General features: G+C 41.8%; 41 protein-coding genes, 3 rRNA genes, 1 pseudogene and 1 riboswitch (2 of these 46 running past the window's edge). Of the genes and pseudogenes, 15 read left to right on the top strand and 30 right to left on the bottom strand.

Annotated features, from left to right (window positions below):
- The 10 genes from FCN25_RS14685 to FCN25_RS14640 form a co-directional block, all read right to left on the bottom strand.
- A protein-coding gene (locus tag FCN25_RS14685; protein ID WP_137226024.1) for a Mu transposase C-terminal domain-containing protein crosses the window boundary here: on the bottom strand, positions 1-821 show its 5' portion. It extends 1,033 nt beyond the left edge of the window; 821 of the gene's 1,854 nt are visible here — the first part of the coding sequence; the start codon lies at positions 819-821; the stop codon falls past the left edge of the window.
- The gene (locus FCN25_RS14680; RefSeq protein WP_137226022.1) at positions 818-1,447 is read right to left on the bottom strand and encodes a TnsA endonuclease N-terminal domain-containing protein; all 630 of its coding nucleotides are present in this window, start codon (positions 1,445-1,447) and stop codon (positions 818-820) included. The genes FCN25_RS14685 and FCN25_RS14680 overlap by 4 nt, the downstream gene beginning before the upstream one ends.
- Before the next feature lie 210 nt (positions 1,448-1,657).
- The gene (cobO, locus tag FCN25_RS14675) at positions 1,658-2,296 is read right to left on the bottom strand and encodes a cob(I)yrinic acid a,c-diamide adenosyltransferase (RefSeq protein WP_137226020.1); all 639 of its coding nucleotides are present in this window, start codon (positions 2,294-2,296) and stop codon (positions 1,658-1,660) included.
- Positions 2,293-3,801, bottom strand: a complete 1,509-nt coding sequence (locus FCN25_RS14670) for a cobyric acid synthase (protein WP_254693780.1) — start codon at positions 3,799-3,801, stop codon at positions 2,293-2,295. Before FCN25_RS14670 ends, cobO begins: the two co-directional genes overlap by 4 nt.
- Before the next feature lie 53 nt (positions 3,802-3,854).
- Positions 3,855-4,385, bottom strand: a complete 531-nt coding sequence (gene cobU, locus FCN25_RS14665) for a bifunctional adenosylcobinamide kinase/adenosylcobinamide-phosphate guanylyltransferase (RefSeq protein ID WP_137226016.1) — start codon at positions 4,383-4,385, stop codon at positions 3,855-3,857.
- Positions 4,385-5,170: an adenosylcobinamide-GDP ribazoletransferase gene (locus tag FCN25_RS14660; RefSeq protein ID WP_137226014.1), complete on the bottom strand. Its 786-nt coding sequence runs from the start codon at positions 5,168-5,170 to the stop codon at positions 4,385-4,387. The genes cobU and FCN25_RS14660 overlap by 1 nt, the downstream gene beginning before the upstream one ends.
- Before the next feature lie 9 nt (positions 5,171-5,179).
- Positions 5,180-6,235: a nicotinate-nucleotide--dimethylbenzimidazole phosphoribosyltransferase gene (cobT, locus tag FCN25_RS14655; protein WP_137226012.1), complete on the bottom strand. Its 1,056-nt coding sequence runs from the start codon at positions 6,233-6,235 to the stop codon at positions 5,180-5,182.
- 134 nt (positions 6,236-6,369) lie between these two features.
- Positions 6,370-7,476 carry an iron ABC transporter permease gene (locus FCN25_RS14650; protein WP_137226010.1) on the bottom strand — a complete coding sequence of 369 codons (1,107 nt, stop codon included), beginning with the start codon at positions 7,474-7,476 and terminating at the stop codon, positions 6,370-6,372.
- Positions 7,469-8,278 (bottom strand): ABC transporter ATP-binding protein, encoded by an 810-nt coding sequence (locus FCN25_RS14645; protein ID WP_137226008.1) that lies wholly within the window; start codon positions 8,276-8,278, stop codon positions 7,469-7,471. Before FCN25_RS14645 ends, FCN25_RS14650 begins: the two co-directional genes overlap by 8 nt.
- A 78-nt stretch (positions 8,279-8,356) precedes the next feature.
- Positions 8,357-8,493: riboswitch (cobalamin riboswitch) on the bottom strand.
- Positions 8,494-8,615: 122 nt separating this feature from the next.
- Positions 8,616-9,314 carry a histidine phosphatase family protein gene (locus FCN25_RS14640; protein WP_175405883.1) on the bottom strand — a complete coding sequence of 233 codons (699 nt, stop codon included), beginning with the start codon at positions 9,312-9,314 and terminating at the stop codon, positions 8,616-8,618.
- 405 nt (positions 9,315-9,719) lie between these two features.
- On the opposite strand from FCN25_RS14640, the gene metH reads away from it, so the two are divergent.
- Complete coding sequence (gene metH, locus FCN25_RS14635) at positions 9,720-13,436, top strand: methionine synthase (protein ID WP_137226004.1); 3,717 nt, start codon at positions 9,720-9,722, stop codon at positions 13,434-13,436.
- Positions 13,437-13,631: 195 nt separating this feature from the next.
- On the opposite strand, the gene FCN25_RS14630 is transcribed toward metH, so the two are convergent.
- From FCN25_RS14630 to pbpG, 11 genes are all read right to left on the bottom strand, one after another.
- On the bottom strand, positions 13,632-14,078 hold the full coding sequence (locus FCN25_RS14630) for a DUF3465 domain-containing protein (protein WP_137226002.1): 447 nt from the start codon (positions 14,076-14,078) through the stop codon (positions 13,632-13,634).
- A 94-nt stretch (positions 14,079-14,172) separates the two neighbouring features.
- Positions 14,173-14,595 carry a thioredoxin TrxC gene (trxC, locus tag FCN25_RS14625; protein WP_137226000.1) on the bottom strand — a complete coding sequence of 141 codons (423 nt, stop codon included), beginning with the start codon at positions 14,593-14,595 and terminating at the stop codon, positions 14,173-14,175.
- Between the two features lie 209 nt (positions 14,596-14,804).
- A complete protein-coding gene (locus FCN25_RS14620) occupies positions 14,805-16,091 on the bottom strand; it encodes an acetyl-CoA hydrolase/transferase family protein (protein WP_137225998.1) in 1,287 nt (428 codons plus the stop codon).
- A 757-nt stretch (positions 16,092-16,848) separates the two neighbouring features.
- Positions 16,849-18,477, bottom strand: coding sequence for a methyl-accepting chemotaxis protein (locus tag FCN25_RS14615; protein WP_137225997.1), 1,629 nt, complete (start codon positions 18,475-18,477; stop codon positions 16,849-16,851).
- Positions 18,478-18,880: 403 nt separating this feature from the next.
- Positions 18,881-18,996, bottom strand: a 5S ribosomal RNA gene (rrf, locus tag FCN25_RS14610).
- 147 nt (positions 18,997-19,143) lie between these two features.
- A 23S ribosomal RNA gene (locus FCN25_RS14605) occupies positions 19,144-22,048 on the bottom strand.
- A 382-nt stretch (positions 22,049-22,430) separates the two neighbouring features.
- Positions 22,431-23,973 (bottom strand): 16S ribosomal RNA (locus FCN25_RS14600).
- Together the 16S, 23S and 5S rRNA genes form the textbook arrangement of a ribosomal RNA operon.
- Before the next feature lie 1,041 nt (positions 23,974-25,014).
- Entirely contained in the window at positions 25,015-25,650 is a 636-nt protein-coding gene (locus FCN25_RS14595) for a YitT family protein (RefSeq protein WP_137225995.1), read from the bottom strand.
- Between the two features lie 462 nt (positions 25,651-26,112).
- Positions 26,113-26,469, bottom strand: coding sequence for a HopJ type III effector protein (locus FCN25_RS14590; RefSeq protein WP_137225993.1), 357 nt, complete (start codon positions 26,467-26,469; stop codon positions 26,113-26,115).
- Between the two features lie 344 nt (positions 26,470-26,813).
- A complete protein-coding gene (locus tag FCN25_RS14580; protein ID WP_137225991.1) occupies positions 26,814-27,458 on the bottom strand; it encodes a cupin domain-containing protein in 645 nt (214 codons plus the stop codon).
- Between the two features lie 206 nt (positions 27,459-27,664).
- Positions 27,665-28,585, bottom strand: a complete 921-nt coding sequence (pbpG, locus tag FCN25_RS14575; protein ID WP_137225989.1) for a D-alanyl-D-alanine endopeptidase — start codon at positions 28,583-28,585, stop codon at positions 27,665-27,667.
- A gap of 266 nt (positions 28,586-28,851) precedes the next feature.
- On the opposite strand from pbpG, the gene FCN25_RS14570 reads away from it, so the two are divergent.
- From FCN25_RS14570 to rpiA, 3 genes are read left to right on the top strand one after another with little or no spacing between them, the layout of a single operon-like run.
- Positions 28,852-30,201 carry a hypothetical protein gene (locus FCN25_RS14570; RefSeq protein ID WP_137225987.1) on the top strand — a complete coding sequence of 450 codons (1,350 nt, stop codon included), beginning with the start codon at positions 28,852-28,854 and terminating at the stop codon, positions 30,199-30,201.
- A 48-nt stretch (positions 30,202-30,249) separates the two neighbouring features.
- A complete protein-coding gene (locus FCN25_RS14565; RefSeq protein WP_137225985.1) occupies positions 30,250-31,062 on the top strand; it encodes a mechanosensitive ion channel family protein in 813 nt (270 codons plus the stop codon).
- Between the two features lie 44 nt (positions 31,063-31,106).
- Positions 31,107-31,766: a ribose-5-phosphate isomerase RpiA gene (gene rpiA / locus FCN25_RS14560; protein ID WP_137225983.1), complete on the top strand. Its 660-nt coding sequence runs from the start codon at positions 31,107-31,109 to the stop codon at positions 31,764-31,766.
- 113 nt (positions 31,767-31,879) lie between these two features.
- Here rpiA and FCN25_RS14555 read toward each other — a convergent pair whose 3' ends face one another.
- The 3 genes and pseudogenes from FCN25_RS14555 to rsuA all read right to left on the bottom strand — a co-directional run bounded on the left by FCN25_RS14555 (position 31,880) and on the right by rsuA (position 36,399).
- Positions 31,880-33,742 (bottom strand): methyl-accepting chemotaxis protein, encoded by a 1,863-nt coding sequence (locus FCN25_RS14555; protein WP_137225981.1) that lies wholly within the window; start codon positions 33,740-33,742, stop codon positions 31,880-31,882.
- Between the two features lie 828 nt (positions 33,743-34,570).
- Positions 34,571-35,586: pseudogene (locus FCN25_RS14550) on the bottom strand (IS110 family transposase).
- 123 nt (positions 35,587-35,709) lie between these two features.
- A complete protein-coding gene (gene rsuA / locus FCN25_RS14545; RefSeq protein ID WP_137225979.1) occupies positions 35,710-36,399 on the bottom strand; it encodes a 16S rRNA pseudouridine(516) synthase RsuA in 690 nt (229 codons plus the stop codon).
- Positions 36,400-36,693: 294 nt separating this feature from the next.
- Between rsuA and FCN25_RS14540 the strand changes: the two genes are divergently transcribed.
- From FCN25_RS14540 to FCN25_RS14525, 4 genes are all read left to right on the top strand, one after another.
- Positions 36,694-38,781: a M13 family metallopeptidase gene (locus FCN25_RS14540; protein ID WP_137225977.1), complete on the top strand. Its 2,088-nt coding sequence runs from the start codon at positions 36,694-36,696 to the stop codon at positions 38,779-38,781.
- 215 nt (positions 38,782-38,996) lie between these two features.
- A complete protein-coding gene (locus tag FCN25_RS14535; protein ID WP_137225975.1) occupies positions 38,997-39,776 on the top strand; it encodes a GTP pyrophosphokinase in 780 nt (259 codons plus the stop codon).
- Positions 39,777-39,935: 159 nt separating this feature from the next.
- On the top strand, positions 39,936-40,337 hold the full coding sequence (locus FCN25_RS14530; protein ID WP_137225973.1) for an SMI1/KNR4 family protein: 402 nt from the start codon (positions 39,936-39,938) through the stop codon (positions 40,335-40,337).
- Positions 40,338-40,458: 121 nt separating this feature from the next.
- Positions 40,459-40,959, top strand: coding sequence for a DUF4447 family protein (locus FCN25_RS14525; RefSeq protein WP_137225971.1), 501 nt, complete (start codon positions 40,459-40,461; stop codon positions 40,957-40,959).
- A gap of 62 nt (positions 40,960-41,021) precedes the next feature.
- Here FCN25_RS14525 and FCN25_RS14520 read toward each other — a convergent pair whose 3' ends face one another.
- Positions 41,022-41,654 (bottom strand): glutathione S-transferase family protein, encoded by a 633-nt coding sequence (locus FCN25_RS14520; protein WP_137225968.1) that lies wholly within the window; start codon positions 41,652-41,654, stop codon positions 41,022-41,024.
- Between the two features lie 96 nt (positions 41,655-41,750).
- The gene (locus tag FCN25_RS14515) at positions 41,751-44,318 is read right to left on the bottom strand and encodes a TonB-dependent receptor (RefSeq protein WP_137225966.1); all 2,568 of its coding nucleotides are present in this window, start codon (positions 44,316-44,318) and stop codon (positions 41,751-41,753) included.
- Between the two features lie 199 nt (positions 44,319-44,517).
- Here FCN25_RS14515 and FCN25_RS14510 point away from each other — a divergent pair, with 199 nt between their 5' ends.
- From FCN25_RS14510 to FCN25_RS14495, 4 genes are all read left to right on the top strand, one after another.
- Positions 44,518-45,783, top strand: a complete 1,266-nt coding sequence (locus tag FCN25_RS14510) for an NRAMP family divalent metal transporter (RefSeq protein WP_137225964.1) — start codon at positions 44,518-44,520, stop codon at positions 45,781-45,783.
- Complete coding sequence (locus FCN25_RS14505) at positions 45,780-46,859, top strand: serine hydrolase (RefSeq protein WP_137225962.1); 1,080 nt, start codon at positions 45,780-45,782, stop codon at positions 46,857-46,859. Before FCN25_RS14510 ends, FCN25_RS14505 begins: the two co-directional genes overlap by 4 nt.
- Before the next feature lie 83 nt (positions 46,860-46,942).
- Positions 46,943-47,407: a DUF1456 family protein gene (locus tag FCN25_RS14500; RefSeq protein WP_137225960.1), complete on the top strand. Its 465-nt coding sequence runs from the start codon at positions 46,943-46,945 to the stop codon at positions 47,405-47,407.
- Between the two features lie 282 nt (positions 47,408-47,689).
- Entirely contained in the window at positions 47,690-49,378 is a 1,689-nt protein-coding gene (locus FCN25_RS14495) for an NAD-dependent malic enzyme (protein ID WP_137225958.1), read from the top strand.
- A 175-nt stretch (positions 49,379-49,553) separates the two neighbouring features.
- Here FCN25_RS14495 and FCN25_RS14490 read toward each other — a convergent pair whose 3' ends face one another.
- Entirely contained in the window at positions 49,554-49,988 is a 435-nt protein-coding gene (locus FCN25_RS14490) for a DUF3069 domain-containing protein (protein WP_137225956.1), read from the bottom strand.
- Between the two features lie 536 nt (positions 49,989-50,524).
- Between FCN25_RS14490 and FCN25_RS14485 the strand changes: the two genes are divergently transcribed.
- Together FCN25_RS14485 and queG are read left to right on the top strand one after the other, a co-directional pair.
- The gene (locus FCN25_RS14485; RefSeq protein WP_137225954.1) at positions 50,525-52,387 is read left to right on the top strand and encodes a diguanylate cyclase; all 1,863 of its coding nucleotides are present in this window, start codon (positions 50,525-50,527) and stop codon (positions 52,385-52,387) included.
- Between the two features lie 40 nt (positions 52,388-52,427).
- Positions 52,428-53,657: a tRNA epoxyqueuosine(34) reductase QueG gene (queG, locus tag FCN25_RS14480; RefSeq protein WP_137225952.1), complete on the top strand. Its 1,230-nt coding sequence runs from the start codon at positions 52,428-52,430 to the stop codon at positions 53,655-53,657.
- A gap of 14 nt (positions 53,658-53,671) precedes the next feature.
- Here queG and FCN25_RS14475 read toward each other — a convergent pair whose 3' ends face one another.
- Both FCN25_RS14475 and metE read right to left on the bottom strand, forming a co-directional pair.
- A complete protein-coding gene (locus FCN25_RS14475) occupies positions 53,672-53,884 on the bottom strand; it encodes a dodecin (RefSeq protein WP_137225950.1) in 213 nt (70 codons plus the stop codon).
- A gap of 164 nt (positions 53,885-54,048) precedes the next feature.
- The gene (metE, locus tag FCN25_RS14470) at positions 54,049-56,340 is read right to left on the bottom strand and encodes a 5-methyltetrahydropteroyltriglutamate--homocysteine S-methyltransferase (RefSeq protein WP_137225948.1); all 2,292 of its coding nucleotides are present in this window, start codon (positions 56,338-56,340) and stop codon (positions 54,049-54,051) included.
- Positions 56,341-56,495: 155 nt separating this feature from the next.
- Here metE and FCN25_RS14465 point away from each other — a divergent pair, with 155 nt between their 5' ends.
- Positions 56,496-57,401 (top strand): LysR family transcriptional regulator, encoded by a 906-nt coding sequence (locus FCN25_RS14465; RefSeq protein WP_137225946.1) that lies wholly within the window; start codon positions 56,496-56,498, stop codon positions 57,399-57,401.
- Here FCN25_RS14465 and FCN25_RS14460 read toward each other — a convergent pair.
- Positions 57,381-57,671: the final stretch of an HDOD domain-containing protein gene (locus FCN25_RS14460; protein ID WP_137227419.1), read on the bottom strand. It continues 450 nt past the right edge of the window; 291 of the gene's 741 nt are visible here — the last part of the coding sequence; its start codon lies off the right edge, out of view; it ends in the stop codon at positions 57,381-57,383. The genes FCN25_RS14465 and FCN25_RS14460 overlap by 21 nt on opposite strands.

The raw sequence follows: 57,671 nt of genomic DNA, 5'->3' as shown, positions 1-57,671 counted from the left end.
TGCACAATCGCTTTAGCTGCTGATACATATGAAGGCGACCGATAACTTAAGTGAAAACCCAAAACACAATCACTACAAACATCGAAGACTAGGGTTAAATTTGGCCTGCCTAGTGGAATAGATAACTCATCATCAAGCAGGATTAGATCAAGTGGGGTATGATCGATTTCGACACGCTCTAATATTCGCGTTGGTGGAATATGAGATGAGCAATAAGCAAACCACTGATCTGCTTTAAATTTACCATGCCGCGCCACTGCAACAGGATAAGGAGGTAGTGACTTTATTCTTTGGTTAAAGCTTTTGTAAGAAATGATAGGAATTTGCCCATCAACAATGTTTTCATTCTCAATGGTGATGGCGTCTTTATAGTATTGATATGCTGTAGATACTCTGGGTCTTTTTGCATCTAAAAAACGCGTTAGGGCTTGCTCAAAAAATGCTTCATCACCCTGAACTCGACTCGTTCTGTTGCCCATTTTGTGTCGCTTAGCGACTAATGACGCAAGATCGCCGTTACTGTCAATGTAGCTTTTACGCCAACGGACTAACGTTCGCCAGTTAGGGCGTTTTTCCATAGCAGTAGCAAAAAGTGTATCAAGGATTGGGTCTAGATTTTGTTGAGTCCATCCACCAGTGATTGTTTTTTCGATGAAGGCAATGAGCTGGTATTTATCGAGCGCTTTGTTTTTTAGAAAGTCAGGAAAAGTATCTAAGTCTCTTTTGACTAATGCAGCATCTTCTAACTTCACATATTGAATAGGGGTATCGGGCTTCTTGACTAATTCAGACTCACTGAACTCATCCTCGAAGTCCATCATTCGATGCACCATACCGCTGGGTTACAATCGAGATCATCTTGGCTTAAATTAGCCTTAATAAATCCTTTATGTATCAGTGAATAAAGATATGACCTAGCCTCACCTAACGGTAATGATTGTTTTATTGCAACATCATTTACACTGATTTTGCCTGTTATTCTTATAAGGTTAAGTAATTCAAGTTGAATTGTATTTAAGCCATAGATTCCCGAATACCGGTGCAATATTTTAAGGTTATTTAGAATAGGATTTACGCGAATTTGACGTTCTGTTACCAAAATAAGATCTGCTCCCAAGGACTGAGCTGCTGCTTTCTTGGCTACAAATTTAGCCCTAAAGATTGGATCGAATGTTTTGCTATAAGGTTTGTATTCATGGAACTTTACCGTCCCATCGATAAAGTGAATTATCGAATCAGGTGTATAGGGCAATTTTTTGCCCTCAAAATCGTAATAAAACCCTTCAGGCTGACTACCAAACACCTTTATACAATCATTATATTCATGATGAAAGCACGCATCAAACTCCAATGAACTCTCACACATTATCGTTTCGCTAACTTTTGCGCTAGCAAATTTAAATACGTTTTTGTTCGGTGATGGTTTGCGTAAGCTTCTTATATACATGAGTAAAATTCCCACAAATAAAGTACATTCAGCATACTAAAGATTTATAATTTGTCAATCTATGGGTTATTAATAACTCAAACCACTGATATTAAAGAATATATATTTTGTAATATAATTACAAAATCCATTTTTATGTCAAACTATGGGTTAAATTTGTCAAACTATGGGTGTATTATGTCAATGTATGGGTTCAGCGACAATTAAAATTTAATAATCAAAGCCTAACTGCGCTTTAATACCTTCGTTAAACGCATGTTTAATCGGTTGTACTTCGCTCACCGTATCGGCTAATTCAATGATGTCACGGTGACAAGCTCGGCCAGTAATAATAACGTGTTGCATCGCAGGGCGATTTCTTAAAGCCGTTAATACCCGTTCAAGTTCGATATAGTGGTAACTCACCATGTAAGTTAATTCATCTAACAAAACCATGTTAATCGATTCATCTTTAAGTAACTTTTCAGCTTCAAGCCAAGCTTCCATTGCTGCTTGAGTGTCTTTTTCTTTGTCTTGAGTTTCCCAAGTAAAACCTGTGCCCATGACATGAAATGGCACACCTGCACCCTCAAGTAAATTACGCTCGCCGCACGCCCAAGTACCTTTAATAAATTGTACTACTGCGGCTTTATGTCCATGGCCTACAGCGCGAGTAATCGAACCAAAACCAGAGGTTGATTTGCCTTTACCGTTACCAGTTAATACTAACAAAATGCCTTTTTCGTCTTGTGCGGCGGCAATTTTGGCATCCACCCCCACTTTGACTTTCTGCTGGCGGGCTTTATGACGTTCAGCTTTGCTTGCGTCAATAGCGTTATCTTGTTCAGTGTCGTGGTTATCAGTTGTCATGCAATTAATCCTTTCAGTGTGTTCATGTCCAAATGCGCTTCTAATACGTCGGCAAGACGATTTAGTTGCTGCTCGCGGATTTGGTTAATATCAATATGCTGCGCGTTGGTTAACCCTGCCCAGCCTAATATGAGTTGGCACGCTTGGGGGCTGTCAAACAAGCCGTGTATATATGTTGCTAAAATTTGTTGGTCATTACTCAGTAAGCCGTCGAGTTTCGCCTCCGGCAACGGTTGATCGGCCACATGTTTAATCAACATGGGTTGCGTTAGGTCACCTTGAGTGAGTGAAGACTCACCACAATGAATTTCATAGCCACTAAACTCGGCCTGCTGGTCTTGTATGCGTAAGTGACCCCTTACTTGAGTTAAGGTTTTACTAACCGTTAATACGGTAGTAATAGGCAATAGGCCCAATCCGTCACTGCAACCAGCGTTATCTTCAATGCCTAAAGGGTCATCAATAAGCTCACCCATCATTTGATAACCGCCACAAATACCGATGACTTTACCGCCGTAACGTAAATGATGTTTGAGCTTAATATCCCAACCTTGCTGACGCATAAAAGCTAAATCCGCACGGACATTTTTACTGCCAGGCAAAATGATGATATCGGCGTGAGGCCACACCGCCGAACTAGCATCGCTTTGCATGCTCACATAATGAAAATCAATTTGTGGATGTAAGCGCAGCGGATCAAAGTCGGTGTGATTACTGATCCTCGGGTACACTAAAACCAATACAGTTAACCTAGCGGATGTGTCTGTTAATGGATTAATGGGCGTGTCAATTAATGCATCTTCAGCATCTAGATGTAAGTCGTGTAAATACGGTAGCACGCCCAATACTGGTTTATTGGTGTATTGTTCAAGCCAATCGATTCCCGGCTGTAATAAGCTCATATCGCCTCGAAAACGATTAATCACAAAGCCTTTAACCCTCGCTTGCTCACTTGGACTTAACAGCGCTAACGTACCCACCAGATGTGCAAAAACGCCACCTTTATCAATGTCAGCAATAATGATCACAGGGCAATCGGCTACTTCGGCAAAGCCCATATTGGCAATATCACCTTCACGTAAATTGATTTCGGCAGGACTACCCGCGCCCTCTATCACCACCAATGAGTATTGCTGTTGCAAGCGCCTGTAAGATTGCATTACCGCCGCCAAAGCTAAGGTTTTATAGCCTTGGCTCTGTGGACCAAAAAAAGCCTTGGCTTCTAATGTGGTTAACGCTTTACCGTGAATAATGATTTGGGCGCCAGAGTCTGAACTTGGTTTTAATAATACGGGGTTAAAATCGGTATGAGGTGGGATGTTACATGCAAAGGCTTGTAGTGCTTGGGCGCGGCCAATTTCGCCACCATCGACAGTAACCGCACTGTTTAACGCCATATTTTGTGGTTTAAAAGGTGCTACATTGACGTGTTGCCGGGAAAATACTCGGCATAGTCCAGCAACCAGTGTACTTTTACCCGCATCAGAAGTGGTGCCTTGTACCATTAATGCGCCATACAATTGTGGAATGGTTGAAGATTGATCGTCAGCCAATGACATTATGCTTTTAAGACCAAAGGCAGCCCAGCGACCACCAAAGTAACTTGATCAGATATCGCCGCTACGGCTTGATTGAGCCAACCGGCTTCATCAACAAAACGGCGATTTAACTCACCCATAGGAACAATGCCAGAGCCCACTTCATTGCTGACTAACACCACATGGCTTTGTAATGCAGACAAACTGTCGATGAATAATGACTTTTGGCTGGCCCACGAGGCGCCATCATTTAATAATAAGTGATTGGTTAATAATAAGGTCAGGCAATCAAGCAATATCACTTGTTGTGGTTTATCTATTGCCACTAATGTTTGGGCAATATCGTAAGCTTGTTCGTGTAATGTCCAGCTATGGGCGCTGGACATACGGTCTTGTTGGTGTTGATTAATACGCTCAGACATTTCATCGTCTAATGCTGTTGCTGTGGCTAAGTAAACACATGAATAACCAATCGCTGCGTATTCGGCCACACATTGCTCGGCAAACCGACTCTTACCACTACGCGCACCGCCCAACACCAAATGAATCATCAGCTTATCCCAACCGCTAAAATTACCAGATAACAACACACTTCACTAATTTGCTGTGCTGCACCTAAGGTGTCGCCAGTATAACCACCAATTTGTTTACGGAAAAAACCGCCCAATAAAATACGCGCCAACCATAAGCCAATAAACAGCACAAAAGCGACGACACCATTAAGCCATAACAACACAAAAATACCACTGGCAAGTAAAATAAGTAAGTCGTTTAACTGTTGATTTTCCGCCATTGGTTTCGACTTGCTGCTGTCGTCGTCGCGCACATATTGCCCACTAAAAATTAAGCTACCAGACACAACGCGACTGAGAGTATGACCCACTATAAGCGCACTTACCGCAGCCATTGGGCTATATAATGCTAACTCAACTAACAATTGCCATTTCAGTACTAGCACCAACACTAACGCTAAAGCACCATAACTGCCTAAGCGCGAATCTTTCATAATCCGCAGTTTATCTTCTACCGTCCAACCACCACCAAAGCCGTCTGCTGTGTCAGCTAAACCGTCCTCATGAAAGCCTCCGGTCACTAATACACCCGCCACCATTGCTAGCAAAATCGCAATGCTCGCCGGTAAAATAAGCTGCGCGAGCCAAAAAACCAACGCACTTATTAAGCCTATGACTAAACCGACCAAGCCAAAATAACGGCTAGCTTTGTTCAGCTCGTCACTGTCTATCATTACCCATGATGGAACAGGGATCCGAGTAAAAAAACTCAACGCCACAAAAAATAAATTTAACTGCCGCAACCATTTTATCTCGCCAGACATTTTATTCCTTTAAACCACATTATTAACGCCAGCATCATCGAAACTGGCCATTTGATTGTAAAAATTCACCGCAGCGTGAATTAACGGTAACGCTAACGCAGCACCTGTACCCTCTCCAAGTCTTAAACCCAGCGACAGCAATGGAGTTGCTTGTAACTGTTTTAAAAGAAGCTTATGTCCCTGCTCTTGCGACTCATGAGCAAAGACTAAATAATCTCTTGCTTGTGGAAATAATGTTACCGCAACTAATGCAGCAGCAGTAGCGATAAAACCATCTATTAGCACTAATATTTTTTGTTCCGCAGCAGCCAAAATTGCCCCAGTCATTTGCACAATTTCAAACCCACCTACATGTGCCAAAATAGCCTCAGGAGACACTAGTTCATGTTGATGTAAATCAAGCGCTTGGTTAATTAATTTGGTTTTGATTACCAAGGTGGCATCGTCTATTCCAGTGCCTCGACCAACACATTGTTCAACATTGATATTAAGCATAGCTGACATTACCGCTGTCGCGGCAGATGTGTTGCCAATACCCATTTCACCCAAGGCAATAATATTGCAACCAGCATCAACATGACGGCTAACCAAGTGACGTGCAAGCTCAAACCCCAATGCGACTTTTTCAAGCGACATTGCGGCAGTCAAATGCATTGCATTAGTGCCCGCGCCTAAGCGCTGATCAATCACTTTGGCTTGGTCTGTTAGTGGCTGTAATATTCCACAATCAATTATCTCCAGCTCAAAACCCACTTGGCGACAAAACACATTAATTGCCGCACCACCTTGAACAAAATTTTGTACCATTTGTGTGGTGACTTCGCTAGGTGCAATCGAAACACCGAAAGCAGCAATACCATGGTCGGCAGCAAACACCAACATGGTCGGTTTTTTAATTTGCAGTGGTGTACTTAAAAGGTGTTGATTACCACTGTGCTGCACCCGAGCGATCTGCAATGCCAACGATTCAAGTTGCCCTAACGCCCCTAACGGTTTGGTTTTTTGATTAATCTTATGCTGAATATCATCATCAACTTTAGGGCTAATAGGCTCTATCACAAACATCACAACTCCAATAACTTGTGCAAATACATTTCAACATAATGTGCATCACAGTCCATATAAAAGTACTTAATAAAGTGCTTAATAAAGTGCTTAATAAAGTGCTTATCACTGTTCACATTCGAATGTCTAAAGGATTAACGGCGTTGGCGCAAAATAAACAAGAAAAATACACTGCCTAATGCGGCAGTAATAATACCGACAGGCAGTTCTTGATTGCCTAAAATACATCGCGCTATCACGTCAATCCACACCATAAATAAGCCACCCAACATCGCGGTTAAGATCATCGGCTGACGCCCAGAAAACAATAACCTAACAGTGTGAGGGATCATCAACCCCACAAAACCAATACCGCCACAAGTCGCCACCAACATCGCGGTGATCAGTGAACACAGTAACAACATACTTAAGCGCAATTTAGCGACATTAATCCCTAACGTATGCGCGGTTTCATCACCCGCTTGCAGCGCCATAATTTGCCGCCTAAATGCCAACATAATCAATAAACTAATCCCAACTGTCACACTGGGTAACAGTAAGTTAGACCAACTGGCTTTGGCAAAACTGCCTAAACTCCAAAATAACACTGAGGCTGCAGCCTGTGGGCTAGAAAAATACAACAGTAAGCTGGTCAATGCGCCAAATAAAAACGAGGTCGCCACGCCAGACAACAACATACGTTCAACTTGGCTTGTTCGGCCAGAACCTGACAAAATAAACACAATCAACACCGATAAACTCGCACCGATAAATGCTCCAATCGGTATACTTAACGTCGACCAAGACCACCAAGGTTGTGCCGTAAAGCTTGGTGCTATGGTCAATGCACCTGAAAAAAACTGCGCAAACACCCCTGTTTGACTGAATAATGACACCACCAATACCGCACCAAATGACGCTCCCGAGCTAATGCCAAATAAATAGGGATCGGCTAATGGGTTACGGGTCACGGTTTGTAACACACTGCCTGCAATAGACAACCCAGCGCCAGCCACAAATGCCAATAAAATCCGCGGTAAGCGTAATTCAAGCACAATACGTTGGGTTAATTTAATCCCTTGATCGCTGCCATTAATCGAACTCGGTACATCACCACTTAATAAATTATTAAAACTCATTAATACGTCATTAAGATGAATATTAGCGGCACCAAAACTTGCGGCAAATATCGGGGTGAGCAGCGTGATAAAAACCAATAAACTGAAATAAATATAATATCGACGTTGTGATGCATCAATCATGATCAGGGCATCCTTTTTGACTTGGCTGGTAGCCATAAAAATAACTGATCAGGGGTTTACCATGTTGTGGATGAAGATTGATGTCGCTGCACACACCAAATACCTCACTAATTTGTAGCTCTGTGAGGACTTCTATTGGGGTACCTTTAGCAATTAACTGGCCGTGATCGAGCAGCAATAATTTATCGCACATCGCACTGGCTAAATTCAGATCATGGATTGACGCAATAACACTAATGCCTAATGATTTGACCAGTTCAAGAATCTGAATCTGATAGCGAATATCCAAATGATTGGTCGGTTCATCTAAAATAAGAATGTGCGGTTGTTGCACAATAGCGCGGGCAATCAATGCACGTTGCTTTTCGCCGCCAGATAACAGTTCATACTGTTGCAGTGCTTTTTGTTGTAATCCCACTTTGGTTAATGCACTTAACACACGCTCACGGTCTTGGGCAGTGTTAGCGTCAAATAAGCCTTTATGCGGTGTCAGCCCCATCGCCACTAACTGCTCGGTAGTCATATCAAAATAATGAGGAGTATCTTGTTGCACCACGGCAATGTTCTGCGCTAACAACTTAGAGGAATATTCACTGATGGGTTTAGAGAAAATATCAATATCGCCGCTGGTCGGCACAATATAACGATACAAGCAGCGCAACAAACTAGACTTACCTGCACCATTGGGGCCAATGATCCCTAGCATTTGACCTTTAGGCAAACTGAAATGAATGTCCGCCAAAATCGTTTTATTATCAACTTGCCAAAAAAGATGATTTACATCTAGTACAAATTCAGACATGTAAGTTAACCCGCCATGTCCATTTAATTAACACAAACATCTATTTAATAACTCCCCTAAGTTACCCGCTTAGGCATGGATATTGAAGCGATTCAAAGCTGGTATCTGACTTATGCACCCAAAATATATCATTGGTACATCTACAGTTGCGGGTACAGTTTGGGCTTATCCCAATTCCCAATACCTTGAAAAGCACTATTATTTTGAAACTATTACCTTGAAACTATGATCTTAAAAATCCTTAACTTAACACTCTTAACTTAACGCTATGATTTTGAAAGAATGATCATCATTATGATACTGCAACGACTAAGCAATGGCACTAAAGCAATCACGATTAAGCCTTAGGCCAATGTAATCTAAAACTCACTTTAGCAGGCTTACTCTCCATTGCCGTTGGCTGAGAACGGTCAATAATATCAACATCGTCAGGCCAATAAACATCGAGCACCATAATAGCAGCATAGGGGATCGCTAGGTTAGCGAATAATCCGCTACATTGCCCAGCATTAAGCACATATCCCATAATGCATCTAATTACGCCACCATGGGTTACCACCAATGCCTGTGGAATTGATTCATCAGTGTCATCAACCTTATTCAATACTTGCTGCAAAGTGTCTACAACCATCATTAACCCCTGTTGTACCCGCTCTGCAAAATCGACCACACTTTCACCCTGATCAGGGGTGTTTTCAACATTCCATGGATCCCGCCAATAGGCATCAAATTGGCTTGGGCTTTTATGATAAATTTTATCAAATGCTTGGCCATCCCATACGCCAAAGTTTATCTCTTGCAAAGCTGGCACCAGCTTTAGCGGCACGGTTAATTGTTGCGATAAGCTTGCGGCAAAGGTTTTACAGCGCACTAAAGGCGAACTAAAAATATGGCTTATTGGGTGCGTGACACGAGCAAAGGCTTGGCGCATTTGTTCGTGGCCTTGCGCCGTTAATGGCACATCAATTTGGCCACGAGCGATGTCACCACCTTCACACTCACCGTGACGTAAAAACACTATCTTGGCTTGTTTCATTTGCATAAACCTCATAATAAACGATTATCAAATAATGATTTTGCGTTGCTAACAAATGGCAAATTTGAGATCACTTGGGGTCATCATTCTGATGTTAACTTACCTTTTAAGCCAAATTGAGCTTAATTCAGTCTTGCTCTGGCAGTAAAATTTCGCGTACTATGGACGTCTATACGTTTATATGTCCAAAATACTATCTTAAAAGGTAAGCATTTAGAAGATAATCATTGTAAGCAACAATTGTACGCGACTATTCTATCTAAGACTGATAGTGATAGTTGTATACAACACTTGTACACCGCACTTGTACACAACAATGATGTTATCGCCCTACTATTGTAAAAATAAGGGTATGCTTATCTCAATCAAGGTATCAAGCAACATAGTGATAAAAAGGTAACTGTTATGGCGAAATCGACTTCTTACAGTCAAACACTTAAACAACTTAATGCATTGTTAGCGCAGCGTATTGTGATTTTAGATGGCGCTATGGGCACCATGATCCAAGACTATAAGTTGGAAGAAGAAGATTATCGTGGCGAGCGTTTTAAAGATTGGCATTGCGATGTTAAAGGCAACAATGACTTATTAGTACTCAGCCAACCGCAAATCATTAAAGATATTCATACTCAGTACCTGTTAAACGGTGCCGACATTATTGAAACCAACACCTTTAATGCCACCACCATTGCCATGGCCGACTACGACATGCAGTCACTGGCCGCTGAAATTAACCTTGCTGGAGCCCAAGTCGCCCGCCAAGCAGCAGATGAAGTAGCTGCGCAAACTGGTTCGCCACGTTATGTTGCCGGTGTATTAGGTCCAACCAACCGTACCTGTTCTATCAGTCCAGACGTTAACGACCCTGGGTTTCGTAATGTCAGTTTCGACCAATTAGTTGAAGCTTATGTCGAATCAACCAGCGCCTTAATTGAAGGCGGCGCCGATATCATTATGGTTGAAACCATTTTTGATACCTTAAACGCCAAAGCCGCCCTGTTCGCGATTGAAAAAGTATTCGATCAACTTGGCGATCGCTTACCAGTAATGATCTCTGGCACTATTACCGACGCATCAGGCCGCACACTAACCGGCCAAACAACCGAAGCCTTTTATAACTCTTTACGCCACATCAAGCCGTTATCGATTGGCCTTAACTGCGCCCTTGGACCAAAAGAGTTGCGTCCGTACGTTGAAGAATTGTCACGTATTGCCGAATGTTATGTCTCTGCCCACCCAAATGCTGGCTTACCTAATGAATTTGGTGGCTATGATGAAACCCCAGAAGAAATGGCCGAAGTCATTAATCAATGGGCGCAAGAAGGCATGCTTAATATTGTCGGTGGCTGTTGTGGTAGTACACCCAATCACATTAGTGCCATTCGTGAAGCAGTGCTCCGACACGAACCAAGACAGATCCCAGATCTTCCAGTCGCGTGTCGTTTATCTGGCCTAGAACCACTTACCATTGATAAAAACTCGTTATTTGTGAATGTCGGCGAGCGCGCAAACGTGACTGGTTCGGCCAAGTTTTTACGCTTAATTAAAGAAGAAAAGTTTGAAGAAGCGTTAGATGTCGTGCGCGAGCAGGTTGAAAACGGCGCGCAAATTATCGACGTCAACATGGACGAAGGTATGCTTGATGGCGTGGCGTCAATGGCGAAGTTTTTAAACTTAATCGCCTCTGAGCCCGACATCTCTCGCGTGCCAATCATGATTGACTCATCAAAATGGGAAGTGATTGAAGCCGGCCTTAAATGCGTTCAAGGCAAGTCGATTGTAAACTCTATTTCGATGAAAGAAGGCGAAGCCAAATTTATCGAACAAGCCACCTTAGTGAAACGCTATGGCGCTGCCGCCATTGTCATGGCCTTTGACGAAGACGGCCAAGCCGATACACGTGAACGTAAAACCCAAATTTGTACCCGTGCTTATCGTATTTTGGTCGATGTTGTCGGCTTTCCACCAGAAGACATTATTTTCGACCCTAACATTTTCGCCATTGCCACCGGTATTGATGAACACGACAACTATGCAGTCGACTTTATCGAAGCCATTAAAGACATCAAAGCCACCTTGCCACACGCGATGATCTCCGGTGGCGTGTCTAACGTGTCATTCTCGTTCCGTGGTAACAACCCAGTACGCGAAGCTATTCACGCGGTGTTTTTATACCATGCCATTCAAGCAGGCATGGACATGGGTATTGTTAACGCAGGTCAGTTAGCCATATACGATGATATTGACCCAGATCTCAAAAAACGGGTTGAAAACGTAGTCCAAAACTTACCTTGCCCGGTTGCCGACTCAAGTAACACCGAACAACTACTCGACATCGCTGAAAGCTTTAGAGGTGATGGCTCACAAGTGGCCAAAAAAGAAGACTTAGCATGGCGCAGTTGGCCGGTATCCAAACGCTTATCGCACGCATTGGTTAAAGGCATTACCGAATTTATTGATGAAGACACCGAAGCCGCCCGTCAAGAAGCTGTGCGCCCGCTCGATGTTATCGAAGGGTCGTTAATGGACGGCATGAACGTGGTCGGCGACTTATTTGGCGCGGGCAAAATGTTCTTACCGCAAGTGGTTAAATCGGCTCGGGTAATGAAAAAAGCCGTAGCTTACCTTAATCCTTATATTGAACTTGAAAAGGTGGCTGGCCAGTCAAACGGGCGAATTTTAATGGTCACCGTAAAAGGTGATGTGCATGACATCGGAAAAAATATCGTCGGCGTGGTACTGGCCTGTAACGGCTACGAAGTGGTCGACCTTGGGGTTATGGTATCGGTCGATAAAATTCTCGATGCAGTAAAAGAGCATAATATCGACATCATTGGCATGTCAGGTTTAATCACCCCAAGCTTGGATGAAATGGTTCACAACGTGAAAACCTTCCACCGTGAAGGCTTAACCATCCCTGCAATTATTGGTGGGGCAACCTGCTCTAAAATTCATACTGCGGTAAAAATAGCACCGCATTATCCACACGGTGCTATTTACATTGCCGATGCATCTCGCGCCGTGCCTATGGTGTCGAAACTGATTAACAACGAAACACGCCAAGCCACCATCGACGAAGCCTACGCAGAATACGACATGATGCGTGAAAAACGTTTGTCGCAAACCAAGCGTAAAACCATTATATCGATTGAAGCTGCGCGCGAAAACCGTTGCAAACACGACTGGGACAGCTACACCCCATTTACACCTAATGTATTAGGCCGCCAAGTGTTTGATGACTACCCACTAGAAGACTTAGTTGAACGTATCGATTGGACACCGTTCTTTAGAAGCTGGGAGTTGCACGGCCATTACCCAGAAATTTTAAAAGACAAAGTCGTCGGCGAAGAAGCGGTTAAATTATTTGCCGATGGCCAAGCCATGTTGAAGCAAATTATTGCTGAAAAGTGGCTTACCGCCAAAGCCGTAATCGGTTTATTTCCAGCCAATACTGTCAACCATGACGACATTGAACTGTATACCGATGAAAGCCGCACCACATTGGAAATGACTACCCATCATTTACGTATGCAGCTTGAACGCGTGGGTAACGACAACTTCTGTTTATCAGACTTTGTTGCACCAAAAGATTCAGGCGTTGCTGATTACATGGGCGGTTTTTCGGTAACGACGGGGCACGGTATTGATGAACATGTTGCCCGCTTTGAAGCCAATCACGATGATTACAACGCGATTATGCTCAAATGCTTAGCCGACCGTTTAGCCGAAGCTTTCGCCGAGCGCATGCACGAACGTGTTCGTAAAGAGTTTTGGGGTTATGCTGCGGATGAAGTACTCGACAATGAAGCGTTAATTCGCGAACGTTATAAAGGCATTCGCCCTGCACCAGGTTACCCAGCATGCCCTGACCACACTGAAAAAGGTTTGTTATGGGATTTACTCAAACCCGATGAAACTATCGATTTGAACATCACCGAAAGCTTTGCCATGTACCCAACCGCTGCCGTTTCTGGCTGGTACTTTGCCCATCCGAAATCACGCTATTTTGGCGTGACCAATATTGGTAAAGATCAGGTTGAAGACTACGCTAAACGTAAAGGCATGACGTTGGAAGAGACTGAGCGGTGGTTGGCACCAATATTGGATTATGATCCAGAATAGAGAGCTATCCTGAATAAAGAGTACTCCCAATTATAGAGTGATTAAAAATAAAGAGTAACCTTGAATAATCACGGTTACTCTTTTTATGTCCAAACTTCGTTTGGATTAAGATCACAAGGTTCCTCACTCATGGATCACTCAACCAGATTGTTGCCCGAGAACTTTGAGTTGTTTGGATACTATTAAAACTGCGATCTATTGATAGGTGCTGCCATTGTGTTTTAGCCAGCCGCCTGGGTGTTGGCCGCGTGGATCGTGGTGAGTCCAATGGATGACGCCACCTTTGTTATTAAATTCATAAACACCGTAAAACTCGACGCTATCACCGACATTTAAGTTATCTATACGCGGTGCTAAATCAATATTATGGGCGACTAACAGTGTATTGCCGCTGGCTATTTTTAGAATAAATCGTTGGTGGCGACTGCCTTTTAAATCATCGGAAAGTATTTTTACCACATACCCAGAACCACCAATTTGGAGGTTACTCTGCTGATTATCAATGGCATTTTGTAACGCGCTATCATTGCCTGCGGTATAGCCAGCATAAACGTTTTGTACAATTTGAGTTGTTTGACCCTTTTGATCCAAAAAGCCAAATATCGCGAGACCAAGTAAACAGATTACTAAGATTTTTTTCATGTTTATCAATTCCTTTTAAACAACAATTAAAATAAAGCTAAACAAAAACGCGATAGTTTATCGCGTTTTTAATGAGTAATCTAAAGTCCAAAATCTATTTAATCGACTCTAGCCATTGGTTAAATGATGATGCAGGCATAGCACCGGATTGTTGTGCAAGCACTTTGCCTTGTTTAAATACCATCAAGGTCGGAATAGATCGGATATTAAATTGCCCAGCTAAAGCTTGTTGTTCTTCGGTATTAAGTTTACCAAAACGGAATTTGGGTTCCCATTTTTTAGCTGATTGAGCAAATACTGGAGCAAAGTTTTTACACGGGCCGCACCAACTAGCCCAAAAATCGACCACTAGTGGTAGCTCTGATTTATTAGCATGGTGACTAAAATTGGCAGCTGTTAGCTCTATCGGTTCACCAACAAACAGACTTTTTTTGCATTTACCACAAGTCGGTTGTTGTTCAAGACGTTCTTCAGGAATACGATTTAACGTATCGCAATGGGGGCAAGCTATAATCATGATTAGACCTCATCAACTTCATTATTGAGACTCTTTAATCATAAACCTTGTTGGTGTGTTAAACGAATAATCGTTTAATTTATTTATCGCTTTTTGGCCTATGGCCGCCAATGTCATGACCGCTGGCCATAAAAACATAGTCAATCCATACAAGCTTAATTCCGGCTCGTAAACCTTACCTGAATGACAAGATTAATCAACAACAGTACTTAAACCTTAAGTCGCCACATCTCAAAGGTTTCTTGGCAAAGCTGTTCCCTAAACTTAGGATGAGCAATATCGATAAGAGCACGAGCTCGTTCTCGTAACGATTTACCGCGTAAATAAGCGGTTCCGTACTCGGTAACAATATAGTGTACATGTGCACGAGTTGTTACCACGCCAGCACCTGGCGATAATACTGTGGCAATCCGCGACATGGTGCCATTAGCCGCAGTACTGGGTAATGCGATGACAGATCGGCCGCCTTCAGAAAGACCTGCCCCGCGTATAAAGTCCATCTGGCCACCTACACCTGAGTATATTTGAGTACCCAATGAATCAGCACACACTTGCCCTGAAATATCGACCTGTAACGCTGAGTTTATCGACATCACATTAGGGTTTTTACGGATAATCGCTGTGTCATTAACCTGCTCAATATCCATGAATATCACCGAAGGATTGTCATCAACAAAGTCATAAAGTCGTTGGCTACCCAAAGCAAAGCCTGTCACAGTCTTACCGGGATGTACTTTCTTACGACTATTATTGATCACGCCAAGCTCGACCAGATTAAGCACGCCATCAGAAAATAGCTCAGTGTGAACGCCTAAATCTTTATGTTTGGTTAAACACCCCAATACAGCATCTGGAATGGCGCCAATACCCATCTGTAAGCAAGCCCCATCAAGTACTAATTTGGCCACATTATGGCCGATGGCCAAGCTTATCGCATCGCTTGGGGCGAATAGATGTTGTGGTAAAGGCATGCTCTGCTCATACACGGCTGCGAACTTATTGTAATGAATAAAACCATCACCATGGGTGCGAGGCATCATGGGATTAATGTGAGCAATAATTTTACCCGCCATTTGGCAGGCCGCTAAAGTTGCCTCAACCGATATACCTAACGAACAGATACCATGTTTATCTGGCGGGGAAACTTGAATGATGGCGGTGTCGATATGCTGTTCGCCAGAACGAAACAACTTGGGCACCTCAGAGAGGAAAATCGGCACATAATCGGCATCACCTTGTTGTAACAACGAACGCGTGGGTGTGCCAGCAAAGAAACAGCGATGGCGAATATGATCCCTTAAACGGGGATCACTTAGCAACTCAGCCCCTTCTGTGTGTAGCTGCAATAATGTTAAACCATGCTTAGTTAATGCATGTTCAGCTAACGCATCGAGCAGCATTGTTGGTGTTGCCCCCATGGAGTGAGTCCACAAGGTTTCACCACTTTCAATTAACGATACGGCTTCTAATGCACTGCTACAAATAATTGGTTTCATTAATATTACTCAAGGTCATTAAGCTATTTGTAGTTTAAGGGTTAAATTAACGTTTTAATAGCGTTAACAATACACACTATGAGCTAAAACATAGAGTTGAGAGATAGAGTCTTTACAGAGCATTATTTAATACCAATTCCACTAATTATCTGGTCATTCAGCGGGAATTCTGTGCCTTCTAGGCAAGTAATAGGATTGTAGGCATAGTTGCTCTCGGCAACTGCTCCTGCGTTGCTCTACCTCCTGCATCCATGCAGTCGTACGTCAAAATGCTATTAAGCAGCATAGAAGGCACAGAAACCCGCCTTGCAGGAGACGCTCAGACAGTCCATTTCTTTGTTGCATTGTTTTAAAAGGGAATAACCATTGTTTCAACAATGCGCCTCAAACTGAACAGTCTGAGCGACTCTGATTGGTCACATAATTAATGGAAATGGTATATATAATAAATGAGACATAAATGGTGTTAGCTTCAGTTAATCAAAACGACTCTATAATATTAACTACAATATTGTGGAATTATGCTTAAAAAGGTGAAAACCTGCAGGCCAATGATCTTACTAGCTTTAAGCCATGCCAGCTTATGTTGATGAGTGAAGCGGTATTTTGCCTGTTATCTGCGCATCACATGGAGTATTCAGTCTGATGGTGTGGATGCAATTAATCATTAATAACAAAACATCATCATGAAATCAGATAGTACTAGGAAATAAAATGGGAGGACTGAGCATTATCTCAGCCCTCATCAATGAAAACCTTAAGCAATTTTGAATGTAGCCACTTGTTGTTGCATCGATTGAGCAAGTGATTGTAAGTCATCGACTGAATGAGTCAGTTTTTCGGTGGCTGCGGATGAGGCTTGAGTAATATCATTTATGGTGATGATACTTTTATTGATGCTCTCAGCCACATAAGATTGCTCTTCTGCCGCTGTAGCAATTTGAGTGTTCAGTTCATTGATACTGTCGACCGAGGTGACAATGTCACTTAGCACTGAACCAGCACTGTTTGTTTTATCATTGGCATTGTTTACTAAAATTAAACCTTGATCCATTGAAGAGACGGCAAGAACAACACTTTGTTGAAGTTCATCAATCATGGTTTCAATTTGCAGGGTTGATTCTTGAGTTCGCTTAGCTAATGTTCTCACTTCATCGGCAACAACAGCAAAACCTCTCCCTTGCTCGCCAGCTCTGGCCGCCTCAATAGCAGCATTTAAAGCCAAAAGATTAGTTTGCTCAGCAATACCTTTAATAACATTTAATACTTGACCAATATTTTGGCTCTCTTTCGCTAGATGAGATATTACCTCAGCAGTTTTGCCAATTTGGTTAGATAGTTGCGACATACTGTCTATTGAATGTTGAACAATCGCGTTACCATTTTCAGCATGACCATTGGCTTGTCTGGCTTTTTCTGCGGCAAAATTAGTACTTTGAACCACTTCGGCCACTGTCGCTGTCATTTCGTTCATAGCGGTTGCGGTTTGCTCTGACTCATCTTGCTGCTGCAGCATTCTATGATTAGTTTCTTCGGTGAAACGTTGCAACTCTCCTGAGGAAATATTAATAGTATTAGCGGCATCTGTAATAGATTCAATAATGTTTCTGAGATGCGTGATCACTCCTGTAAGGCTCGTTGAGATCATCCCTAACTCATCATCGTTATAAGGAGTAAACACTTGGGTTAAATCTGAATTTTGTTTAATGAGCTTAAGCTTCATCAAAATGTCAGTCACTGGCATCATAACGCTGCGTAGTACCCATATTGTTAACACTACACTGATAACGACGGCGCAAAACGTGAAGAAAATAAATAACTTGACCGATGATTGGTATATGTCTTGGGTTAATCGCCATTCATCGCCTGCTACATTAATTTGCAATGACACTAATTCGGCAATTTTACCGCTAATGGGATCTATTACGCCGTATAAAGGCATAATGTCATCAGCCAATTGACCTGTAATATCTCCAGACATTTTCTGTAGTTTGTTGATGAGAAAATCAATTTTTTCATCCGCGGGGCCAAACATATCATTGGCTTCAATACTAAGTTGGCTTTCTTTGGGGGTTAACTGAGTGGCTAAATATTTTTTCCACAGTGTATCAATATTACTTTTTGCACTTATTAATGTCTCAGCAGCATATTGTGCGGTTGAGCCGCCAGCATTGGCTTTGTTTATTGCATCAATGACTAAGACAGCATAGTCATCACCAATGATTTTTAAATCTTCTAACGGTACAACCCGATCAGAATAAATCCTCATCACTCCATCTTCGATTTTTCCCATCATGTTGACAGAGATGCCACAAATCACAATGAGAATAACTAATGGAATTAACGAACTAATGAGCATTTTTTGTTTTATTTTAAAATTAAGCATAATATTCCGTCAAGTAAAAATGATTAAACTACAAAGCTCTATCAATCCTTAGAGGAACTTTACAATATGACTTTATTGTGTGATTCACAGTATATTTAAGTGATCCATATTAACACTAAATTAACACTCAATTAACAAAAAAAGTATACAATAATGAGTAACTGTATTCAATACTGTAAATACTATAAAAACCATTTATGCCTTATATGTCACATTAGAAAAACCAAAATCATTACTCACGGTTATTTAATAAGATTGGGATGAGATTTGGTTTGATCGAATATTGACCACACTGCCAGTATATTTCGCCTAGTGAGCACATTGATAAACATCAAATTGCAGACGTAAAAAAGCCCGCTATGCAATAGCGGGCTGTCTCACGACTCTTTCAAGTCAATTAGGCGCCTGGAAATGACCTACTCTCACATGGGGAGACCCCACACTACCATCGGCGATACTGTGTTTCACTTCTGAGTTCGGAATGGGATCAGGTGGTGCCACAGCTCTATGGTTTCCAGACAAATTTTGCTTATCTAACGCACTATTCTTTATGCATTAAATAATAATTCGAAAAGCTGATTATGCTTTATTAAAGCTTACTTGAGATATCACACTATTTAAGCGCTCTATTCTAACACTAAGGTCAGTAAAACCCATCTGGGTTGTATGGTTAAGCCTCACGGGTCATTAGTACAAGTTAGCTCAACGCCTCACAACGCTTACACACCTTGCCTATCAACGTAGTAGTCTCCTACGGCCCTTTAGAGAGCTTAAAGCTCTAGGGATGACTCATCTTAGGACTCGCTTCCCGCTTAGATGCTTTCAGCGGTTATCGATTCCGAACGTAGCTACCGGGCAATGCTATTGGCATAACAACCCGAACACCAGCGGTTCGTCCACTCCGGTCCTCTCGTACTAGGAGCAGCTTCCTTCAATCATCCAACGCCCACGGCAGATAGGGACCGAACTGTCTCACGACGTTCTGAACCCAGCTCGCGTACCACTTTAAATGGCGAACAGCCATACCCTTGGGACCGACTTCAGCCCCAGGATGTGATGAGCCGACATCGAGGTGCCAAACACCGCCGTCGATATGAACTCTTGGGCGGTATCAGCCTGTTATCCCCGGAGTACCTTTTATCCGTTGAGCGATGGCCCTTCCATTCAGAACCACCGGATCACTATGACCTACTTTCGTACCTGCTCGACGTGTATGTCTCGCAGTTAAGCTGGCTTATGCCATTGCACTAACCGTACGATGTCCGACCGTACTTAGCCAACCTTCGTGCTCCTCCGTTACTCTTTGGGAGGAGACCGCCCCAGTCAAACTACCCACCAGGCACTGTCCCGAACCCCGATAAGGGGCCGCGGTTAGAACATCAAAACTACAAGGGTGGTATTTCAAGATTGACTCCACTCTGACTAGCGTCAAAGTTTCAAAGTCTCCCACCTATCCTACACATGTAGGTTCAATGTTCAGTGCCAAGCTATAGTAAAGGTTCACGGGGTCTTTCCGTCTAGCCGCGGGTATACGGCATCTTCACCGCAATTTCAACTTCACTGAGTCTCGGCTGGAGACAGCGTGGCCATCATTACGCCATTCGTGCAGGTCGGAACTTACCCGACAAGGAATTTCGCTACCTTAGGACCGTTATAGTTACGGCCGCCGTTTACCGGGGCTTCGATCATGAGCTTCTCCGAAGATAACCCAATCAATTAACCTTCCGGCACCGGGCAGGCGTCATACCGTATACGTCATCTTGCGATTTTGCACAGTACTGTGTTTTTGATAAACAGTTGCAGCCACCTGGTATCTGCGACTGCCGTCAGCTTAGGGAGCAAGTCCCATCACCGACAGCAGCGTACCTTCTCCCGAAGTTACGGTACCATTTTGCCTAGTTCCTTCAGCCGAGTTCTCTCAAGCGCCTTGGTATTCTCTACCCGACCACCTGTGTCGGTTTGGGGTACGATTTCTACTAACCTGAAGCTTAGAAGATTTTCCTGGAAGCATGGCATCAACTACTTCATCACCTTAGTGACTCGTCATCAGCTCTCAACCTGTACATTTAAGTACGTATTCCCGGATTTGCCTAAGAATACAGCCTACTACCTTAAACGCGGACTACCAACGCCGCGCTAGCCTAGCCTTCTCCGTCTCTCCATCGCAGTTAGCAGAAGTACAGAAATATTAATCTGTTTCCCATCGATTACGCCTTTCGGCCTCACCTTAGGGGTCGACTCACCCTGCCCCGATTAACGTTGGACAGGAACCCTTGGTCTTTCGGCGAGGGAGTTTTTCACTCCCTTTATCGTTACTCATGTCAGCATTCGCACTTCTGATACGTCCAGTGTGGGTTACCCCTTCACCTTCAACCGCTTACAGAACGCTCCTCTACCGCGCACTTCTAATGAAATGCACCCGTAGCTTCGGTGGTATGTTTAGCCCCGTTAAATCTTCCGCGCAGGCCGACTCGACTAGTGAGCTATTACGCTTTCTTTAAATGATGGCTGCTTCTAAGCCAACATCCTAGCTGTCTAAGCCTTCCCACATCGTTTCCCACTTAACATACACTTTGGGACCTTAGCTGACGGTCTGGGTTGTTTCCCTTTTGACAACGGACGTTAGCACCCGCTGTCTGTCTCCCGAGTAGTACTCATTGGTATTCGGAGTTTGCAAAGGGTTGGTAAGTCGGGATGACCCCCTAGCCTTAACAGTGCTCTACCCCCAATGGTATTCGCTCGAGGCGCTACCTAAATAGCTTTCGAGGAGAACCAGATATCTCCGAGTTTGATTGGCCTTTCACCCCCAGCCACAAGTCATCCGCTCATTTTTCAACATAAGTCGGTTCGGTCCTCCAGTTGATGTTACTCAACCTTCAACCTGCCCATGGCTAGATCACTCGGTTTCGGGTCTACGCCTTGCAACTAAACGCGCAGTTAACACTCGGTTTCCCTACGGCTCCGCTATTCGCTTAACCTCGCTACAAAACGTAAGTCGCTGACCCATTATACAAAAGGTACGCAGTCACGGTCTCAAGAACCGCTCCCACTGCTTGTACGTACACGGTTTCAGGTTCTATTTCACTCCCCTCACAGGGGTTCTTTTCGCCTTTCCCTCACGGTACTGGTTCACTATCGGTCAGTCAGGAGTATTTAGCCTTGGAGGATGGTCCCCCCATATTCAAACAGGATGTCACGTGTCCCGCCTTACTCGTTTTCATCTATGGTTAGTTTTCATGTACGGGGCTATCACCCTGTGCCGCTGTGCTTTCCAACACATTCCACTAACACCCCATAGACTTAAGGGCTAATCCCCGTTCGCTCGCCGCTACTAGGGGAATCTCGGTTGATTTCTTTTCCTCCGGGTACTTAGATGTTTCAGTTCCCCGGGTTTGCCTCACTACACTATGTATTCATGTAGTGATAACAGCTTATGCTGCTGGGTTTCCCCATTCGGATATCGTTAGCTCAAATGCTTATTACTAGCTCGCCAACGCTTTTCGCAAGTTATTACGTCCTTCATCGCCTCTGACTGCCAAGGCATCCACCGTATACGCTTAGTCACTTAACCATACAACCCAAATGAGTTTCACTTGCGTGAACCACCTGCGTTATATCGCAACTAGCTGGTTTTTACTTGTCTCACCTCCAGGGTAGGAAGTGGACTCGCCTTAGTTTTTAGAATATTCAAGACACTTAAACAGTGTTTTGAGAACTCAAGATACTGATGCTTTCGCATCAGTATTATTTTTCGCACTAACGTAATCACATCAACAACAACGAATCGTCATCAATGCGCCTTTAGTTAGTACTATCAGCTTTCCAAATTGTTAAAGAACAACACTTAACCGGCTCGCGGTGTGTTTCACTCTACTTCCGAAGAAGTTAACAAGTAATCTGTGTGAACACTCACATGCATTGCTGCACTTTAGGTATTGAGTTAGTCGTATAGGTAAGGAGGTGATCCAGCCCCAGGTTCCCCTAGGGCTACCTTGTTACGACTTCACCCCAGTCATGAACCACAAAGTGGTGAGCGTTCTCCCGAAGGTTAAACTACCCACTTCTTTTGCAGCCCACTCCCATGGTGTGACGGGCGGTGTGTACAAGGCCCGGGAACGTATTCACCGTAGCATTCTGATCTACGATTACTAGCGATTCCGACTTCATGGAGTCGAGTTGCAGACTCCAATCCGGACTACGACGTACTTTGTGAGATTAGCTCCACCTCGCGGCTTTGCAACCCTCTGTATACGCCATTGTAGCACGTGTGTAGCCCTACTCGTAAGGGCCATGATGACTTGACGTCGTCCCCACCTTCCTCCGGTTTATCACCGGCAGTCTCCCTAGAGTTCCCACCATTACGTGCTGGCAAATAAGGATAGGGGTTGCGCTCGTTGCGGGACTTAACCCAACATTTCACAACACGAGCTGACGACAGCCATGCAGCACCTGTCTCACAGTTCCCGAAGGCACACCAGAATCTCTTCCGGCTTCTGTGGATGTCAAGAGTAGGTAAGGTTCTTCGCGTTGCATCGAATTAAACCACATGCTCCACCGCTTGTGCGGGCCCCCGTCAATTCATTTGAGTTTTAACCTTGCGGCCGTACTCCCCAGGCGGTCTACTTAATGCGTTAGCTTGGGAGCCCAGTGACTAAGTCACCAAACTCCGAGTAGACATCGTTTACGGCGTGGACTACCAGGGTATCTAATCCTGTTTGCTCCCCACGCTTTCGTACATGAGCGTCAGTCTTTGTCCAGGGGGCCGCCTTCGCCACCGGTATTCCTTCAGATCTCTACGCATTTCACCGCTACACCTGAAATTCTACCCCCCTCTACAAGACTCTAGTTCACCAGTTCTAAATGCAATTCCCAGGTTGAGCCCGGGGATTTCACATCTAGCTTAATGAACCGCCTGCGTACGCTTTACGCCCAGTAATTCCGATTAACGCTCGGACCCCTCGTATTACCGCGGCTGCTGGCACGAAGTTAGCCGGTCCTTCTTCTGTAGGTAACGTCACAGCAGCGTGCTATTAACACGCTACCTTTCCTCCCTACTGAAAGTGCTTTACAACCCGAAGGCCTTCTTCACACACGCGGCATGGCTGCATCAGGGTTTCCCCCATTGTGCAATATTCCCCACTGCTGCCTCCCGTAGGAGTCTGGGCCGTGTCTCAGTCCCAGTGTGGCTGATCATCCTCTCAGAACAGCTAGGGATCGTCGCCTTGGTGAGCCATTACCTCACCAACTAGCTAATCCCACCTAGGTTCATCCAATCGCGAAAGGCCCGAAGGTCCCCTCCTTTCCCCCGTAGGGCGTATGCGGTATTAGCAGTCGTTTCCAACTGTTATCCCCCTCGACTGGGCAGATCCCTAGGCATTACTCACCCGTCCGCCGCTCGTCAGCAAAGTAGCAAGCTACTCTCTGTTACCGCTCGACTTGCATGTGTTAGGCCTGCCGCCAGCGTTCAATCTGAGCCATGATCAAACTCTTCAATTAAAGTTTTTTGAAATACTCTGTTAGGAATATTTCGGCTCAATGAATTCTGATTTACATCTTATAAACTCGGAAGAATCTATAAAATGTTTGTTACATATTGCTATGAACATTCATCGTTGCATTGAGTTGAAATTTTTTGATTGCCAACATTCCGAAGAACAGAAGACAATTTCGAATAACTCAATACCTGTGAATGTCCACACAGATTTCTTGTTTAAATTGTTAAAGAACGTTGCTCACTATGAAGAAGTTTAAGTCTTTCATGTTAGCAGCCTAAGACGCTAGGTCGTTGGCTTGGGAGGCGTATTTTACGCGTTCCGCTTGCTGCGTCAAGTGTTTTTTCAAACTTTCTTTTCGCTGCTGAACTCAGTGTTTTGAAGCACTTAATTCAACCTAACCCGGTGACTGCTTGCGCCGTCTGCCGTGTCAGTGGATGCGCATTATAGGCAACTCAAGATTTAGTGCAACCCATTTATAATGATATTTATCAATTAGTTTTTATACCCGATTTAACACCAGCTTAGCCACACGTTACACACAAACTTATCCACAATACTGTTTATTAAGTATTATTAACTACAGGAATTTTAAAATGCAGATCAATTGAAACAGCTCAATTCCCTTATATTTATCGGTCATATTATTCTTATAGCGCTAATATCGCACTATTCATATTGTGCCGATGTTATCAATAGGCAAGTTTACTTCTTATATAGGTGTATATAGGTGTGCAGTTTCATTAAGCCACAATGCTGTCTATCTGATTCCTATCGAAAACGTTGGATTTTCACTTTGAACTATAAGATGGGCCGAAGACGGTTAAAGATGAACTCGAAGTAGAGATGAATAACAGACGCGAGCTTTTCACTTGTGTTATTTAAGTAAACAACAAAAATGTTGCCGGAGCTCTGAGGTTTGCAAATACTGATTAATAATCAAGAATGCACTTTACCCATTGCCTATGAGTGAGAGAAGTGCCACGACTTTATTTTAATCTAAGTGTGGCAATCAAAAATAAGCGGAGACAAACTTTGACTTCAATTATACGCTAACACCGTCTTTTTCGGTTTTACTCTCAACATAAGCTTGATAACGGCCGGGTTTATGATTAATCGCAATCAACACATTTAACATTGCAGCCCCCATCACAGACAATAACACCACCTCAAAAGAAAACATCAACATCGAAGAGCTTAAAATAATCGTATCAACTAACAAGCCAAAATTACCAGCTCGAATTGAATACTTATTTTGTAAGTAAAGCGCCAAAATGCCTAAGCCCCCTAGACTCGACTTATGTCTGAACATAATTAACATCCCGACGCCAATCAACATACCACCGACAGTGGCTGCAAATACTGGATTTACATTGTCGATATGAATAAACATCGGCATGTAATCCGTCATTACCGAAATGATTGACACTGAAATGAAGGTATTGATAGTGAAACGCTTAGAAAGTTTTGTCCATGCGATGTAATAAAAAGGCACATTGACTAAAAAGAATAACATCCCAAAACTTAATGATGTCAAATGCATGCCAATAATCGCCAGGCCAGCGGTACCACCAGTAATAAGTTGATTACTGTTATAGAGCGTCACCCCCAAAGACACCATTACACCTGCACAAAACAAAGCCATAATGTCTTCGTAAAACCGGTGTGTTGGAAATGGCATATGATTTTCTATCCTTTAAACAGGTTGTGATTAAATAATGCAGGTAATGCAATGGCTATATAGTAGTGCTTTGAACGCTCTGCATATCAAAGGCGCGCAGTGTACCTAATCAATTTGGATTAAACAGTTAGCTAAATAAGACAAATATTGCGATTTAAATCAGGACTGTTCACTCAACTTTACAAAATTCGACACTATTGTTAATAAGTTGATACACAACTGTTAATTAAAAATATCTTTTACGCCTGAGATATGCTCTTGCTCATATTTAAGGGAAATATTGACACTATTTAAATTGATTTAGAAATTAACGTCGTAATCATTTTTCAGTTATATAAATTGAAAAGACCAATGGTTAACAGCCTAGATTTTAACCTTGCCGAGGTAAATAGCATGAGGAGATAATAGAGAGAATGCTAAGAACAAATTTATTTATAACCTTATAATAAGATTGTCAAAATATCAGCGTAATTTCTCTTGCAATGCCAGTTGTGAAAACAAGATCCCTTGCCAACCGTGCAGTATAAACTGACGAATATTTTGATGGTCACCGCTTTGTGCTGTTGCCACTACATCTCGATAATGTTGGCCAAACATAGCCAAGGTTTGTTGCACAGTTAACTGATGAATTTGCCCAAACGCAAAAACCTTACAAGAACCAGAATTCTGCCCAGCCTCGTTAAGCTGATCACCATTTTTAAATGCACTTGGGCTAAAATCATAATGATCGTCAATCAAAGCAATAGACTCTTCAAAAAGCACTGTATCTGCTCGCTCAGCTAAAGATGATATAAATTCACTAATCTGTGTTGAAGCCATATCGCACGCCCTATTCTTGATAAAATTACACTTTAAATACTCAAACAATCTAATTGCCTGTAATACTATACTAATGAGGATTGCTGCGAGCGAAATCACAACACAATGTGCCAAGTTCACCTTCTAACGGCAAAAGCAATAAGGGTAAATGAGAACAATCTAAATCATCAGAAATAATAGCAACAAAACCATATTACTGAATAAACTGATATATTAATTCTATAGGTTCCATATCCCATTTAATCAGGCACTTACATTATTCACTCTTTACTAAAATAACCAATAAAGTTTTTATAGCGAATATGACGACTAAATACCATAACGTTATGAATTTCTGACCATTGTTATAAATGACCAACTTTAACCAAAATCACCGTGTCTTGTTCCACATACGGATTATGCTGACTTAAATGTGGACTGCGGATCCACGTACCAGCAGGATAGCGACCAAGTTCATCAATAAATTCTCCGCTAATGACATAAATCTCTTCGCCGCCAAAATGACGGTGCGGTTGAAAATGTGTCCCTGCGGGCCACTTCACTAATGCTGTCGACTCGGTACTATGTTGATGTAGCGGCATCACCTGCAACTTACCATGACCTGACAACCATTCTGTTTCATTGGTATTAATAGCCATTTGCTGTGAATCAGTGGTCTGGAACTGATGCAGCTTAACTAATAATGTACAGCCTTGCAGGCTAAATGGCGCATGAACAAAACCTTCAGGATTTCGTAAATATGTGCCAGCTGGGTAATCACCAGTTTCATCAGAAAACACCCCATCTAACACAAGGATCTCTTCACCTAATGGATGAGGATGAGAGTTAAATTTAGCGCCTGCTTGATATTTAACAATACTAGTAGCATGGCCACGTTCTGCTTCTTCGCGAGCTAAGCGTTTACGTAATACGCCCGCAGCGGGGCTATTTTGCCATTCAAGATCTGCAGTGTTGATCACCACTCGTTGGCTAAAATCCATGTTTAACATATTGATACCTTCACAGCTATTATTGCCAATAGCTTAATATTAAATCACTTCAATGAACAGTAAATACTGAAAGATTTAATCGGTTATTTATATTAATTAATAAGCACTTACAGGTACTTTTTATTGATTTATAAGGTATATATTTTACACATAAAAAAACTGCAAATATTATTTGCAGTTGTTTCATTTGAGTAAAAGTAACTTAGTTAGCTTTCAGAGTTACTGGCGACTACGACTAACTGGCGTTGTTTTTTATACGCTTTTGCCGAAGCTGGAATGGGAGTAGTCCGACCGGTTTCTAACCATTTCTTAAGTCGATTAGCATCCGCCATATGAGTGTATTTGCCAAACGAATCTAACACCACAAATGCGACTTTACGCTTATTCATTTCCGTCAACATCACCAAACAATGTCCAGCTTTACTTGTATAACCGGTTTTAGTTAATGCAATGTTCCAACTATCTTTGAACACCAATTTATTGGTGTTGTGAAAATCGAGTGCATAACGTGGTTGTTGGAAAATAATATGTTTTTTACTCGTTGAGCTTAACTTACCTAACAACGGGTATTGCTGGCTGGCTTTAAGTAATAAAATAAGGTCATTAGCACTAGATACGTTTTCAGGTGATAAACCTGTAGGTTCGACATAATGAGTATGCGTCATTCCTAATGCGGTTGCTTTATCATTCATTGCCCGAACAAACGCTTTAAATCCACCAGGATAATGGTGAGCAAGTGAAGTAGCAGCACGATTTTCAGATGACATCAGCGTCATTAACAACATGGTTTCACGGCTCACTTTGCTGCCTAATCGTATTCTAGAATACACATTACGCATCACTGGTGAGTCTGAAACGTTAACTGATATCTTTTCATCTAACGGTAGTTTTGCATCAAGAGTTACCATGGCAGTCATGAGTTTTGTCACCGAAGCGATGGGAACTGTTTGATCCGGATTGCTGGAGTACAATACTTCATTGGTGTTCAAGTCGACTAGCATAGCGCTGATTGACGCTAGCTCTTGTAATGATTGTTTTTGAGATACGGGTTCAGCAGCTACCGAATGGCTAATAACGGCACTTGAACACAATAAGAAGGTGCAGGCAAAAAATAAACAGCGTTTCATCACTCTCTCTAAAAAAATCAGCTCAATAAGTTTAATGAGTATACGATAAAGAATTAGCCCTATAATAGGTAAATAATCACAAATAATAGGTTTTTAACCGAAATTATCGGTTTTTAAACTAAAAAGACATCAGCGATAGATTATATTTACTCGTTTGTCAGTTAATGAGTAGTTTACCCAGGTAATATTAGACTCGATGTGGTGCAAATACTGTTTTTAATGACTTCATGTTAAGCTTTACTTAGGCATGTAAAAAGAGAGTATAGATGGACATTAACTTCAATTTTTTAAATAAATTTAAACAAGCTATTACGCATTTATTTATCTCATCACCGTCACATAAAACTGAGTCCCATGATGCAGAAAAAGGCGTAATATCCCTCTATACCATCGCCAAAAACTCTCCTAATATACAGAGCCAAAGAGCACTGATGGGTACAGTGTCATGCCCATCATTCGTCACTGGTGATAACTTTGTCGGCCGTGAACAGCAACAACAACAAATGCGTGAAATTATCGAATTATGGTGCCAGCGACAAGGAGAATTAACAGCGGTTATTGTTCCTTCTGGAGCGGGGTTGTCAGCCTTTTTAGCCCAAGTAATGTCACTGCTCACGACAATGCATAATGACATATCAGCAGCATCACAAAATAAATCGCTTTCTACGCCTAAAATAGATTCATCGTCATCAACAAGTACGTTACATATAAAACCGCTGCCAGAGCAAGTTCTCTATATGAGTTTTTATCAGGCGCCGTTAAGTGCAAAAGAAGCAATCGCAAACATCTGTTATTGTTTTAACATTGCCCCACCAGACACCATTACTGATGCCATCAAATTAATCAATCAGCAAAACTCACAACTGATTATTATCGATGATGTGCATAAGCTGATGATAAGAATGATGGGGAATTCTCAAGCATTAATGACCTTTGCTACCATCATGATGGAAACCCGCAAACAACATTGTTGGTTACTCGGTTGTGAAACCTATACTTGGCAGCGATTATCGGCACAATATCAAATCGGCCATTTAGTAAGTAATCTGCTTGAATTTAATTATTTTAATGCTAAAGAGCTGGCTCAAATACAAACACAACAATTAGACAAATTAGGATTAATTAATACCGAACAGCATGTTGATGTCAACTCAGTAGAGGCTAAACCGGCGCAAGTTACCGATAAAGAACCACCATTTGAAGACCAATTAAAACAACTTTATTCCATTAGCCAAGGTCATCCAGCGCTAGCCTTATTGTTACTACAGTATTCACTCAACCACCAAGTAGACATTAATGCCGATGAAACAAAGCAAGAAAACGAGATTAAAATTTACCAAATTAATATCTCGGCTTTAAAAAATTGTAAAGACAGTGATTTGTTTTCGCTGGCAGAAATATATGTCCACGGTGGATTAAGAGTGCATCAACATGCCCATATTTTTACCATTTCAATTGAGAAAAGTATTCTGCAGCTTGAATATTTGGTCCGCCAAGGATTATTACAGGTACACTACTCTGAACAAGATTTTGTGGCACATTATTACCGTATAACGCCACTGTTAACCAATATTATTGCTATTCATTTAATTAATAATAACAAGCTTTTTCATTAATAAGGCCTGATTGATAACGTGCACAGCAAATAACATTCTGGGGCAAATATGGACGATTCAAGTAAAGCACTACAAGCATTTTTAGATATTATTTCGTTAGATCGCATTATCAGTATTTTACTACTGTGCTTGATAGCGTGGTTATTTTTGGTATTGGTGCAGTTTTGCTTAAACCAACTAAATAAAGCATTGCCTAAATACCGCTTAATTTGGAGTCGGTCATTCCCTTTTGTGCGTTTATTTGTATGGCTTTCGGTAATAATTTATTCAATTGTCGGCATTATTGATCCTCACGAAAACTTAATCCTCGCGGTTGTGGGTTCAATCAGTATTGTGGTGGGTTTAGCAACTCAAGAACCCGCTAAAAATATGATCTCCGGATTTATTATGATGATCAACCCCCCTTACCGCGTTGGCGATATGATATCCGTATCAGGCTATTATGGCGAAGTGACCAAATTAGAATGGAGCGTAACTTGGATACGCACCTTTGATGATAATACCGTGATGGTACCTAATGCCGAAGCACTTAAAACGGCAGTGTCCAACGCTAATAGCGGTGCCTTAGATGAAATGGTGGTAGTGAGTTTTACCATTCCAATTCACGCTGACCATAAACTCGCAATTGCCCTCGCCAAAGAAGCGACTCAATGTTCACCTTATGCTTTATTAAAAAAACCTATTATCGTTAATTTGGGCAATGACTACTCATTCGGACAGTACCAACAAACCATCACAGTTAAAGCCTATGTAATGGATGTAAGGTTAGAGAAAAAATTTATGAGTGACATCAACATACGAGTACTTTCAGCGTTTAAAAATGCACATTTTTATGATGCACAACAAACGGTACTTCAGTAATTTAGGTTATCATTAACCCAATGGTTAAAATGGAGAATATAGCTATGACACAAGATGAAATGAAAAAAGCAGCTGGCTGGGCTGCACTGCAATATGTCAAAAAAGACACCATCGTAGGTGTAGGCACAGGCTCTACCGTCAACTACTTCATTGATGCGCTTGCCACCATGAAGGATGATATTGAAGGTGCTGTATCGAGCTCAGAAGCATCGACTAAAAAACTTATCGAACTTGGCATTGAAGTGTTTGACTTAAACAGTGTTGATTTAATTGACATCTATGTAGATGGTGCAGACGAAATCAATGACCGCATGGACATGATTAAAGGCGGTGGCGCGGCATTAACACGCGAAAAAATTGTTGCGGCCGTTGCCAACAAGTTTATTTGTATTGTTGATAATACCAAACAAGTAGACATTTTAGGTGAGTTCCCATTACCCGTTGAAGTCATCCCAATGGCACGTTCTTACGTGGCACGTGAATTAGTCAAATTAGGCGGCGATCCGGTTTACCGCCAAGGCGTTGTAACCGATAATGGCAACGTTATTTTAGATGTCTACAATATGAAAATTCTAGACCCTAAAGTGATGGAAACTAAAATCAATGCCATCGTCGGTGTTGTCACCAATGGCTTATTTGCTAATCGTGGTGCTGATGTATTGTTAGTTGGTACCCCAGATGGCGTTAAAACAATCACCATGTAATAACCACTGGTTTTGACTTTGTGTTACTGCTTAAGTCACTCTATAGTCATAATAGAAAACGGCCTAGCTTGACTGCAAGGCCGTTTTATTATTTACACGCTCATAACAATGACTTACACACGAAATTGACTCACAGCTTCATGCAATGCTTGGGCTCTTACTCTTACATCATCAGAAGCCGCGGCATTTTCTTCCGCCGCATGCGATGATTCATCGGCAATATCTCGAATAACCACCACATTTTTACTCACTTCTGCAGCAACCATACTTTGTTCTTCAATTGCTGCTGCAATTTGAGTGCTCATATCCATAATATTGGTGACGTCATTGGTAATGGTCCGTAAAACTTCCCCGGCAATGGCGGCTTGTTCAGCGCTTTCCTGCCCTTGTTGCTGGCTTTCTTGCATGAGATCAACAATAGAATGAGTTCGCGCTTGTAAGGTTGAAATAATGCTAGAGATTTCCTGGGTGGACGTTTGTGTCCTTAAGGCGAGTGTCCGAACCTCATCGGCAACAACGGCAAAACCACGACCTTGTTCACCAGCTCTTGCTGCTTCAATCGCCGCGTTTAATGCCAATAAGTTTGTTTGATCAGCAATCCCTTTAATCACATCAAGCACGCGACCAATAGTGATACTATCTCGCTCAAGCTCGGTAACAACAGCGGCTGAATCAGCTAATTTCTCAGCTAGTAAGGTAATATTTTGAACCGTGAGTGCTACGCCCTGTTGACCAGATTGAGCATTCTCATTGGTTTGACTGGCTTTGCTGGCAGCCAATTCTGTATTCTTGGCTATTTCGTCAATGGTGCTCCCCATTTCAGTAACTGCGGTAGCCACCATATCGGTTTCATTAAGCTGGCGTAATACGCCTTCAGAAGCAGTCATCGCATTTCGAGACAGCTCTTGGCATGACTCATTCATTGCAGTAACAGACTCATTTACTTGCTGAATCAATTCTTGGAACGTCATTACCATTTGGTTGAAATGATAGGCAATTTTTGATAATTCATCATTACCAGATTCATCACAACGCATTGATAAATCTTTGCTTTTTTCGATTGATGAAATCACATCAGTAATATCTTGAACCGGCTTGATAATACTACGAATAATCAAATAGGTGAAAATACACAGTACTGCTGCTATTAACAAAAATATACTCAAGCCAATAATAAAAGCCTTATTTTTACCGAGCTCTATTTCGGCCAACGTTTGCTCGCGCAGTACAATGGTATCATCATCGGTTTGATGAATTTTATCTCGTAATTCGGCCATTTTACCGTCTTGATCCGACAAACCAAATAGCACTTCTTTATTGACTAAATTGTTAAAATTCACCCGATAATCTTTAATATCTGCGGTTAATTGCTCTTTCTGAGAAAAGGACAAATTAGACTGTTGTACTTGAGTGAGAAAACGCACAATTCCGTCATCAAAAGCGGTTACATACTTAGGGTTACGACGGAGCATAAAGTCTTTCTCACTTCGACGCAGTTGAAGCATTGCCACCAACAGAGCGTCTTCGGCATTATTACTCAGTACGGTTTCAACTTTTTTAACCGCCGAACGTAAATTACCATACAACCCGGTTTCAGGAGTCAGCCCTATTTCAACTTTTAACGCAATGACTTCATTGAAGATCGATTGATAATCATTGAGGTTATTTTGTAAATGATCTAAAGCATTTACATTCATTCCTTGGTGCTCTAGCGCAATACGCACCTTGGCCATATAGGTCAACAGATCATCCATGCTGTGTGTGAATTGGTCAACATAAATAGTGTCGGCACGATGGAGAAAATCCTTTTCTTCGGTACGTAATTCAAGCACTTTTTTTTCAATTTCAACAATACTGCTTGATGCGGTTGATAATTCCAACAGGACTGATTCAGAATAATTTTGTAACCCAAACATCGCGAGTACTGAGGATATTGAAATGATCGAACTTACAATAAGTTTAGAGCGAATAAGCATAATTGTTACCTATCAAGATTAAGGTTCGACACTATTGTTATAATTTCTGACCTGATATGGTTTTTAAAATCAATCTATCAACAACAGTATAGTTACTAGTTATCGGCAAGCATCAATAAAGCTAAATTATTTAAAGAAAAATAACGATTTAACATCACCCATATAAACCTTTACCGAATTGCGACTGTCACATAACTAAACAATCATAATGGACATGTTGTAACGTTCAGGATGCAGGTCTCAATCGGGAAATTTCAATACCATTAAACAAATTAGAAGCACTAAATGACAATCAATTAGTAGCCATTGCCGCTCCAGGATGTCTGCGAACATTCGAACAATTGTATCGACGCCATCATCAACGTGTTTATGCCATCGGCTTTCGATTAGGCGGCCAAGGCGGTAAAAAAATTGATAATCAACTGAGTGACGATAAACCGTTAAAACAAAAATACTCACCAGCCAAAAACACTACAATTTAAAACCCAGGCTGGCACAGGGCAAGTGAACATCAATACTATTAGCGGCCATATAACCCTAAAAAAATAAAGCTTACCAATAATCCTGACTAAATAACCTTATTCAATATAGATAACAAAATGTATGGTCCGCCTCGTTATTGCAAATGATATTTTCGATAACGAGGTTGGTTTGCGCTAATGTATTCGGAGTCTTCATTAGGTGCTTTACCACCCGCTCCACGATGAGTTCCGCGCTAGATTGTCCTCAAAAAGCCCAAAGCATACTTTCGGTGCTGTTTTTTGTGTCAGGTCTTCAATCTAGTGGTCTGACCGTTCTGTCATCTTCTCTATCATCTGCAAACTCGGGTTAAACTCTTATTTCAAATGCTTGCTTGGTCGATAATACCGACCACGCTATTCGTACCAACTTATTCGCTAATGCAACGACGGCTACATTAAATGGCTTCCTCGCTCTGAGCTCAAGTATCCATTCTCCAAATACGGCCACCGCTTTTTCTGGCCTTGATAACATCGCTCGAGCACCATGAATAAACAACGTTCTTAACGCCTTATTTCCACGCTTACTTATCCCGAGCAAGGTTGACTTCCCTCCCGTTGAATATTGATGAGGAACTAATCCTATCCATGCGGCCATTTGACGGCCATTTTTAAAATGCGTGACATCTGAGATATCGGCCAAACACTGAGCTGCGGTTAAATCTCCCCCCCAGGGATCGTCTTTAATAGCTGCGCTCGCACATCTTGCTCGACAAGCTGTTTAAGCTTTGTATCTTGCCCTGCTATACGCTCATTAAGCAGTAAGTAATACTCGTGGTGTTCAATTAATTCTTGCATCAACATGGTTGGAAGCGGTTCGCCGTTATCGGCAAGCCATTGGAATAACACTTTCATTTTGGCATGCCCTCTAGGAAAGCTCATGCCAAACTCGAGTAAAATTGCTCCAATGCGTGACATACACGCTGTCCGCTCTTTGATATAACTAGACCTAACTCGCTGAATAACGCTGATGACTTGTGAGGTCTCTGTTTTGACACCAACAAAACGCATCGATGGTCTTGTGCATGCTTCTGCTATTGCATCGGCATCAATATAATCATTTTTATTCGTTTTAACGTAAGGCTTAACATATTGGGGAGGAATGAGCTTAACCTCATGACCCAGTGCTTGGCATTTTCTTGCCAACCACTGGGAACCGCCACATGATTCCATTGCAATCATTGTTTTAGGTGTTTGTGACAGAAATTGAATGAGTTTTAAACGAGTTAAATGTTTACGAAATTGTTCACGACCAGTGTGATCATGCCCAACAAGATGAAAAGAAGATTTGCCTAAATCGATCCCAATTACTTTAATAATAGACATGATGGTTCGCCTCTTTGATTAGCCTACCCTAAGTATAGCTTAGGGGTGAGGCGGACCATCTAATTAAGCCCGTTGATGCTTATAAACATCAGCGGGCTTTTTATATTTAAAGGTTAAAGGTGCTTACACCGATTTGGCTTCTTCGTCGGTTAACAAACGCCATTCACCAAGGGCTAAATCACTATCAAGTTCGATACTTCCCACAGCCTCGCGATGCAAGTTAATGACGTGATTACCTACTGCAGCAAACATGCGTTTCACTTGATGGTACTTACCTTCACTGATGGTTAGCCTGACGTGAGTGGGATCAATAATGTCTAATAAGGCAGGCTTAGTAAGACCATCTTCGTTTCGTAATTCAATACCATCGGCAAATACCTGTATCAAACTGTCATCAATCGGATTGGCTAACTCCACTAAATAACGCTTACCACAATCTTTCTTCGGTGAAGTGATTTTATGCGACCACTGGCCGTCACTGGTAATTAACACTAGCCCTGTGGTGTCAGCATCTAAGCGACCAGCGATGTGCAAAGTGTTTATTTTTTCAATATCAATCAAACTCAATACTGAAGGGTATTCTTCATCAATGGTTGAGCAAATAGTGTCAACTGGCTTGTTCATCATGATGTAACGCTCGCCAATCACACTAATTAAGGTCCCCTCTAAATGCACTGACATTTGTGGCAGCACTTTAAAACCTGAGTCTTTCACCACAACGCCATCACAAGTTACATCACCACGATGCAATGCTTTTTTAGCCAATGACCGAGTCAGTTCGGTACTTTCACAGATAAATTTGTCTAAACGCACAATGATTACTCAATCTAAAAATATTGGCGCTATTATGCTGCTTACACACTTAAATAGAAATCAATCACCGATATTTTTCACCACTATGGTAATTTTTGGTTACATATCGTGACAAAAAAGCCTGTGATTATCAGCCCATACGGCTTGTTTTATAGGCGGAGAAGGCTTTAACATACAATTCACTATAAAAGTAATAGCTTTTCCCTTTGGATAAAGGGGTTATTGCTGAATTAAGCGACACAGCTCGCAATGCCCCCCATTGAAGGGCTCTATAAATAAAGCAAAGGAAACAACATGAGAAAACTGGTTATTGGAGGTCTATGTGCCTCGTTAATTGCAGGCTTAAGTGCTTGTAATGATGAAAAGGCAACCGTTGCACCTGCAGCAGATGTCGCTAAAACTGCCACAGCAACTGCAGTAGAAACAGCGCTTACTTCAGGCATCAACTTTGACAACATCGACAAGTCAGTTCGCCCTCAAGACGATTTCTACATGTATGTTAATGGCATATGGATGAAAAAAGCTGAAATCCCAAGCGACCGAACCAGCATCGGTGCTTTTTACGACTTACGCGAAAAAGCACGTGATGACGTTAAAGCCATTATTGAAGATTTAAGTGCAACGCCTAATTTGGCCGACGGCACTGACGAACAAAAAGTAGCTGATTTATACCGCTCATTTATGGACGTTGAAACCTTAAATAAATTAGGTATTACGCCAATCCAAGCTGAGCTAGATAAAATTGCTGCATTAAAAGACAAAAAAGAATTAACCGCTTTCTTTGGTGAAAACCAAGTCAATGGTGGTGGCACACCTTTAGCATTTTATGTTGATATTGACGCTAAAGATTCAAGCCGTTATGCCACACATATTTATCAGTATGGTCTTAGCCTTCCTGAAAAAGATTACTATTTTAACGAAGCAGAACGTTTTGTTAATATTCGTAAAGCCTTTGTTGAACATATCGAAAAAATGTACAACTTGGCAGGCTTGCCAAATGCTAAAGCCAGTGCAGAAGCCATTTTAGCGCTAGAAACTCAAATTGCTGAAAAGCATTGGGACGTTGTTGAAAATCGCGACAGCACTAAAACTTACAACCTATACCAAGTTAAAAATTTGCCAGAATTGGCTTCAGAGATTAACTGGGATGGTTATTTAGCTGCCCTAGGTGGCGACAAGCAAACTGATATTATTATCAACCAACCAAGCTATATCCAAGGTTTAAACGAGGTCCTTAAAAACAACGACCTTGCGACTTGGAAAAACTACATGACTTGGATGACATTGACTCACAATGCCAGCAATTTATCTGAAGCATTAGATAATGAGAACTTTGCCTTTTTCTCTAAGACTCTTAACGGTCAAGAAGAACAAGAGCCGCGTTGGAAGCGTGGTGTTAGTACTGTTAGCGGCACATTAGGCGAAGTCGTCGGTAAAGTATATGTGAAACGTCATTTTGCACCAGAAGCAAAAACACGTATGGAGCAATTAGTTAGCAACTTAAGCGGTGCTTATGGTTCAAGCATTGATTCATTAGATTGGATGAGTGCAGACACTAAAGTTGCCGCAAAGGATAAACTAGCCAAATTTAATCCAAAAATTGGTTACCCAAACAAATGGGATGATTACACCAAGCTCACCATTAAAGCAGATGATTTAGTCGGTAACAGCAACCGAGCTGCTATTTTTGAACATAATAAGAGCATTGCTAAGTTAGGCCAGCCCATTGATAGAGATGAATGGCACATGACCCCGCAAACGGTTAATGCTTACTACAACCCAACCATGAACGAAATCGTGTTCCCTGCTGCGATTTTACAGCCTCCATTCTTCAACTTAGAAGCCGATGATGCTGTAAATTACGGCGGTATTGGTGCAGTTATCGGTCACGAAATGGGTCATGGATTTGACGATCAAGGCGCTAAGTTTGACGGTACTGGTAGCATGCGTGACTGGTGGACCGAAGCTGACTTAACAGCATTTGAAGCCAAAGGTAAGGCATTAATCGCTCAGTACGATGGTTACCAAGTGTTTGACGACTTACACGTTAATGGTAGCCTAACATTAGGCGAAAACATCGGTGACTTATCCGGTGTGACCATTGCTTATAAAGCTTACAAAATGTCACTTGACGGTAAAGAAGCACCGATTATTGATGGTTTAACTGGTGACCAACGTTTCTTCATGGGCTTCACCCAAATTTGGCGTGTGAAGATGAAAGAAGAAGCAATGCGTAACCGTGTAGCAACTGATCCACATTCACCTGGTCACTTCCGTGCCTTAGGTGCCTTATCTAACATGCCTGAGTTCTATAGTACTTATGACGTGAAAGAAGGCGACAAGATGTATATTGAACCAGCTAAACGCGTAAAAATTTGGTAATAACCACGATGGATGACTGATCTGGGTCACATTTACACACAAAAAGGGCATCGAAAGATGCCCTTTTTTATAAGTAAAAAAATAACCAATTGATAATAAAAACAAATACTACATAAATCCAGATTCATATATATCATTAAACCTTATTCATTAATCTTCCTATCCAGCCAAAAGTCGGTACATTAAGTTAACAGACATTATGCTGGAGCTATTCAATGAATAAGTTGTTTCGTACCTTCTTTATATTCTTAATTTTACTGTCTACCCGTGGCGCGATAGCTCAACCTAACGAGGTTAAATATGCCAAGTTAGCTCAAGCATCCGACTTCAGCCAGCAATCAACCAATGATATTGAACAGCTAATGGCACTGAACGAACACACTTCAGCGCAAGTTAACCAAGACACCGATGACTTAGACGCTTTGATGAATAGAGCCCCCGTCGCACAACAAGAACTCATTAACCTACTTCATAGCATTAGCCAGTTAAGTAATACCGGCACGATTATTCCTGCCACTAAAAGTTACCAACGAGCAGCGCAAAAAGTTCACACAAAATTTGATGGCGATGCCAGTCAACTGACCGATATAGCGCGAGCAAGTGTGGTGGCTAATGATGTTAAAAGCTTATTATCAAGTTATCAACAACTGCGTCAGCACACCGAAATTGTGCAATTGAAAAACCGCTTTGCTCAACCCAAAATGTCAGGTTATCGTGACTTAAATGTATTAGTAAAATTACCGACAAGCCAAATGGTGGTGGAGATTCAGTTTCATTTAAACGATATTGCTGAGATAAAAAGCGGCCCAGAACATTATATTTACGAGCAAATTCAACAGATAGAAACTCAAGCTAAAGCAACCTCTAGGCAGCTAGACGATTGGGAACAAGCCAAAATAGTTAAGCTTCGTCAAGATTCTCATAAGCAATATCATAAAGCGTGGTTAAGTTACAAACGCCAAAGTTTATATGAATCACAAGCACAAGTAGCATAAGGGTTCATCACCTTATTATTCAGAGTTCTACCTTGTTTCGACTCCACATCCGTTTCACCCTTTGCGCTCATATGAGCGCTTTTTTTTTGCCAGATAAGATCCGCTACAACCACATCTGTTATACTCGCGAACATTACGATGATACTGCCGGACAATGTTATGAATGAAATTATTGAACAACTACAAGAATTAAGCGAAACAGTACCTGTCCCGCTAGAATTGCCAACATTTGAGCAACTTGTAGAAGTTGAAGAACAGATTTTAATCGGTTTACCCAAGGATCTAAAAGAGTTCTTACTGTATGGCAGCGATGTTATTTATGGCACCATTGAACCCGTAACCGCTGCAGATCCTTCCTCGCACACTTACCTACCCGAAGTGACCTGTTATGCATGGTCTATAGGGATGCCCCGTGAACAAATTGCCATTTGTCAGAAAGGCGATAGCTTTTACTGTATTGATGAGGAAGGCATAGTGCGATTTTGGAAAAATGGTCGCTTTAAGGAAGAAGGCTGGGAATCATTATGGGATTGGGCCGAAGATGTATGGCTTAACCAGTAACCCTAACTAAACAGAATGCAACGACTCAACTTGGGGTAAATAAACCAAAATTACAATATTTGGCTTATATCTTACCTCTTATGATCCCAAGCTGAGGTTAACTACAAATACGAGAATGACTATGTCGAAAAATACCGGTTTAAATGCGATTGAGATCCAATATTTACGTCTATCTTTAGGCTTAACAACTGAACAAGTTGCGAGCCTCACTAAAACCAGTAACGAAGACGTAATGTCATGGGAGTCTGGCGAACAAGAAGCGCCTATCCCAGCGCAAAAAAAGTTATTAGAAATCGATGATATTATCGAAATGCAAGTGCTCAACACCTCTGATGGTATTGAAGAGTTATTTAAAAAAGAACCTAAGCGCCGTTTAGCGTTTGTGGTATATCCGACTCAAGCACTTTACACCCAATACAATCCTGAATTTTTAAGCTCTTTGCCATTAACAGAATTGTACAATACCGCTGCATGGCGTATTAAGAAAGAATGTAAACTGGTTTTAGAAGTCGATGTAAGCCTAGTTGCATTAGATGCCGAAGCCTATAAAGCTTATCGTGCAGATAATGGCATGAGCGAAAGCCGTGAAAGCCGTGCTAAATGGGCTGCGACTCAGTTATAAATGTTTGCATATTAACAATAGTTGCAAAAAAGGAAGCCTAGCGCTTCCTTTTTTAATGATGGTTATGTTGTTGCATTGGCTAGCGCAGCTGTTTTGGCTAGCGCAGCGGCCAAAGCGGGGCGTTGTTTTAGCCGATCGCGATACGCTAGCAACTTTGGCGGCAGATGTTGCTCAAACCCCAAAGCCCACCCTAAGGTTTGAGTTAATAAAATATCGGCAACCATAGGCTCGCTACCACATAAAAAACCAGACTCTGGAATCCAAGTTTCAGCTATAGCAGTAGCTTGATCAAACTCCCATTTAGCCACAGCAAACATAGCGTCTACGCGTAATTTTTTTGGCAGTGCAAAGCGGTGCTTACCCATACTCCAAAGTGGCTGCTCAAGTTCGCTAATCACAAAACTCACCCAGCGTTCATGAATACCAGACTGCTCAGTACCTAGCTTTGGTAACCAATAGCCTTGACCGTATTTTTCGGCTAAGTAACGCATAATGGCAGCTGATTCGGTTAACACAAAATCACCATCGCTCAACACTGGTATTTTCCCGCTAGGATTAAGGGTTAAAAAGGCGTCACTTTTATTTTCACCTTTGGCAAAATCAATAAAATGAAATTGCCATTCAACACCTAATTCTTCTAAAAACCAAGATACTCGGAGCGCACGACTTTTTTGGGTTCCGTATAACGTAATCATTTAAGCTCCATATTATATAGTGAGAATAATGAGAACAAAAAAAACCACATTGCACCTTAAGTGAATGTGGCTTTTGTTTATCTTATGACGTTGTCATTAGAAATTCATTGTGACTTTAGTATAAATATAACGACCTAATGGATTATGTACGCCCATTGCATAACCGTATAAATCTGCGTCGCCATCACCAATCGCAAACGATGGTTCCTCGTCAAACACGTTATTGACACCTACAGATAACTTAACCGTGTCATTGAAGCGATACGAACCAGACATATCAACTAATAACTGTGCATCAACGGTACGCGTTTTGTTGTAGTCTTCAAACTCGCCGATATAACTTAAGTTAACGTTAGCCGCAAAGTCATCCATGTTCCAATTAATTGTAGCTAACCAACGGTGTTGCGGATACTCGTACTCGCCAGTGTAATCAATAGTCTCGCCATCGATTTCTTTTTCAAAGCTGATTAAGTAACTGTACTCTAGTCCAAATTTAACACTACCGTAGCGATCTAACTCAAGGCCATAATGAGCCGATAGATCCACGCCTTGTACTTCTTGAGAACCAATATTGACGAACGCTGATTGAATAACATCAATCGAACCGAATGTTTCACCGGCTTGTGGCGCGTTACGTAAACAGATAGTGCTATTTTGATCATTACAGTTTTCATCATAAACATCTTGGTTTTGCAGCGAGTCAATTTTGTTATCTTGTAAGATATTGTAGAAATCAAATCCGATATCAAACTGCTGGCTTGGTGCCCAAATCATACCCACGTTCCAAGTCTCAGACTCTTCCGCTTCAAGGTTCGGGTTACCCGCAAATATAAAATTATAATCCAATAATTCACAGTCTACATTATCAGCAGCACAGCGATAGCTATCCACCAAAAAATCACTTTTTTCAGATGGACCAAGGCCAATTTGTGCCAAGGAAGGTGCACGGAAACCTGTCGACCATGAACCACGGGCCGTCACTTCTTCATTGATGCCCCATAGGAATGCCACTTTAGGATTGGTGGTGGATCCAAAGTCACTGTAGCTGTCATAACGACCGGCTAACTGCAGCTCAAAGTTATCTGTCACTGGGATTGAAAACTCAACATAGGCAGCATGTTGATCACGAGAACCAAATGCAGATATTGCTTCAGTACCAAAAATCAATCCTCGTTGGAACTGCTCATCTGGCACATCGCTAACATCTTCTTCACGGTATTCGGCACCTGCAGCCATCATGATATCGCGACCGGCAAGAGTAAATGCATGACCTGAAATGCTGGCATCATAAGCGGTGATATGTGATTCACCTTGTCTCACTAAGCTAGTGGTGATGCGATCTATCACATCAGGCGAGTTGATATTGCCACCAAATGGATTGTAGTTACCGGCATCAATTTCAGCTTGTAAGTAATCGGTTCTTACCCAACCTTGTGAGCGATCACCCGTTTGAGTTGACTCACTGCGACCTCGTTGTGCTGAAACTTCCCAATCCCAATCATTAACGACACCGCGAAGTCCCGCAACCACACGCATAGTATCGGATTCGATATCCCAACGACGAGGACCGGCATCAACAGTACGGAAACGACCAATATCAATGTCTTGTCCAAAAGGGTTATTAGGGTGAGTACCAGGCACAGTTAAGCCTGCATCTTCATCTAATGGCGTTGGTGCGCCGCCCGCTTCAGAAGTATTATGTTGCACAGACAGTTCTAAAAATGCAGTTAAATCATCACCTAAAATATATTCAAATTGACCAATTGCCCCCACACGTTCAGACGTTGGAATCGTTAAGTTATACGGACCGTAGTCAAATAAACAGCTACCACTTGCAGTAGCGCTATCGGCCGGGCAATCTGGGTCAATGGTTTTCACGCCATCAACATAAAAATAACCAGGGAAGCCACGAGAAGAACGGTAATCTTCACCACCGTAAGCTGATTGGTTAGCGGTGCCAAAACGGCCCATATCGCTTGCAGACAACGTGCCATTAGTAAAGTAATCAAGAATGATTGATGCGCTGCCTTTGTCAGCCTTCATGCCCCACACTAAACTGGCTGTAGTTTCATCATAACCAGTACCACTGTCATCACCATAACCAACACTAAGTTCGATGCCTTCAATGTCTTTTCTTAATACAATGTTAACCACACCAGCAATAGCATCAGAACCATAAATAGCTGATGCACCGTCTTTAAGAATATCAATCCGTTCAATGGCCGATACAGGAATATTATTAATATCGACAAATGAATTGGAGATCCCTTCAGCAAAAGCACTCGATCCAACACGGCGACCATTAATAAGCACCAAAGTGGCATCAGGCCCTAAGCCACGCAAACTGATTGATGCACCACCGTTTGCAGTAGAATCTTGGCTGTTACCACGGGTTGAAAATGCACCTGAACCATTTGCCGGCATACGTTCAAGCAATTGCTGTAGGTTATCAAAACCCATATTTTCGATATCATCTTTATTCAACGATTGTATTGGTGAAGGCCCTTCAATATCAGTTCGTTTGATACGGGAACCCGTCACTTCAATTCGTTCAACTTTTGAATCGGCGCCGACATCAGCAGCTTGAGTAACAAAGGCGATTGGAGCAAGGGACAGTGACACAGCAATAGCGCATGCGCTGCGAAAAAGGTTAGTTTTTTTCATGTTAATCCTTAACGTTAATTTATTGTTTTATATCCATGACTACGGCAAACTGCGGTAACAAGATTACCGCCTACTACTTTCTTGGATTCTAATATACCCATCCAAGTTAATTCAAAATTTAACAATGTCAATACAAAACAACAACAAAAGTACAACTAAATACTTAGCCAAGAATAAATAATTAAAAAAGTGAATTTACATGCTTAATCAACAAACTGCCCCCGTATTACCGTGGTTCTCTCGAGTCTCTGCCCTATTTAAAGCCACAGGACCGGGAATATTAATGGCCGCTGCTGCGATTGGCGCTTCTCACTTAGTGGCCTCTACCCGTGCTGGTGCTGAATTTGGTTGGCAACTGGCGTGGCTCATTTTATTAGTCAATATCGTTAAATATCCTTTTTTCGCCGCCGGCGCTCGCTACACTGCTGCAACGGATGAAAGCTTACTGCACGGCTATCACAAGCAAGGTCGCGGGTATTTAATGCTTTTTACAGGGCTCAATGTTATTGCTGCCATTGCCAGCACGGCTGGGGTATGTATGTTAACGGCTGCCATGTTGACGCAATTTATTCCGTTGTCTATTGATGTATTAGCTCTCATTGTTCTGGTCAGTTCTTTAGCATTACTCATTTTCGGACACTATAAGTTGCTTGATAAAATGACCAAAATTATCATGTTGGCTCTCACACTAACCACCTTAACCGCCGTGGCATTGGCGTTTAATCTTCATAGCGGATTTGGTACACCAGAAGTAAGTGAGTCCCCTTGGCAATGGGCATATGTAGGTTTTTTGGTCGCTATGATGGGCTGGATGCCCGCTCCGATAGAGGTCAGTACTTGGAACTCACTATGGTTAATAGAAAAACGTAAAACCCAAACGGTAACGGCCAAGCAGGCTATTTTTGATTTTAATTTAGGCTATGTCACCACAGCATTACTGGCGATGGTATTTTTAGCACTAGGTGCATTAGTGATGCATGGCAGTGGCGAGCAATTTTCAAATTCTGGGGCAGTATTTGCTTCACAATTGATCACCCTTTATAGCCAAGTCATGGGCAACGAAAGCCGTTATTTAATTGGGGTTGTCGCATTTTTATGTATATTCAGCACCACAGTCACAGTGATAGATGGCTACAGTCGCACACTCGATATGGGCTGGCAATTATTGTCTAACAACACGTCACCACGCAGCTATTTAACTCCAGTTATGTTGGCTGTGAGTGCACTTGGTTTATTACTTATTCTATTTTTTAAAGGCGCTTTATTACCGCTGCTTGAGTTTGTAATGATCCTTGCCTTTATGACCACAATTATTTTTGCATGGCTTAACTTCCGTTTAATGACCAGTAACACTTTGGCTGAAAAACATCGTTATGGCCGTGTTATGGTGGGCTTGTCGTGGATTGGTTTAGTGTATTTAGTCGGCTTCGCTATCTTGTTTATTTATTGGTATCTCACAAAATGATCACATCACAATTATTTAGCCGCTTCACTATCTTACAAAAAACTGGCTTCCAAAAATTCGGCTGTATGTTAATTGTATTATGCGTAGCCTCAATATCATTTCAACTCAGTGCGTTTGAATTAACAGCGGTTGATGTGCAAACCATCATAGATAATGATTCGAGACCTTTTAACGGTAGAATTATCATTAGCGACACTGATACCCGCTATGTTAATTACCAAGCAGGTACCGACATCGCACCCGACAGCATATTTATGATTGGGTCTATTTCTAAAACGGTCACCGCCACCCTCGTATTACAGGCGGTGGACCAGAAGAAATTAGCGTTAACCGATAGCATCACAGATTACCTTGATATCATCCCTGATAACCCCGTCATGATAAGCCAGCTGTTAAATCACACCTCAGGGATAACAGCACCGAAATCACCGAGTATTAATGCTGGGTCTCAATTTATACCTGCCAGCCAGTTTAGTTACTCAAACTATGGCTATAAATTACTTGGCGATATATTGGCTCAGGTTTACCAACAACCCTATGCGCAATTAGTTAATCAGTTTACCGAAAAGAATCAACTTGATATCCATGCTGGTACAGGTTCAATTGCACAGCTTCACGACAAGCAAACACGCTTAATTAATGGTTATACCGAGCAACAACAGCAGCGCACGCAATTAACGGACTTTACGGTGAACAATGACTTTATTGCATTTGGCGGTATGCAAGCCAGTAGTGATGGTGTGGTGGCATTTGTAAACGGTTTACATCAAGGCCAATTTTTATCTGCCGCAAGCTATCAAGCCATGACCCATGCAAGTACAACTAGGCATCATCGTTGGGGAGATACAGGCTATGGTTATGGCTTGCAAATCAGCCAACAAGATGGCCTAGTAGAATACAGCCATTCGGGGTATATCCCCGGGTACATCAGCTTAATGCTCTATTACCCGCAATCGCAATTAACCGTTGTGATATTAGAAAATACCTCGTGGGATTTGGATGATATCGATCGTGTTTTTGGTTTACACGACAAGATCCGCCAAGCAGTAAGAAAACAATTAACCACATACGAATAATCTGACGAATCAAAGATTTCTCGCTATAATAGCTTTTGTCAATTGACCTAAACCATTTAAGCGCATCCGCGCCAGAGAACCTTATGATTAACAATGATATTCTTCGCCGTATTCGTTTTGTGTTTGATTATTCAAATGCCAAAATGATTAACATTTTCAGTCAAGCAAATGTAGAAATGTCTTCAGAGCAAATTATAGCACTGTTGAAAAAAGAGGATGAAGAAGGTTATCAGGCATGTAACGACACCTTAATGTGTCAGTTTTTAGATGGTTTGATTATTAATAACCGTGGTTTAAAGCCTGGTGCAGAAGTGCCTACGCCTTTAAAGCAATTGACTAACAACCTTATGTTCAAAAAATTACGCGTTGCGCTTGAAATGCGTGAAGAAGATATCCTTGCCACATTAGCCTTAGCCGATTTTGCGATGACTAAATCTGAACTTGGAGCCCTGTTCCGTAGCCCGACTCATAAAAACTATAAGCCTTGTGGTGACCAAGTATTAAGAAACTTCGTAAAAGGTTTATCTATCAAACATCGCGGTAAGTAATATAAGTGTGAATATTGAGATAATATTTTATTAATGCGTAGTTTAGGCTGCGCATTTTTGTGTCTAACCTTGGGTATTTAAACAATATAATTTTATATTTAATTACACTATGAGCGAGATGCAAACCACCAAAAATGAGACATGAATTAAAATACCTGGCAATAATGTGATTTAACCCACTTAACAGACCACAAAAAAGATCATCCATGATAATCTATAATAACAAAAAACTAGCCCTATTCTAATAACGATCTAACTGGATCTAACACATTAAGGTTCCCCATGGACGATAACAAACGCCCCCTCTATCTTCCTTTTGCCGGCCCAGCTATTCTAGAATCACCACTGCTTAATAAAGGCAGCGCATTTAGTGAAGAAGAACGAGTATTTTTCAACCTTGAAGGCCTCATTCCTTGGGTTATTGAAACCATCGATGAACAAGCTTCACGTGCATACGCACAATTTAAAAATTTCACCAATGATCTCGATAAGCACATTTATTTACGTAATATTCAAGATACTAACGAAACGTTATTTTATCGCTTAGTGCGTAATAATATTAGTGAAATGATGCCGATTATCTACACCCCTACTGTTGGTTTAGCGTGTGAACGTTTTTCTAAAAACTATCGAAGAAACCGTGGATTGTTCATTTCATATCCTAACAAAGATCGTGTTGATGATATTTTAAACAACTCTACACGCCAAAAAGTCAAAGTGATTGTGGTCACTGACGGAGAACGTATTCTCGGATTAGGTGACCAAGGTATCGGCGGCATGGGGATCCCAATTGGTAAGCTATCGTTATACACTAGCTGTGGCGGGATCAGCCCAGCATATTGTCTTGCAGTGACCCTAGATGTCGGTACTGATAACCCTCATTTATTAGAAGATCCAATGTATATGGGCTGGCGTCATCAGCGGATTGGCGGTGAAGAATATACCGAATTTGTTGAAGCATTTATGCAAGCTGTTAGCCGTCGGTGGCCTGATGCACTGATTCAGTTTGAAGATTTTGCTCAAAAAAATGCCATGCCATTGCTTGAACGTTATAAAGATCAATACTGTAGTTTCAACGATGATATTCAAGGCACAGCAGCGGTAACTGTCGGTTCATTACTTGCAGCATGTAAAGCAGCAAACAGTCAACTCAGCAAACAACGCATCACCTTCTTAGGTGCTGGTAGTGCGGGTTGTGGAATTGCCGAAGCCATTGTGGCAACCATGGTGTCAGAAGGCATTAGCGATCAACAAGCGCGTTCGCAAGTATTCATGGTAGATCGTTGGGGATTACTACTCGATAATATGCCTAACTTGTTGCCTTTCCAGCAGAAACTGGCTCAGCCATGTGCCAATATCGAAGGATGGGACAACTACAGTGACAATATTTCGCTGCTAGACGTAATGAATAATGCCAAACCGACAGTACTCATTGGGGTATCTGGTGCACCAGGTTTATTCACTGAAGAAATTATCCGCGCAATGCACAGCCATTGCGAACGTCCGATTGTATTCCCATTATCGAATCCAACCAGTCGTGTTGAAGCAACACCTAAAGATATTTTACATTGGACCTCTGGCCAAGCATTAGTCGCAACAGGCAGTCCATTTGAACCTGTGGTCGTCAATGGCGAAACCTTTCAGATTGCTCAATGTAATAACAGCTTTATCTTCCCAGGTATCGGTTTAGGGGTATTATCTTGTGGCGCAAGGCGCGTGTCAGACGAAATGCTAATGGCATCTAGTCGTGCATTAGCAGAGTGCTCACCTTTAGGTAAAAATGGTACAGGATCACTGCTTCCACCTCTAGAAGAGATTCAAACCGTCAGTAAATATATTGCTTTTGCGGTTGCTAAAGCGGCTATTGATCAAGGTTTAGCCTTACCTTGTACCGATGAGTTACTCCAACAATCAATTGAGGCTAACTTCTGGGAACCTGAATATCGTCGCTACAAACGAACTTCGTTCTAAAGGTTCATCCGTTCGACTCAACGCGTTAATATTGTAAAGCGCTGATCGTGATTACAATGTAAATAAAAATATTAATTGTAACGGTTACGTTTTTTTGACCATAAAAAATCCCAATCTAGGTTGGGATTTTTTGTCTCTGTCAAACAACAAGCTTATTTCAAATGCGCATATACACTTAAGTAGACATCACTTGTTTAAAGCTATTCAATAATGAACGATCAGTGCGAGCTTTTTTGAGCTTACGTAAACACTCTTTCAATGATTGCTCCGCTAAGCGTCCAAATACGCCATCATACTCGTTATTATTCATCTCTTCTTCAGAGTCTGCACTGTCAGCAATCTCTTGCGCAACACGGCTTAATTGCATCCATGCATTAGCAATATAAAAGCCATGAAACTCTGCTTTGGTCATTAATTTTTGCGCACTGGCTGGCAATGCATCCCAAGCATGGGCGAACCCATTGGCTTTATCTTCAATAAGTTCTTTAAATAGGCCTTCATAGGCCTCTTGCAATGTTTCAGGCAGTATGTCCATTGGCAGCACTTTATTGGCTACGTTATACGAAATTTGTTTTGCTACTTCTTGGTACTGCGGGTCAACTTTTGTCATGGTTCTCTCTCTACAATCTGCCACTCACTATACACGCCATAAATGTCTAATGAGGTTATAGGAATAATACTAAGCCATACTTAAATTTTTAGACTAATGACTCGACTCAACACGCCGGCATTAACCTATTACCAAGCAATATTGATAATCATCTCCAATCAGTAAACTACTGCCAATGCTCTATCAGGTGCATTATCAGATGTTTGTAAACGCTGCTCTGCGCCATAAGATCATAACGCAATCAGTATGCTAAATAACATTACTTGCGGCATTATTTACAGCATTACCTTTATCCATTCAGGCGTCTTTATACTCGTGTAAATAACTGAATGCAAATCGGTCAACTTTGGCAGCAAAATAATAGACAATAATGATAAATAAGGTCACACACTTTATAAAACAAAAAATATCTTTTAAGTTCAATAAAAGGCTATAATTCCACCATGTATTGTTTAAATATCAAGTCAGCGCTCTACAATAAATTTAATAATAAAAAGTGAGAATAGGTAACTTTGATAATATCAAAAACATTCTACATGGCCCGTATCATTGCATTCTTTTTTTCGATCGGATTCATTTGCATCGCTTATGCCAATCCTATCGAAAATCCACGTGCCGATGAAATTTATAACTTGTTAGATGGTGGCTACTTTATCTCCGATGAAGATAACCGTAAATTACTCGACGAGTATAAAAGCATTCTATCGGTTGATGATACCATTCGGCAAAAACTCTATATTCGCCTAAATTGCTGGAATTTACCTACTAATACAATTGAAGAAATGAAAGAAGCAATAAACTACGCTGATGAATACCTGCAGATATACAACCAACCTATTCCCTCATCAATCTCTATCGATCTGCAATATTGCAGAGTTTGGTCTCTGCATATGCAAGGTGAAAATGACCGTGTATTTACTGAGCTTGATGTCGCCATCAATAGCGCTTATCAGCTTGAAGACCCCCGTTTAATTGCCGATGGTCGTAGTATTCGAGGTGCAATTTTATCGTATTTAGGCAATTTTTCTGCCGCACTTGAAGATCTAATTACCGCACAAAACTTGTATGAATCACTTAACTTGTCATATTGGGCTAATATTAATTTAGGTGAAATCGCAAGCAGCTACCGTCGCTTTGGTGATGCCGAAACAGCACTTAAATATCAAATAAAACTCGAACAAAACTACCTAAAAAACCAACAATTTTATGAAGCAAATCAGACCAATAGTCAAATAGCACTTTCGTTAGAAAAACTTGATCGTTATGAAGAAGCGATACAACGTAATAAGAAAAGCCGCGATTTTTGGTTAACGCAAAATGAGCTTGTTGCCGCCGCAAATACATCAGTTAATATCGCAGGTAATTTAATCCGTTTAAATAGACTAAATGAAGCCGATACTATTCTCCAACAAGCTAAAAAATTAATTATCCCCGACAACGATGGCAGTTATAGCTACATGAATTTGTTTTTAGGCGAGGTTCATTTCAAACAAGGTCACTATGACCAAGCAATAATAGATATTACCGAAGCAGAAAAATCATTTAACGACAATAATAATATCCGTGGACTCAATCAAACATTACAACTCAAAAGCCAAATATATCAAACATCTCAACAATGGCAGCAGGCCTTTGAAGCGCTCGAGTCTTTTGTAGAATCACATATGTCACAGGATAAACATGTCATTTCAGAGCGTAACGCTGAGATGCAAGCTCGATTTAATACCAACAAAATTCAAAATGAAAATGAATGGCTTATTCAGCGAGATAAAGACAAAGAACAACAACTAGATATAATGCAACGTAATGAACATATGCAGATCGTTATCATTATTTTAGTCGCGATCATTCTCATTATTGTATCAATTTTCGCTTATAAACAATTGATAAGAAAACAACTATTTAAGCGTTTAGCACTTACTGATGAACTCACAAAACTCGCTAATAGACGCGACACTTATTCTCAAGGTAATCACTTTTTAAAAGCGGCGCAGTTGTCAGGTAAACCCTTTTCAATTATCTCTTTTGATGCCGACCACTTTAAACTTGTAAACGACAATTTAGGCCATGACATGGGCGATAAAGTCTTAGTTAAACTGGCGTCGATGACCGCAAGTATGATGCGAGAAACCGATGTAGTCGGTCGTGTTGGTGGCGAAGAGTTTTTGATTTTACTGCCTAATATCGACAAAACTAAAGCCATTGAAATCGCTAATCGGCTAGTCGATACCATAGATAAATATGATTGGTCACAAATTTCACCCCACTTACATCAAACCGTCAGCGCCGGAGTTGCAAGCTATAGTAACGAAAAAGAGCTATCACCATTATTGCTAAAAGCCGACAAGGCACTCTACTCTGCCAAAGCAGCTGGGCGAAATTGTGTCAAAGCCGAGTAAAACGCGTATAATTTCCACGTGTTTACTCAATGATAATGTTATGACATCAACGACCACAGTATTAACTCCAAATCCAATTCCTGATCGAGGAACCAATCTAACAAGTGAGTCATGTCCATTGACAGCTGCTCAACTTGATGTGCTCAATAGACAAATCAAGTTGTGGGGTAAAGAGCTTGGCTTTGCTCATATTGGTGTCGCAGATATCGACTTAAGCCTACACGAAGCAAAATTGCAAGACTGGTTAGATAAAGGCTACCACGGTGAGATGGCTTACATGGCTAATCACGGAATGATGCGGGCTAGACCCGCTGAATTACACCCTGGTACATTAAGGGTCATTTGCGCACGCATGGATTACCTGCCACCCGATGCAGGCTTTGCCAGTAATTTAACAGATCCAACTCTTGGTTATATTTCTCGCTACGCTGGCGGACGGGATTACCACAAAATGATCCGTCAAAGGCTCAAAAAGCTCGGCGATAATATTACCGAACATTGTAAAACACTCGGATTCGATTCCACTGACTTTAGACCTTTTGTTGACTCAGCACCTATTTTAGAACGTCCTTTAGCCGACAAAGCGGGATTAGGCTGGACCGGCAAACACTCGTTAATTTTACACCCAGATGCAGGAAGCTGGTTTTTCCTTGGCGAATTATTAATTAACTTACCCTTGCCGCTAGATATCCCGATTGAAGAAGGCTGCAATACCTGTGTTGCGTGTATAAAATCATGCCCTACCGATGCAATAGTTGAACCCTATGTTGTCGATGCCAGACGGTGTATTTCTTATTTGACTATTGAGTTACAGGGTGCAATCCCTGAAGAGTTTCGATCACTAATAGGTAATCGTATTTATGGTTGTGATGACTGTCAGTTAGTGTGCCCAGTTAATGCTCAGGCGCCACTCACTAAAGAGACCGATTTTCATACTCGTAGTGCGCTTATTCAACCCGATTTATTGACGCTATTTTCGTGGTCTGAAACGTATTTCCTCAGCCAAACTGAAGGCAGCGCCATTCGTCGAATTGGTCACAAACGTTGGTTACGTAATATTGCAATAGCGTTAGGTAATGCCCCAGCTAATCCAGCTATTATTTCTGCATTGGAACAACGTAAACACAGTGAAGAAGTGGATGACATGGTGCTTGAACATATTGAATGGGCATTAGTGCAACAACGACAAAAAGCGCCATTGTCGGCGCTTTCACGTAAAACTCAACGAGTGATTAGATCAATACAAAAGGGCTTACCAAGAGATGCATAAACCTAGCGCTATTATTAAGCATCGGGATCCAAGGTAAAGCCCACTTTAATAGTGACTTGCCAGTGAGCAACTAAGCCTTGCTCTAAATGACCACGGGTTTCTACTACTTGAAACCAACGCAAATGTTGTAAACTTTTATTAGCCTCTGCAATCGCATTTTTGACCGCCTCATCTGAACTGATAGGTGATGACCCCACTAGTTCAATGACTTTATAAGTGTGACTCATAATAGCTCCTATTGTTTTTTTTGAATACATTTTTAGTGTAGTAAACAATAGCGCAGTTCACCGCAAAATCACCGCGTAATAACAAGCAAAATGGAGTAGCAGAACTCAACCTAACTCAATTGAGTTCTGCAAATTAATCGAGAGCAACCACATTTGCTACAACATTAAAATCGACGTCTAAGCACTTTCGTTGCTTCAATCATATTACGCAGTGCGGGCTCTACCTCATCCCAGATACGGGTTTTTAAACCACAATCAGGATTTACCCATAATTGTTTTACCGGAATCTTCTCCGATGCCTTAGTAATAAGGTCAACCATTTCTTCAACCGTTGGAATATTGGGCGAATGAATGTCGTATACCCCAGGACCAATGTCGTTCGGATAATGAAAGTCTTCAAAGGCATTCAATAACTCCATCCGTGAACGTGATGTTTCAATGGTAATCACATCGGCATCCATTGCTGCAATAGCATTGATAGTGTCATTAAATTCGCTATAACACATGTGAGTATGAATTTGAGTTGCATCTTCAACACCTGCCGCCGATAACTTAAAAGCATCAACAGCCCAGGCTAAATAATCCGCCCATTCGCTTTGTTTAATCGGCAAACCTTCACGAAATGCGGGTTCATCTATTTGAATAATGCCAATACCCGCTTTCTCTAAATCAACCACTTCGTCACGTACTGCTAACGCAAGTTGATTGGCAATATCTTTACGTGGTATATCTTCACGGGCAAACGACCAATGCAAAATGGTCACAGGACCCGTTAGCATGCCTTTAACAGGTTTGTCGGTTAAGCTTTGCGCATAGGTAGCCCAATCAACTGTCATGGGATTAGGGCGAGACACATCCCCATAAATTAATGGAGGTTTAACACAGCGAGAACCATAACTTTGCACCCAACCAAATTGAGTAAACCCAACGCCCTCTAATTGTTCGCCAAAATACTCCACCATGTCATTTCGCTCAGCTTCGCCGTGAACTAGCACGTCGATACCTAATTTAAGCTGACGTGAAATGGTATCTTGAGTGACTTGTTCAAGCTGTAACCGGTAATCACTGTCATTGATTTCGCCTTTACGCCAGCGGTTGCGTAACCCTCGAATAGCGGGGGTTTGCGGAAATGAACCTATGGTAGTCGTGGGTAACAAAGGTAGCCCTAGCTTTTGCTGTTGGGCAATAATACGGCTGGAAAATGGACTGATACGTTCAAAATCATCAGCGGTTAACTGCGACACACGATCAACAACCTGTTGATTAGCTGCGGCAGCTTTTGCCAAGCGGCGTTGCTGGCAACGATCAATAATCGCTTGGCTAGTTGCAGAACCTTGCTCAACGATTAATTGGTGAATTTCATTAAGCTCAAATAACTTTTGTTTTGCAAAAGCTAATTGACCAAGCAATGGACTCATTAATTGGGTTTCAACCTCGACATCAACAGGACAATGCAACAATGAACATGAAGGTGAAATCCACAAACGATCACCTAACGTAGTCGCTAATTCGGATACTTGCCCAGCAATTACATCAACATCAGCAGCCCACACATTACGGCCATTAATTACTCCAATAGAGAGCACTTGTTGGCGAGAAAGTGCATCAACAAACACATCACATTGTTCTGGCGCTGTAACTAAATCAAGGTGTAATCCCTCTACCGGTAATGCGCTCACCAATGCTTGATGATGGGCAATAGAACCATAATAACTGGCAAGTAAAATATTCAATGAAGTAGGCTTTTTTTGGGCTAAAAATTGATAGCTGTGGTTAATGGCTTGCTGCCACTCGTCGGTTAAATCCGTTGCAAGTACCGGCTCGTCAAGTTGAACCCAGCTAACACCTTGGGTAGCAAAACGAGACAGTATTTGCTCATAAGCTAATAGTAACTGCGGTAATAACGATAACTTATTAAACTCAGTGAGGCTTTTAGATAAATATAAATAAGTTACTGGACCGAGCATTACTGGTTTAGCTTGATGGCCTAATTGTTGTGCCTCTGTCACTTCATCAAACAATTGCTCAAAGGCAATCTCGAATGTTTGTTCAGCGCTTAATTCTGGTACTTGATAATGGTAGTTAGTATTAAAAAACTTGGTCATTTCTGCCGCACAGGCATGTTGGCCAGTTTGTGATCGACCACGAGCCACGCGAAATAAGGTGTCAATGTCGATAGCGGCTAGGCTGCCATCAGATTGAGTGGCACGATGACGTTCGGGGATCACATTTAACGTCGCGCTCAGGGTTAACACTTGGTCATAATAAGCAAAGTCACCTACGGGAACGAACTCAACGCCTGCGTCTGCTTGCCACTGCCAATGGGTACGTTTCAACTCACTGGCAACCTGTTTTAATTCCGACAATGCCGCTTCACCGCGCCAATAGCGCTCAAGTGCAAACTTCAATTCTCGCTGACGCCCTATACGGGGAAATCCTAAACTTGAAATTTTCATACTGCTTTCCTTTTCGTTGAGCAAAAAATTTATGGACATTTATGCAGAAAAACCGCATAGGCGTCTGGACGTCTAGAAGTTTATTGTGTTACTCTGTTGTCAAGCAATCGAATTGATTTCATCGGCTAGTTGAGCAAGATTCATGTGGAGAGAAAATGATAGAGCTTAGACACCTTCGCACCTTGATGGCGTTAAAAGAAAGTGGCAGTTTAGCGGGTGCGGCTAAAAAACGATTTGTAACTCAGTCGGCGCTTTCTCATCAAATAAAAGAGTTAGAGACTCGGATTAACTCAAGCATTTTTGTGCGTAAAAGTAAGCCGTTAACCTTTACGCATGAGGGGTCACGTCTGCTGAATCTAGCAGAAGAAATCTTACCAAAAGTGATTGCAACTGAATCAGATCTTAAGCGCGGCTTAGAGGGTGAAAGCCAGCAGCTTAAACTGGGTATTGAATGTCACAGTTGTTTCCGTTGGTTAATGCCCGTTATAGAGCAATTTAAGCAACACGCTCCGGCGGCCCAAATTGATATTTCAAGTCGACATTTATTTGATTCACTCAATGCGTTGGAAACGGGTAGTTTAGACATAGTACTAACATCAGACCCAGTACCAGGCCACAGCATTGCTTATCAACATCTATTTGATTTTGAAGTTAAATTAGTTGTTTCCAGTGATAGCACTTTAGCGGCACAAGCATTTGTAACACCAGCACAACTGGCAAAACAAACCTTAATTAGCTACCCAGTACCTTTAGCACGTTTGGACATTTATAAACACTTTTTAGAGCCTGCTGGCATTGAACCTGGCGAGCAAAAACAATGCGATTTAACCTCAATGTTATTACAGCGTGTTGCCTGTAATGACGGCGTAGCAACCCTGCCTACTTGGTCTATCCGAGAAAGTCAGGGATTAAGTCTTACCGCGGTAAAATTAGGAGCTGAAGGACTAAAACGTCCATTATTTGGTGCCTATCGCCGCGATGCCACTAATGCAAATTTAATCCAAAAGTGGTTCGAGCTGGTAGCAAGTGAAGGTATAAAACTACAACGGATTGATCAATAAACCCCGTTTAGATAACACGCGTCGAAGCACAAGTCCCGGTGAATCAGGATTTTGTGTTTGGCGTAAGTTATGTGCAATTAAAAACTCTTCGCGTAAATCATCATCTAATCCTAATGATTCAAAAGCCTCTAGTGATAACTGCTGCTGTTGTTTATCAATGAGTGATTTCAATACTTTTAACGATACTGGCCGTGGTAACTCAGCGTTTAAATAAGCAAATGCAGTTAACGTAATCACCTGGCCAAACACACTAAATAGCGCTAATGTTTG

The sequence above is a fragment of the Shewanella sp. MEBiC00475 genome (genome assembly GCF_005234075.1).
Taxonomy (GTDB): Bacteria; Pseudomonadota; Gammaproteobacteria; order Enterobacterales; family Shewanellaceae; genus Shewanella; species Shewanella polaris.
The sequence above is the reverse complement of the archived record's forward strand: the minus strand, read 5'-3'. Positions and strand labels throughout refer to the sequence as shown.

Excerpts from the sequence above, each read along its gene's own strand:
- FCN25_RS14680 (WP_137226022.1), bottom strand. The coding sequence starts at position 1,447 with ATGTATATAAGAAGCTTACGCAAACCATCACCGAACAAAAACGTATTT.
- cobO (WP_137226020.1), bottom strand. The coding sequence starts at position 2,296 with ATGACAACTGATAACCACGACACTGAACAAGATAACGCTATTGACGCA.
- FCN25_RS14670 (WP_254693780.1), bottom strand. The coding sequence starts at position 3,801 with ATGGTACAAGGCACCACTTCTGATGCGGGTAAAAGTACACTGGTTGCT.
- cobU (WP_137226016.1), bottom strand. The coding sequence starts at position 4,385 with ATGATTCATTTGGTGTTGGGCGGTGCGCGTAGTGGTAAGAGTCGGTTT.
- FCN25_RS14660 (WP_137226014.1), bottom strand. The coding sequence starts at position 5,170 with ATGTCTGGCGAGATAAAATGGTTGCGGCAGTTAAATTTATTTTTTGTG.
- cobT (WP_137226012.1), bottom strand. The coding sequence starts at position 6,235 with ATGTTTGTGATAGAGCCTATTAGCCCTAAAGTTGATGATGATATTCAG.
- FCN25_RS14650 (WP_137226010.1), bottom strand. The coding sequence starts at position 7,476 with ATGATTGATGCATCACAACGTCGATATTATATTTATTTCAGTTTATTG.
- FCN25_RS14645 (WP_137226008.1), bottom strand. The coding sequence starts at position 8,278 with ATGTCTGAATTTGTACTAGATGTAAATCATCTTTTTTGGCAAGTTGAT.
- FCN25_RS14640 (WP_175405883.1), bottom strand. The coding sequence starts at position 9,314 with ATGAAACAAGCCAAGATAGTGTTTTTACGTCACGGTGAGTGTGAAGGT.
- metH (WP_137226004.1), top strand. The coding sequence starts at position 9,720 with ATGGCGAAATCGACTTCTTACAGTCAAACACTTAAACAACTTAATGCA.
- FCN25_RS14630 (WP_137226002.1), bottom strand. The coding sequence starts at position 14,078 with ATGAAAAAAATCTTAGTAATCTGTTTACTTGGTCTCGCGATATTTGGC.
- trxC (WP_137226000.1), bottom strand. The coding sequence starts at position 14,595 with ATGATTATAGCTTGCCCCCATTGCGATACGTTAAATCGTATTCCTGAA.
- FCN25_RS14620 (WP_137225998.1), bottom strand. The coding sequence starts at position 16,091 with ATGAAACCAATTATTTGTAGCAGTGCATTAGAAGCCGTATCGTTAATT.
- FCN25_RS14615 (WP_137225997.1), bottom strand. The coding sequence starts at position 18,477 with ATGCTTAATTTTAAAATAAAACAAAAAATGCTCATTAGTTCGTTAATT.
- FCN25_RS14595 (WP_137225995.1), bottom strand. The coding sequence starts at position 25,650 with ATGCCATTTCCAACACACCGGTTTTACGAAGACATTATGGCTTTGTTT.
- FCN25_RS14590 (WP_137225993.1), bottom strand. The coding sequence starts at position 26,469 with ATGGCTTCAACACAGATTAGTGAATTTATATCATCTTTAGCTGAGCGA.
- FCN25_RS14580 (WP_137225991.1), bottom strand. The coding sequence starts at position 27,458 with ATGTTAAACATGGATTTTAGCCAACGAGTGGTGATCAACACTGCAGAT.
- pbpG (WP_137225989.1), bottom strand. The coding sequence starts at position 28,585 with ATGAAACGCTGTTTATTTTTTGCCTGCACCTTCTTATTGTGTTCAAGT.
- FCN25_RS14570 (WP_137225987.1), top strand. The coding sequence starts at position 28,852 with ATGGACATTAACTTCAATTTTTTAAATAAATTTAAACAAGCTATTACG.
- FCN25_RS14565 (WP_137225985.1), top strand. The coding sequence starts at position 30,250 with ATGGACGATTCAAGTAAAGCACTACAAGCATTTTTAGATATTATTTCG.
- rpiA (WP_137225983.1), top strand. The coding sequence starts at position 31,107 with ATGACACAAGATGAAATGAAAAAAGCAGCTGGCTGGGCTGCACTGCAA.
- FCN25_RS14555 (WP_137225981.1), bottom strand. The coding sequence starts at position 33,742 with ATGCTTATTCGCTCTAAACTTATTGTAAGTTCGATCATTTCAATATCC.
- FCN25_RS14540 (WP_137225977.1), top strand. The coding sequence starts at position 36,694 with ATGAGAAAACTGGTTATTGGAGGTCTATGTGCCTCGTTAATTGCAGGC.
- FCN25_RS14535 (WP_137225975.1), top strand. The coding sequence starts at position 38,997 with ATGAATAAGTTGTTTCGTACCTTCTTTATATTCTTAATTTTACTGTCT.
- FCN25_RS14530 (WP_137225973.1), top strand. The coding sequence starts at position 39,936 with ATGAATGAAATTATTGAACAACTACAAGAATTAAGCGAAACAGTACCT.
- FCN25_RS14525 (WP_137225971.1), top strand. The coding sequence starts at position 40,459 with ATGTCGAAAAATACCGGTTTAAATGCGATTGAGATCCAATATTTACGT.
- FCN25_RS14520 (WP_137225968.1), bottom strand. The coding sequence starts at position 41,654 with ATGATTACGTTATACGGAACCCAAAAAAGTCGTGCGCTCCGAGTATCT.
- FCN25_RS14515 (WP_137225966.1), bottom strand. The coding sequence starts at position 44,318 with ATGAAAAAAACTAACCTTTTTCGCAGCGCATGCGCTATTGCTGTGTCA.
- FCN25_RS14510 (WP_137225964.1), top strand. The coding sequence starts at position 44,518 with ATGCTTAATCAACAAACTGCCCCCGTATTACCGTGGTTCTCTCGAGTC.
- FCN25_RS14505 (WP_137225962.1), top strand. The coding sequence starts at position 45,780 with ATGATCACATCACAATTATTTAGCCGCTTCACTATCTTACAAAAAACT.
- FCN25_RS14500 (WP_137225960.1), top strand. The coding sequence starts at position 46,943 with ATGATTAACAATGATATTCTTCGCCGTATTCGTTTTGTGTTTGATTAT.
- FCN25_RS14495 (WP_137225958.1), top strand. The coding sequence starts at position 47,690 with ATGGACGATAACAAACGCCCCCTCTATCTTCCTTTTGCCGGCCCAGCT.
- FCN25_RS14490 (WP_137225956.1), bottom strand. The coding sequence starts at position 49,988 with ATGACAAAAGTTGACCCGCAGTACCAAGAAGTAGCAAAACAAATTTCG.
- FCN25_RS14485 (WP_137225954.1), top strand. The coding sequence starts at position 50,525 with ATGGCCCGTATCATTGCATTCTTTTTTTCGATCGGATTCATTTGCATC.
- queG (WP_137225952.1), top strand. The coding sequence starts at position 52,428 with ATGACATCAACGACCACAGTATTAACTCCAAATCCAATTCCTGATCGA.
- FCN25_RS14475 (WP_137225950.1), bottom strand. The coding sequence starts at position 53,884 with ATGAGTCACACTTATAAAGTCATTGAACTAGTGGGGTCATCACCTATC.
- metE (WP_137225948.1), bottom strand. The coding sequence starts at position 56,340 with ATGAAAATTTCAAGTTTAGGATTTCCCCGTATAGGGCGTCAGCGAGAA.
- FCN25_RS14465 (WP_137225946.1), top strand. The coding sequence starts at position 56,496 with ATGATAGAGCTTAGACACCTTCGCACCTTGATGGCGTTAAAAGAAAGT.